Source organism: Pseudomonas sp. PA-4-8C, from assembly GCF_021606625.1.
GTDB lineage: Bacteria > Pseudomonadota > Gammaproteobacteria > Pseudomonadales > Pseudomonadaceae > Aquipseudomonas > Aquipseudomonas lactis.
Genome location: NZ_WKCD01000024.1, coordinates 1 through 42,642, shown reverse-complemented (window position 1 = coordinate 42,642; position 42,642 = coordinate 1). Strand labels below are relative to the sequence as shown.

Genomic DNA, 42,642 nt, shown 5'->3' with positions numbered 1-42,642 from the left:
GGGTATGGATTGAAGGCTTGCTGCGTGAGTATTACGACCCGATGTATGCGTTCCAGCGCGAGAGCAAGGGCGCGCGTATCGAGTTTGCCGGGGAGCAGGGGGCGGTGGTGGAGTATTTGCGCGAGCGGGCGACCCGGGTGGGGTGACCTTTCGGACGCCATCGCAGGCAAGCCAGCTCCCACAGTTGGATCGCGGTGCGTCAGTTAGATCAGCGTCGGCTGCCAGGCCGTCGCGGGAGCAAGCTCCCTCGCCACAGGTTTAGCGTCGTACCGAAGTTGTGTAGATACCTATGCCGCGATAGCGTTGGCTCAGTCGATACCGCTATCGCAGGCAAGCCAGCTCCCACATTGACCGAGTCGGTGTTTTAAAGTGCGAACGGCAGGTGGACCGTGACCTGCTGACGCTGCGCCAAGCGGTGCTCGAACTCAGCCGGGTCATGAATCAGCACATCCTGCCCGGCAAATGACTCGGCCGCGATCAGCCGCGACAGCCAGAACCGCACGCACGCCACGCGCAGCATGGTCGGCCATAGCTCGGCTTCCTTCGCGGTAAATCTCCGTAGCCCCGCGTAAGCGCCCAGCAGCGCCCGGGCACGGTGACCGTCAATCACGCCTTCGGCATCCGAGCACCAGTCATTCAAGGCGATGGCCACGTCGTAGAGCATCGGCCCCGAACAGGCGTTGTAGAAGTCGATCAGGCCCGTCAGGTGCGTGCCTTCAAACATCGCGTTATCGCGAAACAGATCGGCGTGCACATTCGCCCGTGGTAGGCCGAGGATGTCGGCCTTGTGGGCGTCGATCTCGGCCAGCGCATCGCGCAACAGGCGTTGCTGGGCCTCGTTAAGGTGCGAAATAAGCTGCGCGCCCTCGCTGAGCATCCACTCCAGGCCGCGGTCGGTCTTGCGTTCAAGTACCTTTTCGCCTTGGGTGGCCAGGTGCAGGTGGCCGAGCAGTTCGCCAACCTGGGCGCAATGCTGCGCATTGGCCTCCTTGATGTGCTTGCCCGCCAGACGTGGTTGCAGCAAGGCCGGTTTGCCCTTGAGTTCGCGCAAAGCGATGCCGTCGGTGGTGCGCAGGGCGTACGGCACGGGCAGGTCGGCGTCGTGGAGCACGTCGAGCAGTTCGATGAAGAACGGCATTTCTGCCACCGGGCCACGCTCAACCAGGGTCAGGACGAACTCGCCCTGCTCCAGGCTGATAAAGAAATTGGTGTTTTCGCTGCCGGCGGCAATCCCCTGGAAATCAAGCAGGCGGCCGAGCCCATAAGGGGCGAGAAAGGTTTCCAGCTCGGGCCGAGCCAGGGGGGTGAACACAGACATGGTTAAAACTGCCGTTACGGGCGCTGCGGTGGGCAGCGCCGGTTAAAATTAAGAAATCATTTCCATTCGAAGATCTTCCATGACGGGATCAGCATATCCGGCTGGTCAGAGCGGATGAAGTTCGCGTCGGTGCCGTCCGCACGTACCAGAAAGTACGGCGGTGCGCCCTTCGGGGTGACTTTGATTGCGTACAGGAAGCCGTTTTGGCGGTATTCCTGGATGGTTTTGTCGCCTTCCGTGCGAATGGTAACTTCCGGGTCTGCCGAAGGGGCATCGTCTGCCGCCATGGCAGCCATCGGAGCGAGTGCAATCAAACCGGTCAACAGCAGGCGATTGAATGTACGCATGATAACCTTGTCCCTTTGTTTTCATTGGTCCGGCTATTCTAGCGCCTGACCCGCCGAAAAGGTTGATCCTGCTCATGAGCCAAGCGCCCCTCGTCCTGGTGGACGGTTCTTCTTATCTGTACCGCGCCTTCCACGCGCTGCCACCGCTGACCACCTCCAAAGGCCTGCCCACCGGTGCGGTCAAGGGCGTGTTGAACATGCTCAAAAGCCTGCGCAAGCAGTACCCGGACAGCCCATTTGCGGTGGTTTTCGACGCCAAGGGTGGGACGTTTCGCGATGAGATGTACGCCGAATACAAAGCCAACCGCCCGAGCATGCCCGATGACATGCGCCTGCAGATCGAGCCGCTGCATCAAAGCGTGATCGCTCTTGGCTTCCCGTTGCTGTGCGTCGAGGGTGTGGAGGCCGATGACGTGATCGGCACCCTGGCCCGCAGCAGCGCGGCCGCCAGCCGCCCGGTGGTGATCTCGACCGGTGACAAAGACATGGCGCAGCTGGTGGACGGCCACATTACCTTGGTCAACACCATGACCGGTAGCTCCATGGACATCGAGGGCGTTAAGGAGAAATTCGGCGTCGCTCCGGAGCAGATCATCGACTATCTGGCGTTGATGGGAGATTCGTCCGACAACATTCCCGGCGTTCCGGGCATTGGCCCCAAGACCGCCTCCGGCTTGCTGGTGGGGGTCAATGGCGGCCTCAAAGAGCTTTATGAGCAGTTGGATATTGTGCCGACCCTGCCTATCCGTGGGGCCAAGACCCTGCCGGCAAAGCTGGAAGAGCATAAAGAGATGGCATTCCTGTCCTATCAGTTGGCGACGATCAAGATCGATGTGCCGCTGGATGTTGGGTTGGATGATTTACACCTGATCGAACCGGACCGCGAAAAGCTGCTTGAGCTGTACACATTGCTGGAGTTCAAGAGCTGGTACGACGAGATCCAGCGCGATACCAAGCGTGTCGAGCTGAAGGCGGCCAATGAAGTTACGCCCGTCGCGGATGTCGCAGTGGAGGCGGTGGTATCGGTGCCCGTAGAGACGGTTTACACCACCATTCTTGACCAGGCCACGTTCGATCTGTGGTTGAAAAAACTCAACGACGCCAAGCTGTTTGCCTTCGATACCGAAACCACCGGGATCGACGCCCAGCAGGCGCAATTGGTCGGGGTTTCGTTCGCGGTGCAGCCCCATGAGGCTGCCTACATTCCGCTGACGCACGCTTACATCGGTGCACCGGAACAACTGGACCGCGACACCGTGCTGTTGGCCTTGAAACCGTTGCTGGAAGACCCGACCAAACTCAAGGTGGGCCAGCATGCCAAGTTCGACATGAATATCCTGGCCAACTGCGCCATTGGTGGCGACCCTGCCCAGGGCATTACCGTGCGCGGCATCGCCTTCGACACCATGCTCGAATCCTACGTGCTCAACTCCACCGCGACGCGGCACGATATGGACAGCCTGGCGAAGAAGTACCTGGACCACGACACGGTCAGCTTCCAGGACATCGCCGGCAAAGGCGCCAAGCAACTCACGTTCGACCAGATCGCCCTTGAGCAAGCCGGCCCTTACGCGGCCGAAGATGCTGATGTGACCTTGCGCCTGCATCAGTACCTTTACGCGCAACTGGCAGCGATCCCGAGCCTGGCCAGTGTGCTGACGGACATCGAGATCCCGCTGGTGCCGGTGCTGGCCCGCATCGAGCGCCAGGGCGCACTGGTAGACAAGGACCTGCTCGGCATCCAGAGCATCGAGCTGGGTAACAAGATGGTTGAGCTGGAGCGCCAGGCCTACGAGATCGCCGGTGAAGAATTCAACCTGGGTTCGCCCAAGCAGCTTGGGGCGATTCTCTACGAAAAGCTTGGCATGCCGGTGCTGAAAAAAACCGGCAAGGGCCAGGCCTCCACGGCTGAAGAAGTGCTGGCCAAACTGGCCGAAGATGATTTCCCGCTGCCCAAGGTACTCATGCAGTACCGCAGCATGAGCAAGCTCAAAAGTACCTATACCGACCGCCTGCCGGAACAGATCAACCCACGTACCGGGCGTATTCATACGTCTTACCATCAGGCCGTCGCGGCGACCGGGCGCTTGTCCTCCAGCGATCCGAACTTGCAGAACATCCCGGTGCGCACCGCCGAGGGGCGGCGCATTCGCCAGGCGTTTGTCGCGCCCAAGGGCTACAAGCTGCTGGCGGCGGACTATTCGCAGATCGAGCTGCGGATCATGGCGCATTTGTCCAAGGACGAGGGCTTGATGAACGCCTTCCGCAATGACCTGGACGTACACACGGCCACGGCGGCCGAAGTGTTCAAGGTCGAGTTGAATGAGGTCACGTCCAACCAGCGCCGCAGCGCCAAGGCGATTAACTTCGGCCTGATTTACGGTATGGGCGCCCAGAAGCTGGGTAAGGACATCGGCGTCGATACCAAGACCGCCAAGGCTTACATCGATGTGTACTTCGCCCGCTATCCAGGGGTGCGCGAATACATGGAGCGCACCCGCGCCCAGGCGGCGGATCAGGGCTATGTCGAAACCTTCTTCGGGCGACGCCTGTACTTGCCGGACATCAACTCCAACAAGCCCCAGGAGCGCGCGGCGGCCGAACGCACAGCGATCAACGCGCCGATGCAAGGCACGGCGGCGGACATCATCAAAAAAGCCATGGTGCAGGTGGATAACTGGCTGACTGAGTCGGGCCTGGATGCCAAGGTCATCCTTCAGGTGCACGACGAATTGGTGCTGGAGGTGCGCGAAGACTTGGTCGCGCAGGTCAGCGAGAAGATTCGCGAGCATATGAGCGCGGCGGCGCAGTTGGACGTGCCTTTGGTGGTGGACGTAGGCGTAGGCGATAACTGGGACGAGGCGCACTGATTCTGCGGCTTCGCCATCACCTTGCGCGGTGGCGAGGCGGTTTAGAGCGCAAACCGCGGTCAGTTATTTCCAATAGTTTTTTGAGCCTGTCGGAACTTAACCTGTGAACTGCCACTCAGAGTTACTGAATGGGTGGTGAAGCCCTTCAATGCTCCTATGTTGTGTTAAGTGTTGGCAGATAATTCCGGACCCCGCCCTAGCGGTCCGGAACTTGAACCCCGAACTTCCCCTCCCCAAAAGAAGTCCGGGGTTTTTTTTGCCCGCAGAAAAGTTATTCGGCGATTTCTGTGCCCTTGTCCGCCAATTCCATCCAGCCGGCCAGTACGGTGTAAGCCTCTTCCAGACCCATGCGCTTGGGGGCGGAGAACAGCTGAATGGTGATGGTGTCGCCCCAACCCTTACGGATTTCGGACTGCACTTTGAGCAGGGTGTTCTTGGCTGCACCGTAGGTGAGCTTGTCGGCCTTGGTCAGCAAAATGTGCATCGGCATGCCGCTGGCGACAGCCCAGTCGAGCATCAGCAAGTCGAAGTCGGTCATTGGATGACGTATATCCATCATCAGAATCAAACCCTTCAAACTCTCGCGACCGCCCAGGTAAGCCTCGAGGTGACGCTGCCAGTGCAGCTTCAGCGGGATAGGTACTTTTGCATAACCGTAGCCCGGCAGGTCGACCAGACGCCGATCATCGTCTAGCTTGAAGAAATTGAGTAGTTGCGTGCGGCCCGGGGTTTTCGAGGTGCGCGCCAGGCTGGCGTGGGTCAGGGTGTTCAGTGCGCTGGATTTACCGGCGTTGGAACGGCCGGCAAAGGCGACTTCAAAGCCCTCGTCATCGGGGCATTGGTCCACTTTGGCGGCGCTGAGCATGAAGGTGGACTGTTGGCACAGGCCGAGGATGGGGTTCTTGAGTTGCATGAGATTTCCGATGTGGGCGGTGCCGAGAAAGGGTGCGGCAAGCGGTGTCGTTTCCGTTTCAGTAGCGCCAGTATATAATGCCGCAGATTTTGTGTGTGCTTTGTCCCAGCGAAGGATGAAGTTCACGGGAGCGAAAGACCTTTATTGCGCATTAGAACGCAAAACGCTCTCAAGCCCTGAAAAGGTCGATGTATGGACCGACGGTTGCTCGCTTCTGCTGCCCTGATTCCGCTTTACGGCGCTCAGGCTACACAGGATCAACCGAGTTTGCATGGTCAGGCTGACGCAGCACGTGACCCAGGGTTTCAAGGCAATGCCGCCGCGTGGTTTGTGCATGGACTGCAGTACTGAGGATTACCAGGCCGTCACTGATGTGATGGTGAGTAAACCCGGTAGATAACTCTTAAACCCTTAGCCGTAGTTGGATTAGCTGATGAACAAACTGATCGTGAGTCTGCTGTTGACCTTGGGCATCACAGGCGCTGCCGTCGCTGCAGAGGGCCCCGTCAAAGGTGATGCCACTGCCGGTCAAGCGAAGGCCGCCGTGTGTGGTGCCTGCCACGGGCCGGATGGTAACAGCCCGGCGCCGAACTTCCCCAAACTGGCCGGCCAGGGTGAACGTTACCTGAGCAAGCAGATGCACGACATCAAGAGCGGCAAGCGCACGGTGCTGGAAATGACCGGCATGCTAACCAATCTCAACGATCAGGACCTGGCGGACCTCGCGGCGTATTTTGCCAGCCAGAAGGGTAGCGTGGGAGCTGCCGATCCTAAATTGGTCGCCCGCGGAGAGCAGTTGTTCCGTGGCGGTAACCTGGAAAAAGGCTTGCCTGCCTGCACCGGTTGCCACTCGCCCAATGGCGCAGGCAACGCTGCTGCCAGCTTCCCGCGCCTGAGCGGCCAGCACGCCACCTACATCGCCAAGCAGTTGACCGACTTTCGCAAGGAAGAAGCCGGCCGGGCCAACGATGGCGACGCGATGACCATGCGCACCATCGCTCGCAAGCTGAGCGACGAAGACATCGCAGCCCTCTCCAGTTATATCCAGGGCCTGCACTGACGGGGCTGGGCGTTAACGCTCGATTAATCCCGCGATGCAAGCATAAAAAGGGTGGCTTAGGCCGCCCTTTTTTGTGGCCGCTGCCGTTACACTAACGAACTCATGTCCGCGTAGACCTGTCACAACAAAGGTCGCGTGAGGCGACTTTATTTGTCCAGGAGTAAAGCATGCGTAATCTGATCCTCAGCGCCGCTCTCGTCACTGCCAGCCTCTTCGGCATGACCGCACAAGCTGCCGATGTGCCGCTTGAAGCCGGTAAAACCTATGTTGAGCTGGCTAACCCGGTTCCCGTTGCAGTGCCGGGCAAGATCGAAGTGGTGGAGCTGTTCTGGTACGGCTGCCCGCATTGCTACGCCTTCGAGCCGACTATCAACCCATGGGCTGAAAAGCTGCCCAAGGACGTTAACTTCCGTCGCATTCCCGCCATGTTCGGTGGCCCATGGGACGCCCACGGCCAGCTGTTCCTGACCCTGGAAGCCATGGGTGTTGAGCACAAGGTCCACAACGCTGTCTTCGAAGCGATCCAGAAACAAGGCAAGCGCCTGACCAAGCCGGACGAAATGGCTGACTTCGTTGCCACTCAGGGTGTCGACAAGGACAAGTTCCTGGCGACCTTCAACTCCTTCGCTATCCAGGGCCAGATCAAACAGGCCAAGGAACTCGCGCAGAAGTACGGCGTGCAAGGCGTTCCAACCCTGATCGTCAACGGCAAATACCGTTTCGACCTGGGCAGCACCGGTGGTCCTGAAGCGACCCTGAACGTTGCTGACCAGCTGATTGCCAAAGAACGCGCTGCCAAGTAAGGGGCTCGCCATGCGCCGCTGGGGTACCGAGCGTGTCGTTGGCCTGCATGAGCCGCAGGTCAACGAGCATCACCTGGAGTCCACGGGCCTGCCGGCAGACAGCCGCTTGCGCCTGCTCAGCTTCAACATCCAGGTGGGCAACAGTACCGAAAAGTATCGGCACTACCTCACGCGTGGCTGGCAGCACCTGCTGCCCCACAAGGGGCGTACCGGTAACCTGCAGAAAATCGGCGACCTGCTCAGCGACTTCGACTTGGTCGCCCTGCAGGAAGCCGACGGCGGCAGCCTGCGCTCCGGCTATATCAACCAGGTGGAACACCTGGCTCAGTTGGGTGCTTTTCCGTACTGGTATCAGCAACTCAACCGTAATCTAGGGCGCCTGGCACAGCACAGCAACGGCGTGCTCAGCCGTCTCAAACCCACTGCCATTGAAGATCACCCCTTGCCAGGCCCCAAAGGGCGCGGGGCGATCCTTGTGCGTTTTGGCGAAGGCCCGGAAGCCCTGGTGGTGGTGATGATGCACCTGGCCCTCGGGGGGCGTACGCGCAACCTGCAACTGGCCTACGTGCGTGAATTGATTGGCAACTACAAGCACCAGGTGCTCATGGGTGACATGAACACCCATGCCAACGACCTGCTGCAGAATTCTCCGCTGCGCGACCTGGGGTTACTGGCGCCGCAAGTCGAAGCCACGTTTCCCAGCTGGCGCCCGCAGCGCTGTCTTGACCATATCCTGCTCAGCCCAAGCCTCACACTGGAAAGTGTGCAGGTGCTGGCGCAGCCCATTTCCGATCACCTGCCGGTCGCGGTAGAGATTCGTCTGCCGGGCTCGCTCACGGCTGATGCATTACCCGCGTTGAGCCCAGGCCCTCGCGGACCCCTTGCATGAGCGACGACGCCCAGCGCTGGAAAGAGAAATACCTCCAAAGCATCGAGCAACAAGAAAAACTCGAACGCCGCTGGGCCGCCCGCCTCGATTTGCTGCGCCGCGGGCTGGTGCGCAGCACGCTGGCCGCTGAAGGGACTGACCGCGCCGTCGATCAATGCATGAAGGAAATGCGCGATGTTGTGCGCACGGACGACATGGACGCTGCTCTCGCCGCTTTACTGCCGCGCCTGGAAAAGGCCGTGCTGGATTCGGAGCAACGCCGCGAAACCCGCGTCGACCAGATCAGCACTGCGCTCACCGCCTTGGTCACCCAGTTGCAAAAGCTGCCGCTGCCCCGCGAGGTGGCTCGTCCGCTGAAAACCTTCGCCAAGCAACTCGATGGTCGCGTGGCACAAGCGCGGGAGATACCGCTGCTGCTCAGTGAGCTGAGCAGCCTACAGGGGCAGGCGCTGAATAATCTGGAGCCGGATGGCGAAACCACACGCCCAGGGCCGGGACTGTTGCAACGTCTGTTTGGCAGTAAAGAGGCCGCCAGTGAAGCGCCTCCTGTTGATGCCGAGCCACTGCCAGCAGCGCAATCGGCACCGCCAACGCCCGCAGCGCCCAAACCCACACCCAAACCGGAAGAACCTGGGCAATCGGAAGAATTGACCCAAGCCTTGCGTGCCTTTGCGCCGTTGCCACCCTTGAAGCCTGTGCCTGTTGCAGTGGCCGAAGTGCAAGAGGTCGCCAGCGAAACGCCGGTATTCGACGCTCCAGAGCTGCCGTCGATTGCGGCGCCTGCGCAACTACCTGAACCCGACGTGCAGGCGCCGCCAGTTGCGGAGCCTGCTCACGAAAGCGCACTCGCCGCCTTTATCGAACCGCCGCCGGTTCCAGTCGAAACGCCGGATGAGACCCGCATCGGCAGCCTGTCGCTACCACCCGTGCAGGAAAGCCCCGAGCCCGACGAGCTGCAACCGGACGGCACCTACGCCCTGCCCGATTCGCCTGAACCGTCCTACAGCTCGGTGGCCAAACACATTGAAGGCACTTTACTCGGCCTGCTGGAAGATCTTTCCCTGCCCGAACGTCACCAACCCCAGGCCGAGGCAATGCGTGAGCGTCTCGCCCACGGCTTGAACTGGTACGAACTGCTGCCGATCCTCGATGACCTGGCGGTGCTGATGCTGGCGATCACCGACAGTGGCCAGCATGAGTTCGAGGCTTATCTCAAGCAGCTCAACGAGCGTCTCGAGGCATTCCAGGGCCATCTGCAAGTCGCCAGCGAGGGCCACGCCGACAGCAGCCTGGCCGCACGGGAGCTGGACACGCAGATTCGTGAGCAGGTCGACGGCCTGCAAAGCAGCGTGCAGGATGCCGCCGACCTGGACAGCCTCAAGCAAGTGCTCGAAAGCCATCTTGAAGGCTTGCTCGGCACCATGGATGAACACCAGCAACAGCGTGACCTGCGCGAACAGGAAGTGGCCGCACGCCTCAAAGGCCTGGCTGAACGCGTGGCCCATATGGAGCAGGAAGCCCAGGGCTACCGCGAGCACCTGGAGGTGCAGCGCCAGAAGGCCTTGATCGATCCGCTCACAGGCTTGCCCAACCGTGCGGCGTGGAGCGAACGCCTCGATTACGAAGTCAACGCCTGGCATCAGCGCGGTAACAGCCTGTCTCTGGCCATGCTCGACCTGGACCACTTCAAGCGCATCAACGACGGTTACGGTCACTTGGCTGGGGACAAAGTCTTGAAGATCATCGCCAATGTGCTGAGCAAGCGCCTGCGGCCGACGGACTTCATCGCGCGTTTTGGGGGTGAAGAGTTTGTGCTGCTAATGCCCGACTCGGCCTTGGCGGATGCCTTGGCCGTAGGTGAAGTATTGCGTGAGGCCATTGCCGCGTGCCCGTTCCACTTCAAGGGTGAGCCGGTAACGATCACGGTGTCCATGGGCGTGGCGCAGTTTCAACCCGGCGAGCGCAGTGACCTGGCGCTCAAGCGTGCCGATGAAGCGCTCTACAGGGCAAAGGCCGCGGGGCGTAATCAGGTGCAGGCGGCATAAAAGATGTTCCATTTTGTAATTTGACCGCCTGGCCGTGAGTCGTACGTTACACTGTTGCATTATCGTCTTTCAGTGTACTGCCTCTCGCCATGAAATCCTTGTATATCGCTTTAGCGTTTCTTCTGCTCGCCGGCTGCGCCAATGGCCCGCGCCTGAACACCAGCCATCCTTCGGTCAACCACGACAATCGCGTGCAGTTCGTTGTGGTGCATTACACCTCGACCAACCTTGAACGTTCCCTGGCGCTGTTGACCCATGGCCAGGTCAGCAGCCATTACCTGATCGGCGACGATGCCTCCGGCACCATCTACAAGCTGGTGGATGAAAGCCAGCGCGCCTGGCACGCGGGGGAAAGCGAGTGGATGGGGCGCACCTGGCTCAATTCCAGCTCCATCGGTATCGAGATCGTCAACCCAGGGTTCAGCGATACCCCGACGGGGCGTGTGTGGTACCCGTATTCCGAAGCGCAGGTGCAGTCGCTGATCGTGCTGCTCAAGGACATCAGCAAGCGTAACGGCATCGACCCGAAGAACATCATCGGGCACAGCGATATCGCCCCGCTGCGCAAGCTGGACCCAGGCCCGTTGTTCCCCTGGAAGCGCTTGGCGGCAGAAGGTCTGGCCGTGTGGCCGGATGCCCAGGCAGTGGCTCGGTTTCAGGTGCAGTACGCCGCGCAGTTGCCGAGCATTACCTGGTTCCAGGAAGAGCTGGCGCGCCTGGGCTACCAGACGCCGCAGACTGGCGAGCTGGATGTGGCCACGCGGCATGTCATCGCTGCGTTCCAGATGCGCTTTCGCCCGTCATTGTTTGATGGCACCCCGGATGCTGAAAGCGCCGCGATCCTGCGGGCCTTGAATCACCGCTGATGGTGTAAAAATAATAATGTAGGAGCGAGCTTGCTCGCGAAGAACGCATAGACGACGCGGGCTGCCTGACAGCACAGCGTTATCGTTGACGTTTTTCGCGAGCAAGCTCGCTCCTACAGGGGCAATGCCATATAGAACTGCGTGCCCTGTCCCGGCCGTGAGTACACGCCCATGCGGCCGCCGTGCAATTGCACGATTTCCTTGCACAGTGCCAGGCCCAGGCCCGCACCGCCTTTCTTGCGGCCCACCTGCACAAAGGGCTCGAAGATCCGCCCTTGCTGGCCGTAGGCGATACCTTCGCCGTTATCCTCGACGCTGATAATCACCCGCTCGCCATGGCGTCGTGCCTGCAGGCGGATCTGCCCGCCTTCGGCGGTGTGCCTCAGGGCATTGCCCAGCAGGTTGTCGAGTACCCGCTCCAGTTGCACCTGGTCGGCATATAGCCGTGGCAACTCAGGTTGGGCTTCCACCAGCAACTCAATGTGCTGGGCGTTCGCAGGCTCAGCAAATCGAGCCCGTGCGTGCTCCAGCAAGTCGGTGACATCGCACGTGCCCAAGGTGAGTTTTTGCAGGCCGTTCTGGTAGCGCGAGAAGTTGAGCAGGTCGTTGATCAACTGCATCAGGCGCTGCATCTCTTCATTGACCGTATCCAGCAGGTCCGCCTCACGGGAGTCCGGTGGGAACTTGGCCCGCTCACGGAATAGACCGAAGGCCATGTGCATGCCGGTGACCGGCGTGCGCAGCTCATGGGACGCGCGCAACACGAACTCGCTGCGCACCCGCTCGAAGGCGCGCTGTTCAGTCACGTCATGCAGCACCATCACGGCCCCCAGAATATGCCCCTGGGTATGGCTGACCGGGGTCAGGCTGTAGGTCAGCAGGCGCAATTCACCCTCGACTTCCACTTCGAGATCATCCGGGGCCCGCTCCAGGTTGCCGCCGCGCAGCACCAGTTGCAGCTGTTCATCCATTTCTGCGCGACCCATGGCTTCGCCAAGACCTTGGCCGAGCCGCTCCTCATCCCAGCCCAATTGGCGCTGCGCCACAGGGTTGAGGTGCTCCAGGCAGCCTTGGCGATCAATCATCAACAGGCCGTCATCGATACTGTCGAGCACCGCTTGCAGGCGCTGTTGGCCGGCCAGCAGCTCATCGATGTTTGTGGCCTGATGTTGGCGCAACGCTTCGGCCATGATGCCGAAACGGCGGGTCAGCAGGTTCATTTCCGCTGCGGAGGAGATCGGCAGGGTGACTTCGAAATCGCCCTGCCCGATCTTGTCGGCGGCCTTGGCCAGCGCCTCGATGGGGCCACCGAAGCGCCGGGCGATGCCATGGGCCGTGACGAAACCGATGATCAGCACCGCGAGCCCTACCAGCCCGAGCAGGCCGGCAATCAACAACGCGCGCTCGCGGGATTTATGCTCGCTGGTACTGATATTTTCCAGCGCCCGCTTGTGATCGGCGATCAGGCCGTTGCGCAATATGTTGAAGGTTTCAGTCAGCTTTTCTTTGCTGCCTGCGGGCGGTGATGCCTGTTGGGATTGGTCAAACGCTTCCAGTAGCTTCTGGTAATCGGAGCGTGCCTGGCTGAAGCCATGGTTTGTGCCGTCGACCTGCTCATGGGCGATGCCCTGGTCCAACAGGTCGAAATAATGTTGCTTGGAGGCTTGCAGGGCGTCCGGGTCGGGGCGCTTCTCCAGCATCATGATCAACTGGTCGCCCAGGCTCTGACGCAACTTGAGCCCCAGGTCCAGGGTGATGAAGTTACTGCGGATCAGCGATTCCTGAGTCTTGGCCATTTGCATGACACTGACCAAGCCCAGGATCAACCCCAGCAATGCCACGGTGATCAGCGCTGAGATGCTCAGGAATAACCGGGTGCGCAGTTTCATCGCGAGCTTCATAAGGTCCTGTTCAAAGGTTGTACTGCTTGCGTTTGCGGTACAGCGTCGACGCATCGATGCCGAGTGTGCGGGCCGCTTGGTCCAGTGTGTCGCTGGTCGCAAGTACGGCGCCGATATGGGCTTTCTCCAGCTCATCCAGGCTCAAAGCCGCGCCGATACGCGGTGCATTGTTGGCCGGTTGCTCGGCCATCCCCAGGTGGCTGATCTCCACCTTCTCCTGGGGGCAGATGATGCTGGCGCGTTCCACCACGTTACGTAGTTCGCGGATATTGCCGGGCCAGCGATAGTTGAGTAGCGCTTCGCGGGCATTATCACTGAAGCCGCGCGCCGGGCGTGCGTATTCCTTGACGAAGCGGGCAAGGAAGCGGTCAGCCAGGGTCAGGATGTCTTCACTGCGTTCGCGCAGCGGCGGCAAGTGCAAGGTGATGACATTCAAGCGGTAGAGCAAGTCTTCACGGAAGCGGCCATCGCGCACCATGTCTTCCAGGTTCAGGTTGGTGGCTGCGAGGATGCGCACATCGGCGCGGCGGGTGACCGGGTCGCCCACACGCTCATACTCTTTGTCTTGGATAAACCGCAGCAACTTGGGTTGCAACGTGAGGGGGAAATCGCCGATCTCGTCGAGAAACAGCGTACCGCCGTCCGCCTGGTTCACTCGGCCCAGGGTGCTTTCGCTGGCGCCGGTGAACGCGCCGCGGCTGTGGCCGAACAGTTCGCTTTCCATCAGCTCTGCGGTCAGAGACGGGCAGTTGATGGTCACGCAGGACTTCTTCGAGCGCTTGCTCCAGCCGTGTATCGCCCGGGCCAACTCACCTTTACCGGTGCCGGATTCGCCGAGAATCAAGATATTGGCGTCCGTCCCGGCCACCTGCCGCGCGGTTTCCAGCACCACCATCATTGCCGGGCTATGGGAGTCCAGGCCGTCTTTGGGCTGGCGCACCTCGCCTTCCAGCGCTTCCAGCCGCGCCGAGAGCTGACGCACCTCCAGTTGCTTGGCGGTGGCCAGGCGCAGTTGGTCTGGGCTGCAAGGTTTGACCAGGTAGTCGGCGGCGCCAGCCTGGATGGCGTCCACGGCGGTATCCACGGCCGAATGGGCGGTCACAATCACCACGCGCATCCACGGTGCCTGCACCCGCATCTGGGCCAGCACGTCCAGGCCATTGTCCTCGCCCAGGCGCAGGTCGAGGAAGCACAGGTCGAACACCTGACGCTGCATCAGGGCATCGGCCTGAGCGGCACTGTTCGCGGTGGCGACGGTATAGCCTTCATCTTCCAGGCAATAGCGGAAGGTGCGCAGGATCGCAGATTCGTCATCCACTAAAAGAATGCGGCCTTGAAGTTCCTTGGCTGATTCCATCTGTCCCGCACTCCTTAACTATAAATGTGATGGTGTTTAGTCCCGGAATAATCGGGCAAGTTGCATGGTTTATTCTGATTCATAAAAGGCTTCTTCGTGCAGCTATCTGCGCGCCTTCCTACAGACGTCGTCTGAGCGCATTTTCCCTTCCGTTCGCCCTTCGATCCTTCGATGTGTGCGCTGGGTGGCTGGTTCCGACCACTTGCCATCGTGCATTTCGCACGGCCTGCAAGGATGCATCGTGCAGGATGCTAGGCGACGAATCTATTGATCAAGTGTAAACATTTGATTTTATTGAGTTTTATTTTGCAATAAAGCTGGCATGCACTCTGCAATATCTCCCCCAAGAGCGTCATGAACGAATAATCAGAATGCGGGAGCAATGCAGTATGACTCGCCAAAGCCTCAGCCAATTGCGTGTATCGCCGCTGCGCTTGCAGCAGGGCCTGTTTGCCAGCCTGGCCTTGATGGTCACGTTGATTGCTGGCCAGCAGTTGCAGCATTGGCAAGAGCGCGCGCAGCCAGCCCCGCAATTTGAACGTCCTGCCATGACCCAGACTCATTTTCGTTCCATTGGCAGCGCCAGCGCCGATGTGACTGCCCCGCAATTGAGCCTGGTAGATCAGGGTTCTACCCTGGACGAACTACCGGCCCATGACCGTTGGGTGTTCTAGGCAAAAAACGTCGCTTGTGTTGAGCGGCTGCACGGCATCACCGCTGTTACCCCTATAGAAGCATAAGGAGAATCACCATGTTGAGTTGGGCAATCACATTTCTGATCATCGCCATTGTGGCTGCAGTCCTGGGCTTCGGTGGTATCGCTGGCACCGCTACCGGCATCGCCAAGATCCTGTTTGTGGTCTTCCTGGTGATGTTTATCGCTTCGTTCTTCTTTGGTCGCAAAGGCCGAGGTTGAATATGGCCAACCTGCCTTTTAAAGCCCTTGCTGCCGCCCTGCTGTTGGGCGGTAGCGGCTTGGCCTTGGCCGCCAATGACGGCCAATCCCGGGCTAACGAATTGCTCAGCGCGGATCCGCAGTACCGTGAAACCTGGCAAGACGTGGTGAAGAAAGAAGAGCGCCTGCCCGAGTGGGTGATGAACCTGTCGGGCACGGCCGAGCAAATGAATGCCGTTGAGGAAGATGGCGACAAGTACTTGGTCGGGCCGCTCTGCGAAACCGCAGATACCTGCCTGAACAAGCGCCTGATCGTTGCCTTCAGCCTCGACAAGGAAGATGCCTACGCCATGTTGGTGGAAGTCCCGGCCGGTTTGCCGGCGGACAAGTCCCCGACGCGGCACGCCGATTACCGTTTTATCGGTAAGCCGGACGAGGGTATGCAAAAGCTGCTGATGGAGCAGCTCAAGAAAGATCCGAATTGGTACTAGGTTCCGTCTGACGGAGCCGGCGTCCATAGAAAGAAGCCCTTGTGCTTCTTTCTGTTTGCATCGCTCCTTGAGTGATGCATGACCAGGGGGCCGGGTTGCTCTGATCGATCAGGATCGGCGTGACCTACGGGTACAGGGAGTACCTGCGCAAGGGCCGGGTCAGGCGAAAAGCTGCGACGCAAGTTCACAAGACCTCAAGCTTGCTGAACTTGCGGCGGGCTTATCGCTCTCATGCTCGCGTTTCATGCCGCCCATAGCCGCAGTTTTGCTTTTTGCCTCTGGCCAACCATTACCGGGTATGTCGGCGTGACCATCTATCGAGAATTTTTCATCCGCGCTATAGGATCTTTCTGGCGCTAGGTGATGGATTTCTCAGACATTTCTGCCAATCAATCGAAGTCGTCCAGTATCTCTGAGCGAGCCTGATTTGGCCGCTTAACGGCATATTCACCCGCTCGAATGGCGGATACGAACTGACCGTTTGGACAAATATTTTCAAAAAAAGCCATGCCGATTCGGCATAGGGTAGGCGTTTACGGCATTAGACGCCGCTCCCTTGCATGGGAATAGTTGCGCCTTTTTTCGCCTGCCAGTAAGCCATTTCGGCCACGCTGCGGTGACCTTCCATGGAGGCAGATGCACACACTTTTTCGCTCTCGAGCGTTGCAGCTGGCGCATTTGCCGTAAGTCCACTTGAAGCAAGGGTAATGACATGAAGAAGGCAAAGCTAAGCCTCGCCTGGCAGATCCTCATCGGTTTGGTACTGGGTATTGCAATCGGTGCAGTGCTCAACCATTTCAGTGCTGAAAAGGCCTGGTGGATCAGCAATGTGTTGCAGCCAGCGGGCGATATCTTTATCCGCTTGATCAAGATGATCGTGATCCCGATTGTGATTTCTTCGCTGATCGTCGGTATTGCCGGTGTCGGCGACGCGAAAAAGCTCGGTCGTATCGGCGTCAAAACCATTCTTTACTTCGAAATCGTCACCACCATCGCCATCGTGGTGGGCCTGTTGCTCGCCAACCTGTTCCACCCAGGCGCTGGCATCGACATGAGTACTCTGGGTACCGTCGATATCTCCAAGTACCAGGCGACTGCTGCCGAAGTGCAGCATGAACATGCGTTCATCGAGACCATTCTTAACTTGATCCCTTCGAACATCTTCGCCGCTGTTGCCCGTGGCGAGATGCTGCCGATCATCTTCTTCTCGGTGCTGTTTGGCCTGGGGCTGTCGAGCCTCAAGCCTGAGCTGCGCGAGCCGCTGGTGACTATGTTCCAGGGCGTGTCCGAGAGCATGTTCAAAGTCACCCACATGATCATGAAGTACGCCCCTATCGGTGTATTCGCGCTGATCGCGGTGACGGTCGCCAACTTCGGCTTCGCCTCGCTGCTGCCACTGGCCAAGCTGGTGATCCTGGTTTACGTCGCGATCCTGTTCTTCGCCTTCGCGGTACTGGGTTTGATCGCACGCCTGTTCGGCTTCTCGATCCTCAAGCTGATCCGCATCTTCAAGGATGAGTTGGTATTGGCTTACTCCACCGCCAGCTCCGAAACCGTGCTGCCGCGTGTGATCGAAAAGATGGAAGCCTACGGCGCGCCGAAAGCGATCTGCAGCTTCGTGGTGCCGACCGGTTATTCGTTCAACCTCGACGGTTCGACCCTGTACCAGAGCATCGCGGCCATCTTCATTGCCCAGCTGTATGGCATTGACCTGTCGATCGGTCAGCAACTGATGCTGGTACTGACCCTGATGGTGACCTCCAAAGGTATCGCCGGCGTGCCGGGCGTGTCCTTCGTGGTGTTGTTGGCGACGCTGGGCAGCGTGGGCATCCCGCTGGAAGGCTTGGCGTTTATCGCCGGTGTCGACCGTGTGATGGACATGGCGCGTACCGCCCTGAACGTGATCGGCAACGCCTTGGCCGTACTGGTTATCTCCCGTTGGGAAGGCATGTACGACGATGCCAAGGGCGAGCGCTACTGGAATTCCCTGCCACACTGGCGCAGCAAGGAAGCCCTGCCTACGGCACAAGCCACCCGTAGCTGATTACCAATTGATCGAAAACAAACCCCGGAGAATTCCGGGGTTTGTCGTTTCTGCCAGCCCCGTTATCATTCGCCCCATCTTTCGGGGGACTTATCTGATGCTCAATGGCCTGTGGCTTGGCTTCTTTGTCGTGGCAATGGTGTCAGCACTGGCGCAATGGCTGGTGGGCGGTAACGCCTTGATCTTCGCGGCGATGGTCGAAAGCATTTTCGCCATGGCCAAATTGTCGGTGGAAGTCATGGTGCTGCTGTTCGGTACCCTGACGTTATGGCTGGGTTTTCTGCGGATCGCCGAAAAAGCCGGGATCGTCGATTGGCTGGCCAAGGCCCTGGGCCCGCTGTTTCGCCGCCTGATGCCGGAAGTGCCTGCCGGGCACCCCGCGATTGGTTTGATCACCCTCAACTTTGCCGCCAACGGCCTGGGCCTGGACAACGCTGCCACGCCCATCGGTCTGAAAGCCATGAAGGCGCTGCAAGAGCTCAACCCCATCCCCAATACGGCGACCAACGCTCAGATCCTGTTCCTGGTGCTCAACGCCTCCTCGCTGACGCTATTGCCGGTGACTATCTTCATGTACCGCGCCCAGCAAGGCGCTGCGGACCCGACGCTGGTGTTCCTGCCGATCCTGTTGGCCACCAGTGCGTCGACGCTGGTGGGCCTGCTGTCGGTGGCAGTCATGCAGCGCCTGCGGCTGTGGGACCCGGTGGTGCTGGCCTATCTGGTCCCCGGCGCGTTGATACTGGGTGGCTTCATGGCGCTGCTGGCGACCTTGTCCGCCACGGCGCTGGCCGGTTTGTCGTCGATCTTGGGCAACCTCACACTGTTTGGCTTGATCATGCTGTTCCTGGTGATCGGCGCGTTGCGCAAGGTCAAGGTGTACGAGGCCTTTGTGGAAGGCGCCAAGGAAGGCTTCGACGTAGCCAAGAACCTGTTGCCCTATCTGGTGGCGATGCTGTGCGCGGTTGGCGTGTTGCGTGCCTCGGGGGCCTTGGAGTTCGGCCTTGAGGGGATTCGCCATGTGGTGGCCTGGACGGGCCTGGATACGCGCTTTGTCGACGCGCTGCCGACCGCGATGGTCAAGCCGTTCTCCGGCAGCGCGGCGCGGGCGATGCTGATCGAGACCATGCAGACCCAGGGTGTGGATAGTTTTCCGGCGTTGGTGGCGGCGACGATCCAAGGCAGTACGGAAACCACGTTTTATGTGTTGGCCGTGTACTTCGGCTCGGTAGGCATCCAGCGGGCGCGGCATGCCGTGGGTTGTGCGTTGCTTGCGGAGTTTGCGGGTGTAGTGGCGGCTATTTCGGTGTGCTACTGGTTCTTCGGTTGAGCATGAGCCGCACCCTGTAGGAGCGAGCTTGCTCGCGAAAAACCTTAACGATAACGCGGGGCAGCAGATTCCCCGAAGCGTTCTCAGGTTTTTCGCGAGCAAGCTCGCTCCTACAGGGCGGTGGAATCATCGTTTCGGCGCAGTATTACCCTGTTGCACCACCCAATCCACCACCTGCTTATTCAACTGATCCCCGGCCTGGCCAAAAGCAGCCACCACCGCCGGCACCTTGGCGTCATTCACCGGCTGCCTCACTTCAAACCGACGGCTGGCGATAATCCTTTGATCACGCCCACGCACCAATCGCGCGTCGAGACGAATCACCACCTCCACTGCCGTGCCCCGATACTCGCTCTGAAACGCCTGCAACTGCCCGCCCAGCTCATAGTCGGCTTGCAGGTTGGTCTCGTCGGTACTCAACAATGTCACGCGCCCGTCGCGCTGGAAGCCATCCAGCAGGCGATTACGCAGCAACACCGGCGCCGGGTCGCTCCAGCGCGAGTTCGCGTAATTGCTGATCAGGTTCCCGTCAGGCACCACGGCGATGCGCGGGCTGTCGAGAAACTCGCTAGTCTGCGGCTTGGTCACGCGCAGCGACCAACTCACGGGCGTGCCTTGGCTGGCCGGTTGGGCGGACGCCAGGCGGTACACGTCCGACGGGTCCGGCTTGGGCAGGATCGAGCAGGCGCTGACCAGTGCCAGGGCCATAGGGACGATCATGTGGTAAGCACGCTTCATGGCGTGAACTCCTTGTTCTTATCGCTGCCCAGCAGGTAACCACTGGGGTTGGCTTCCAGGCGGCGAGAGATGGCGCGCAGCGAGCCGAGGGTTTCACGCAGCTCGCGCACGGCTGGTGCCAGTTCGTTGAGGCCCTGCATGCCACTGTTTACCGAGTCCTGGTTATTGGTCAGCAAGGTATTGATGGTGGCGGTGCTTTGCTCCAGGGATTTCATCGCCTGCTCGGCGCTGCCGAAGGCTTGCTTGCCTTGTTCGCTGAGCAAGCCATTGGCGCTGCGCATCAGCACGGTGGTTTGCTCCAGCGCCGCGCCCGCCTGTTTGCTCACCTGCATCAATTGCTGCATCACCACCTTGATGTCGCCGCGTTGCTCGGCAATGGCGCCGGTAGTTTGTTGCAGGTTGTCCAGGGTGTTGCTCAGGCGTTCGACGTTTTCCCGCGAGAACAGGTGGTTGGCGTTGTGCAGCAGCAGGTTGACGCTGGTCATCAGGTCGTTGCTGTTATTGAGCAGGCGCGCGATGGGCGATGGCGACGCGATGATTTCCGGCAGGTTGCCGTCCTTGCCCTTGAGTTCCGGGCTCTGTGGGGTGCCGCCACTGAGCTGGATGATCGAGGTGCCGGTGATGCCGGTCAGGGCCAGTTTGGCCTGGGTGTCTTCCTTGATCGGCGTTTGCCCGGCCAGGCGAATGCGAGCCAGAACGCGGCGCGGGTCTTTGGGGTCCAGGCGCAGGCTGATCACGTCGCCCACCTTGATGCCGCTGTACTGCACCGCACTGCCCTGGGACAGGCCGCTGACCGCCTCGTTGAAGATCACTTCGTAATCCTGGAAGGCGGTATCGACGCTGGACTTGGCCAGCCACAGGCCAAACAGCATCGCGCCGACCACCACAATTACGCTGAACAGTCCGATCATCACATGATGGGCTCGGGTTTCCATGTCATACCTCGTTGAGCGATTGAGCGGCATCCAATGCCGCGCGGCCCCGGGGGCCGTGGAAATATTCGTGAATCCAGGCGTCGTTCGTTTCCGACACGACATCGATGGCGTCGGCCACCAGCACTTTCTTCTGCGCCAGCACCGCCACACGGTCGGTGATGGTGTACAGCGTGTCGAGGTCGTGGGTGACCAAAAACACACTCAAGCCCAACGCATCGCGCAGGGTGAGGATCAGTTGGTCGAATTGCGCCGCGCCAATCGGGTCGAGACCGGCGGTGGGTTCGTCCAGGAACAGGATGTCCGGGTCCAAGGCCAGTGCGCGGGCCAGGGCTGCACGCTTGATCATGCCGCCGGATAACGAGGCCGGGTATTTATCGGCCGCCGACAGCGGCAACCCTGCCAGGGCCAGCTTCACCGCCGCCAAGTGCTCGGCATCGGCGCGGCTGAGGCCGGCGTGCTCGATCAAGGGCAGGGCCACGTTTTCGGTCACCGTCAGCGAGGAAAACAGAGCGCCCTTCTGGAACAGCACGCCAAAGCGGCGCTCCACCAGCGAGCGTTCATGTTCGGGCAGGCTCGGCAGGTTTTTGCCGAACACCCGTACTTCGCCTTCGCTGGGGCGACGCAGGCCAACGATGCTGCGCAACAACACGGATTTACCGCTGCCAGAGCCGCCCACCACCGCCAGGATCTCGCCCTTGTACAAATCCAGGTCGAGGTTCTCGTGCACGCTTTGGCTGCCAAAACGGTTGCACAGGCCACGCACTTCAATCACCGCCTCAGTGGGCGCACGGTGTAGACGACTCACCAGCCCATCTCCATGAAAAACATTGCCGCGACCGCATCCAGCACGATCACCACAAAGATCGATTGCACCACGCTCGACGTGGTGTGCGCGCCGACTGACTCGGCACTGCCGCTGACTTTAAAACCTTCCAGGCAGCCAATGGCCGCGATCAAAAAGGCAAAGATCGGCGCCTTCACCATGCCCACCAGAAAGTGCTGCACGCCAATGTCCGATTGCAGCAGCGAAAGAAACATCGCCGGCGAAATATCCAGGGCCACCGCACACACCACACCACCGCCGACGATCCCCGAGAGCATCGCCAGGAACGTCAGCATCGGCAACGCCACCAGCAGCGCCAGCACGCGGGGTAATACCAACAGCTCCATAGGGTCCAGGCCCAGGGTGCGGATGGCGTCGATTTCTTCGTTGGCTTTCATGGAGCCGATTTGCGCGGTGAATGCACTGGCGGTACGGCCGGCGATGAGGATTGCGGTGAGCAACACGCCGAATTCGCGCAGGAAGGAGAAGGCCACCAGGTCCACGGTAAAGATCGTCGCGCCGAAGCTCTTGAGCACGGTGGCGCCAAGGAAGGCCACGACGGCGCCCACCAGAAAGGTCAACAGCGCAACGATAGGCGCCGCATCCAGGCCGGTCTGTTCGATGTGGGCGACCATGGGCGTCAGGCGCCAGCGTTTGGGCCGCCAAATGCCGCGGGCGAAGGTTTCGAGGATCAGGCCGATAAAGCCCAACAGCTTCATTGCGTCTTGCCAGACCGTGTCTACTGCGCGACCGATACGGGCCAGCACTTGAATGCCGGCGGCCTCTTCTGGCTCTTTGATCGGTACGCAAAAGTCATTCAGGGAGCGGTAGACGGTCTTGAGCAGTGCCCGGTCGGCGGCTGCCAGGGTGCAATCGGTCTGTTCGGCAGAGTGTTCGATGCGCGCAGGGCCCAGCAACTCCACCAGCAGCGAGGCGCCGGCTGTATCCAGCGCACCGAGGCCGTTGAGGTCAATGCGGGCGCCGGCGTCGTATTGGCCGTCGAATGTGGCCGACAGCTTTTTCAGGTTGGCGTAGTGGGCCAGCGTCCAGTCGCCGGTAATCCGTAGCGAAGGCGGGGTGCTGGACGTATCAAGATGGGCCGCGCCGGCCGTCGTGCGAGTGGTCATAAGCTCCGAGCTTGTTTGGCTATCCACAATTGCTACGTAATAGCACGATCCGGCTTACTTTGGGTTGTCCGCTTGTGCTGTGTCTATCACCTTGAAGCGTAGAACGCCGATGACTTGCCCGTCTTCGGTGAGCACCTGCACCTGCCAGCGCCCCACGGCGTCACCCGGGAAGTTCTGCTTGTGGGTCCAGGCGCGATAGCCTTCCTTGCGCCCACCGTGGATGTCCAGGGCAATGCGGTCGACTTCCTGGCCGTTGAATTTCCACACATGGTAGATGCGCTCATCCAGCCCGCGTGGCGCGTTGATCGCGGTGTAGGCGTACAGCCCACCGCTGCGCAATTGGGCGGCGGTGACTTGCTTGAGGTCGTCGCCCGGCGTGCGGTCTTGCAGTTGGGTGCTGATGGCGACTTCGGTCATCCACAGGGTGGCGGGCGGTACCCAGCTGCGCAGGAACCAGCCGGCGCAGCCGATGGCGGCCGTTACCCCCAGCAGCATCGCCCAGCCCTTGAGGCTACGCAGCGGCAGGCTCACGGCCAGGCTGGGAATCGACAAGACCATGGCTACACCCAACGCCAGTTTGTAACTCTGGGCGGTGGTCAGGTGCATGATGATCGGCAGCGCGGTCAGCAACGCGGCGAACAGGGTCAGGGTGTGCAGGGCCAGGAACAGCGAGCGCTTGGGCGCCAGCCATTTGTAATACAGCGGGTCGATGATCGACACCAGCGCCGCCGCGCCCAGCAGGCCAGTGAACAGCGATTGGCCGCTGTTCCAAGCGGTGGTGACGAAAAAGAAGGGCAGCACGAAAAACAGACTTTCCTGGTGGATCATCTGGGTGGCGTAGCGCAGCAGCGGTTCAGGGATCTCGCGATTGAAGACCTTGGTGAACAGTTGCGTAAAGCTGTTCTCCAGCATCAGCCACAACCAGCTCACCAGCATGATCACCGCGATCCAACTGGCCATGCCCTGCTGGCGGTCTACCAGAATGAAGCTGCCGACCCCCGAGATGAAACCGCCGAGTGCAATCACCCCTGGGTAGCGCTTGATCAGTTCTATAACGCGCTGGATGAGGGGCGGCAAGTTCGGCATGGGCGGTTCACTGGTTGTGGGAAAAATCTCAGACAGAATAACGCCTTAGCCCGATATTCTGTGCGTCATTACTCAACAGGTTTGCGATAAAGCCTCAAGCCGATCAAACCAAGGATGATCAGGCCCAGCACGCCCGCACCGATCCAGGTCAACGCGTCATAACTCAACAGCGGTTTTTCGATGCGCCAGTAGCCCGGCTGCTGGAACGCTTCGCGCATGGCCTGGTTGGTTTGCGCCAGGCTTACAGCCTTGATGCGTTTGACCGGATCGCTGAAACGCCCGTTGCTGTAGTCGCCGGCCGCACTCCAATAATAGTCGGCCAGCGCGCTGTTGCCCTGCACCGCCCAAGCCTGCCGGGCAATGGCGGCTTGCTGCAGGCGTGTGAATACTGTTGGGTCGAGGCCGTCCTTGAGCAGTTGGGCCTTGAGGTCTTGCAAGACCTGCTCAGCTTCAGGGAGGTTTTCTCGCTCAAGGTCGGCATTCAAGCTGAGGAATCCAACGCCGCCGAGCACTTCGCGTTCTACCCAGGGGCCGTAGGACAAACCGTGCTTGAGGCGCAGTTGCCGGTACAGTGCCCAGTCGAGGTAATCCTTGAGCAGGTTGTAGGTTTCATCATGCTGGTCATCCAACACCGGCTCGGGGAACAGCCAGTGCAGCTTGGCGCCATCGCCCACCCAGCCGCGGATCAGGTCGCGGTGGCTGGCGGCGGAGTGTTGGATTTCCGGAAGCGGGCGATGTTCGCTCGGCTCCACGGGGTCGAGTTGACCATAGGTGCGTTCCAGGTAGGCAGGCAGCAGTTTGTCGAGATCGCCGACGACGATCAGGGTCATGTTGTTCGGCGCGTACCATTCGTTGCGCAGCTTCTCCAACTGATCGCGGGTGAGGTGGCTGACCTCGGCGCGTTCGGCGCACTTGAGGCCCAACTCCACGGCCAATTGGTTGCTGGCGCTGTGACCGAGGTCCTGGCGGTCCAGCAGGCGTTGCAAGTGTGAGTAATGGCCGCCGTCTTCGCGCTCCACCACCTGTTTGGCGGCGTTGATATGGGCGTCGGTCAGTTGCGTGCGCGTGAGGATTGCCAGCAGCAGGTCCAGCACCTTGCGTTGGTTCTGCGCGGGCGCCTCGATCACGAAGGTGGTATCGGCGTTGCTGGTGTAGGCGTTCCACTCGCCGCCCAGGGCTTGCATGCGGTCTTCGAGGTCGCCCTCGCCGCCGCCGTCGATGCCGCTGAACAGCAAGTGCTCGAACAAGTGCGGCAGTTCTTTTTCTTCGCAACCGAAGTCGTCCAGGCCCACACCAACCACCAGGCGAATAGCGACATGCCCACGCTCGGTGCCCGGTTTGAGCAGCAGTTGCAGGCCGTTGGGCAAGGTGTAGCCCTCGACTTGCAGACGGTCAAAGGCAAAGGCGTGTGCCGAGCCCAAGAGCAGGCAGGCGAGTAACAGGCGACGCATAACAAGCTTCCTGGCGAATGAGGTCCATTGTTAACTGACTTCGCTCGCGGGCGTACGTTCAGGGCGAATGGGTAATGTCGGCAATACTTTCAGCCGAGAGCGCGCCAGTGTCGGACGTTTCCAACACTACATAAGCACTGCTGCAAAACAATGAGTTCAAGCGTTTCATGTCGGCAATCAGTTCCAAGTGCAGGGAACTGGTTTCCAGGCTCTGCACGATCTTGCGCTGCAGGCGGCTGACATGGGCGTGGGCCAGGCGGCGTTCCTGGGCGCGGAAGCGGCGCTTTTCTCGCAGTAATTGGCGGGCGCTTTCCGGGTCGCCGCTGAGAAACACCGACAGGCCCAGGCGCAGGTTGGCGATCAACTGGCTGTTCAGGCCGCTGAGTTCCTCCAGGCCCACTTCGGAAAATTGCCGGCGCTGCGAGGTCTTCTGTTGCTGGACCTTGCGCAGCATGCGTTCGATCAGGTCACCCGCCAGTTTCAGGTTGATCGACAGCTCGATGATCTCGGCCCAGCGGCGATTGTCTTGCTCACTGAGGTCTTCACGGGGCATTTGCGCCAGGTAGAGTTTGATCGCGCTGTAGAGCGCTTCGACGTCATCGCTCAGGCTGCGCATTTCTTGGGTAACGGCGGTTTGATTGCCGCGCAGCACTTCCTGCATCGAGGTAAGCATATTGTCGATCAAGTCGCCCAGGCGCAGGGTTTCGCGGGCGGCGTTCGCCAGGGCCAGGCTTGGGGTATTCAATGAGGCCAGGTCCAGATGGCGTGGCTTGGCTTTGCCATTGGTTTCGGGGCGTTCCGGCAGCAGCCATTCGCACAGGCGTGCCATCGGCCCGATGGTGGGCAACAGGATCAGGCAACGGCTGACGTTGTAGAGCAGGTGGAAGGTGATGACCATGCCCTGAACGCTGTAGTCCAGGCCGTCCATCCAGCCTACGAGCGGGTCGAGCACCGGAATGATCAGCAACAGACCGATCAATTTGTACAACAGGCTGCCCAGGGCCACTTGGCGACCGGCAGTGTTTTGCATGCTGGTGCTGAGAAAAGCCAGTACGCCGCTGCCGATGTTGGCGCCGATCACCAGGCCGATGGCCACGTGCAAGCCGATCACGCCGGCACCGGCCAGGGTGGCCGTGAGCAACACGGCGGCAAGGCTGGAGTAGGAAATCATCGCGAACAGCGCGCCGACCAGGGCGTCCAGCAAGATATCGCCGGTCAGCGAAGCGAAGATGACTTTGACGCCCTGGGCATGGGTAATGGGCCCGGCGGCTTCGACGATCAATTGCAGCGCGAGGATGATCAGGCCCAGGCCGATCCCGACCCGGCCCAACTGCCCTGCCCGCGTCTGTTTGCGCGACAGGAAGAAAATCACCCCGAGGAAGATCAGCAGCGGCGACAGCCAGGACAAATCGAACGTCAGCACCCGCGCCATCAAAGCCGTACCGACGTCGGCGCCAAGCATGGTGGCCAGGGCCGGTGTAAGGCTCATCAGCCCTTGGCCGACGAACGAAGTCACCAGCATCGCGGTGGCGTTACTGCTTTGCACCATGGCCGTCACCAGGATACCGGCGACAAATGCCAGCCAGCGCTTGGACATGTTCTGCCCGATGACTTGGCGCAAATTGGAACCGTAGACCCGCAGGATGCCGGTTCGGACGATATGCGTGCCCCAGATAAGCAGGGTCACGGCGGAAAGCAGATTGAGCAAGGTCAGCATGCTCGGCCCCCCGTGTGGGTGCGCTCCAGCAGGAGCGAAGGAAAGTTACCGCGTGCCGCTCTACGTCTTGTCCCTAAGCTGTAGTTGGCGAATGGGCTCTGCGCCAGCATCGCATAGCTAAACTTGGGATTGAAACAAAACTGTCATGAAGATCGTTCCCCACGCTCGGCGTGGGAACGCATCCTGTGACGCTCTGCGTCACTTTGCGGACGCGGAGCGTCCGAGAGGGCATTCCCACGCGGAGCGTGGGAACGATCACTCGCGGGTCAAATTTACTGACCCGGAATATCCTTGCGCAGTTTCACTGGGTCCTGCTGTTTCTTCTTTTTCGCGATGGCGGTACGCATCTTGATGTTCACCGCTTCCACCGCCAGCGAGAACGCCATGGCGAAGTAGACGTAGCCTTTTGGCACGTGCACGTCGAAGGATTCTGCGATCAGCACGGTACCCACGACCAGCAGGAACGACAGCGCGAGCATTTTCAGCGACGGGTGCTTGTCGATGAATTCGCTGATAGTGCCGGCAGCCAGCATCATCACCAATACCGCAACGACGATGGCGGCAACCATCACCGGCACGTGGGAAACCATGCCGACGGCGGTAATCACCGAGTCCAGGGAGAACACGATGTCGATGATGGCGATCTGGATAATGGTGTAGATGAATTTGCCACCGGCGCCTTTGGGCTCGTCCTGGGTTTCATCTTCACCTTCCAGGGCGTGGTACATCTCCTGGGAGCTTTTCCACAGCAGGAACAGGCCACCGAAGAACAGGATCAGGTCGCGACCGGAGATGCCCTGGCCAAACACCACGAACAGGTCGGCGGTCAGTTGCATGACCCAGGTGATCGACAGCAGCAACAGGATGCGCGTGACCATGGCCAACGCCAGGCCGAAGATCCGAGTGCGCGCCTGCATATGCTTGGGCATGCGGCTGACCAGGATCGAAATCATGATGATGTTATCGATGCCCAGGACGATCTCAAGGGCCGTCAGGGTGAAGAAGGCAATCCAGATTTCCGGATTGGTCAGCCATTCCATGTGTATTCCTTTGAGCAAATGTTAAACCGCGCAAGCTGTAGCTCCGCGCGGTGAGTGAGTCGGTACGATTATAGAGTGCTGAACAGCGGAAAAATCCCCATCAGCAATGCGGCGAACATTATGCACAGGCACACCAGCACTGCCCACTTGAGCGTGAAGCGCTGGTGATCGCCGAATTCGATACCCGCCAGGGCAACCAGCAAGTACGTCGAGGGTACCAGTGGGCTGAGCAAATGCACGGGTTGCCCGACGATCGACGCCCGCGCCATTTCCACAGCGGTGATGCCGTAATGGCTGGCGGCTTCGGCCAGTACCGGCAGTACGCCGTAGTAGAACGCGTCGTTGGACATGAAGAAGGTAAACGGCATGCTCACCAGCGCGGTAATCACCGCCAGGTAAGGGCCCATCGCTTCGGGGATGACCGCCAACAGGCTTTTGGACATGGCGTCGACCATGCCGGTGCCCGACAGGATGCCCGTGAAGATACCGGCGGCGAAGATCAAACCCACCACGGCCAATACGCTACCGGCGTGAGCCGCGACGCGGTCTTTCTGCTGCTGCAGGCACGGGTAGTTGACGATCATGGCGATACTGAACGCCACCATGAACAGCACCGGCAGCGGCAACAGGCCGGCAATCAGGGTGCACATCAACGCCAGGGTCAGGGCGCCGTTGAACCAGATCAGTTTTGGGCGGCGAGCGTCGGGGAATTGCGACACGCTGATTTCGCTGTGGTCGATCTCGTCGCCCTGCAGGTGCAATTCACCCAGGCGCGCACGTTCGCGCTTGCCGTACATGTAGGCAATCACCAGGATCGCCACGACACCGGCGGCCATGGCCGGGATCATCGGTACGAAGATGTCCGACGGGTCTACATGCAGCGCACTGGCGGCGCGCGCCGTCGGGCCGCCCCAGGGGGTCATGTTCATCACGCCACCGGCGAGAATGATCAGGCCGGCCATGATCCGTGGGCTCATGCCGATGCGCTGGTACAGCGGCAGCATGGCCGCGACGCAGATCATGTAGGTGGTGGCACCGTCACCGTCCAGGGATACCACCAACGCGAGCACGGCAGTGCCGACCGACACCTTGAGGGGGTCGCCCTTGACCATCTTGAGGATCTTGCGCACGGCCGGGTCGAACAGGCCGGAGTCGATCATCAAAGCAAAATAGAGGATGGCGAACATCAGCATCACGCCGGTCGGCGCAAGCTTGGTGATGCCTTCGAGCATCATCGGGCCGATCTTCGGTGCGAAACCGCCGAACAGCGCGAACAGGATCGGCACGATGATCAAGGCGATCAGCGCGGACAGGCGCTTGGTCATGATCAGGAACATGAACGTGATGACCATGGCAAAGCCAAGGAAAGTCAGCATAGGAATACTCCAGGCGTAGCGCGGCTAGGGAATGGCGGACCGAGTGGCGGTCAGCGCAGAACGAAAGGCACGAGGCGTACGGGTGGAGTTGGAGCGAACAGGCGGGTACGAGCGGACATCGGGAATCACCATTGTTGTTGTTAACAGCCGGTCTGTTGCCGGCAGTGGAGGCGATCCTAGACGGGGAAGCTTTCAGCCAGCTTTCGCTGGGAAAACAGCTGATGAAGGGCAGGCACCAATCTTCAGGTTGGCGCAGAACAAAATGTGGGAGCTGGCTTGCCTGCGATGGCGGTGTATCAGCCAATATCTCTTATGGCTGTGACGCCGTCATCGCAGGCAAGCCAGCTCCCACATTTGGAAGGTGGTTGCTAATAAAATTCAGGGCAGTTCGAGGCCGCCGGCGGCTTTATGCAGCGCCCGCAAATGCTCACCCACTTGTTTGAGGTTGGCCTCACAGGCGGCAATCTCGGCGGCGCGAGACGGATCGAGCAGCGCCCTCACCTCCTTATCCAGCTCGCCGGTCAACGACTGCAACTGCTTCTGGCGTTCGGCGCTTTCTGATTCCAGGCGCTTGGCTTCCGAAGGTTGCGGCAGGCCATAACCCCCACTGTCCAGCAACTCGGCCGGGCGGCTCAGAAAGCCACTGTTGGCGAGAATTTGCTGCAGCGTGTTGTTGGCTTTCTCCATGCCGCCGTATTTCAGCTCGCGGGCATTGAGATAGCGTTGTTTGACCTCATCCTGGGCGAGCATCAGTTGTTTGCGATAGCTGGCCTGCTCCAGCAGCAACAGTGCGGCGCTGGTACGCAGGTCGGCCTGGGCAAACCATTGGCGACGCGCTTGCGCGTCCAGGGACAACCAGTCTTCGACTTGGGTCTGCTTGATAGGCAGTTGCTTGCGTAGCACATCGAACATGGCCTGGTAGCGCTCGCGGAACGAGTCGAAGTGATACCCCAGGCGCAGGGCTTCGCGCTTGTCGTTCAATACACTGGTATCGGCTAGGCCGCGGGCGCTGAGCACTTCCAGCAAGCCGTTGGGGGTGATGTTGTCCAGGCCGGTCAATTGCGGGTTGGCACTGCCACTGCGCAACAGTTTCAGGCTTTCGACCGCACAGTTGTTGGAAATGAAGAAGTAGTTGCCGTCGTAGCTCCAGTGCATCTCGGCGGCATGTTCGACGGTGTCGTTGATTTCCTGGCGGCTGAGCTTCAGTGGCACCGACGCCAGGCCACGCAGTTCGGTCTTGGTGTACTCATCAATGACCTGGGCCAGCGGCAGCACGAACAGCCGTGACGGGTATTTGCCCACCAGGCCATCCCAGCTCGACAGCTGAACGTCACCGACGAAGGCGCGATAAGACAAGACCAGGTGCCGGTCCAGATCTAGCCGGCAATCCGGGCCACGCGGGCGGCCCGGGGCGCAAATCACCAGGCGCAACATGCTGTGGCCCCAACGGCTCACCAGGTTCTGGTTGGCTTCGGCCAGCAAATAGTCGATTTCATACACGCGTTCCGGATCGATCTGGCCCAGGGGCGTCTTGGCGAAATCGTTGCCTGCGTTCAGGAAGGCATAGGTGCTGGCGCAGGTGTCTTGTTCGGGTGGAGCCCAGCCGAAGTGATCCTTGTAATAACGGAACAGCGCGGGGCGGCGACAGGCGTAGCTGGGGTCCAGGAGGAAGTACTCCATGTTGACCGCCACGAACTCCAGCGGGCTGGTGGTTTCGTAGATGTCCGGGCTGCGTACCACCTGATGGTTGTGCTGCTCACGCTCGCCGCGCCGACCCACATATTGTGGCCAGCCGGCGAGATCCAGTAGGCGCGGGTCGTCACTGAGGGTAAAGCGGCGGTCGTTCTGGCCACGGCACTGGTCGGGCAAGCCGATCAAGCCGGTGATGCTGTTCTGACGGCTGCAGCGTTGGATCAGCGTACGCTCGTCCTTGGACCACAGGCGCGCACGGTCATAGATGTGGGTCAGTTCATGCAGCACGGTGGCGAGCATTTCCCGGCGCACAGTACCGTGGGGGCGATTGGTTTTCTGGGTGGCGGCACTGCCGTCAGTCAGGCTGGCGAGCAGGTTCTGGTTGAGGTCCAGTTCGGACACCAGGGATGCCTGGCCGTAAGCGTTTTCAGGCATCTTGTCGGTCCAGCCGACATCGATGCGCCGATCCAACTGCTCGACAAGACGCGGCGGTAAGGAGCGCAGCGCTTCATCGAGCAATGCCTGGCTGGCCTGCTGTTCGGCCGGGCTCAAGCCTTCGGTCTTGAGCCGCAGTTGCAAGCCGGCCTGGGCCGTACTTGCGCACAGCAGCACGGCCCCGGCCAGGAGCCAGGTTTTGAGGCGCCTCACAGAGCGAGGATAGCTTCTGCGAGGGTCTGGTCGCTGGCATCACGGGCTTCTGGCACGCGGGTGCGAAGGGTATCGAACGCGGCTTCCAGCTGGGCGCCACGGATCTCGCCATTGGTGGCGACGAAACTGGCGGCGTCATCGTGGGCTTCGCGCACGACCTTGGAGTCGCGGATGGAGGTGGTGGTGTCCGAGGAGAAATCAATTGTGCGCGCCGAGGCACGCACGACGATGTTGCTGGTGGCCTTCAAGGTTTGCGCCTGGGCGACATCGGCCAAAAACAGCAGGCCGAGGGCGGCGACGATCAGCGGGCTACGCATGGGATGACTCCAATGACAAAGATAGAAATACAACGATGATTATTGGACGAGAATTGCCTGCGCCAGTTCAAGGTCGCTTGCATGAAGTTTTGGCTGGGTACGGCGTAGATAGTCCAGCGCGGACTCCAGGCGTGCGCCCCGCCATTGGCCGTCAGTGGCAATGAAAGCGGCAGCATCATCCCGAGCGGCCAGGACCAACTTATTGTCGAACGGCGCAGAGGTCACTTTGCTGGTGGCATACACGCTGACAACAGTGCTCTGGGTGGACACATCCAACGCGCAAGCCATGGGTGACCAGCAGGCGCAAAACAGAACAGGAACACTCAATAAACGGTATGAAAAAGCCATGGGACTCGACAATTGAAAGCGAGCGCCAAGGCTAGCGCAACCGCCGGGCGAGAGCCAGCGCCGAGCCATCCGGGAGCGGCGGGCGCTCCCGTCTGGTTGCCGTGGGTCAGATAGCCAGGATGGCCTGAGCCAGCTGTGCATCGGTAGCGGTATTCAATTGCGGCGCTTGTTGGCGGATCTGGGCCAGGGCGCTTTCCAGCTTCACGCCACGGATGGCGCCTTCGCTGGCGACAAAGCTGGCGGCGTCGTCACGGGCCGCTTGTACGACCTTGTTGTCGCGCAGGGATGAGGTGGCGTCAGACGTAGCATCGGAGGTTGCCTTCAGAGCGCCGACGATCGAGTCGGTCGTCATGATCAGGCTGCTCGCGTTGGCATTGGCAGCCAGGGTCAGCACAGCGGCAGTGCACAGCAGGCGAAGACGGGACATGGGGTAACTCCTGTAGACGAATAATAAGGTGGCGCGAAACGGCCACAATGAAACGGACTGGGACTGTCGAGCATCAGACGCACGCTCTACAGGGTTCGCCACGTGGTGAACCGATATTAGGCGTGTGCCCAGCTATTCGGAAGCCTGTAATTAAACTGTACCTGTCATATTTTATTAATTTAAAACTGTATCTGTGTGCTTGAATCGAGCCAATCCAATGCGCTATCGCAGATACAACAAAGCCCGCCTCCGGTTACCCGGGGCGGGCTTTGCTTTGACAAATCAGGGTGCTGGCAGTGGACCCGTCAGGTCAGGGCCAGCGGGCGCCACTTAGCGCCAGAACGGCTTGCTCAGCTCTTCGTAGCGTTGAGCTTCGCTGATACCAGCGTCAGCCAGCAGACGCGAATCCAGGCGAGCCAGTTGGTGGCGGCTGGAGATGCGGCGCTGCCACAACATCAGGTTGGCGAGAACGCGCAAAGGCAGGGAAGCCTGGGTGTTTACAGCTTTTTCTTCGAAGAACAGTTCGGAACTGAGTGTACGTTCCATGATGACATCCTTCCGCTTGTGGCGGGATTAGGTAGTGGTTTAACTGATGCCAATGATCCTCCTCCAGCGCAAGACTCTCTAGATACAGTTCACCTGTATTGTGAGAGGCCAGTTAACTGTTTAAGAGGGCTGTACGGTACGAAATTGGGGCAACTGTACCTGTGCGCACTTAAAAGGTGCGAAATAGGCGTTTTTAAGCTGAGGCGTGGGATATTTCGGTAGGAAATGACCAGTACAGCAGTACAGTTTTTTCCAGAAGTACGAGTGGGTTCACCGAGCTGATGAAACTGTATTTGCATCAGCCCGGATCTGTATTCATCAAGCCTTGAGCATGTGCCCGGTTTCTTCCAGGTTAATGTGCCAACTCAGTGCTTCGCGCAGGATGTGCGGGGTATGCCCACCGATGGCGCAGGCAGCATCGAAGTAAGTGTTCAGGGCATCGCGGTAGGCTGGGTGCACGCAGTTATCGATGATGACCCGAGCGCGCTCCCGTGGCGCCAGGCCCCGCAGGTCGGCAAGGCCTACTTCGGTGACGAGAATGTCCACGTCATGCTCGGTGTGATCCACATGGCTGACCATCGGTACCACGCTGGAAATTGCGCCGCCCTTGGCAATGGACTTGGTGACGAAGATCGCCAGGTGCGCATTGCGGGCGAAATCCCCGGAGCCGCCGATGCCGTTCATCATCCGCGTGCCGCAGACGTGGGTGGAGTTGACGTTGCCGTAGATATCGAACTCCAGCGCGGTATTGATACCGATGATGCCCAGGCGCCGTACCACTTCAGGGTGGTTGGAAATTTCCTGCGGGCGCAGCACCAATTTGTCCTTGTAGTGCTCCAGGTTGCCGAATACATCGGCATTGCGTCGCTCCGACAAGGTAATCGAACTGCCGGAGGCAAAGCTCAGCTTGCCGGCGTCGATCAGGTCGAAGGTCGAATCCTGCAACACTTCCGAGTACATGGTCAGGTCTTCGAACGGCGACTCGATCAGCCCGCACATCACCGCGTTGGCAATATTACCGATGCCGGCTTGCAGCGGGCCGAGCTTGTTGGTCATGCGCCCGGCATCGACTTCTTGCTTGAGGAAGTTGATCAGGTGGTTGGCGATGCCTTGGGTGTCGCTATCAGGCGGCGTTACCGTGGAGGCGGAGTCCGCCTGGTTGGTGATGACGATGGCGACGATTTTCTCGGGTGGGATCGGAATCGCAGTGCTGCCAATGCGGTCGTCGACTTTCACCAGCGGGATCGGCGTGCGCGTCGGCCGGTAGGTCGGGATGTAGATGTCGTGCAGCCCTTCCAGGTTCGGGTTGTGCGCCAGGTTGATCTCGACGATCACCTGTTTGGCAAAAATCGCGAAGCTGGCCGAGTTGCCTACGGAGGTGGTGGGCACGATATGCCCTTGCTCAGTGATCGCGACGGCTTCGATCACGGCGATGTCGGGCAATTTGAGCTGATTGTTGCGCAGTTGCTCGACGGTTTCCGACAGGTGCTGGTCGATAAACATCACCTCGCCGGCATTGATCGCCTTGCGCAGGGTGCTGTCGACTTGAAAGGGCATGCGTCGTGACAGTACGCCGGCTTCGGTCAACTGCTTGTCCAGGTCATTGCCCAGGCTGGCGCCGGTCATCAGCGTGATTTTGAGCGGCGAAGTCTTGGCGCGTTCGGCCAGGGCGTGGGGGACGGCCTTGGCTTCACCGGCACGGGTGAAGCCGCTCATGCCGACGGTCATGCCGTCCTCGATCAGTGCAGCGGCGTCTGCCGCGCTCATGACCTTGTTCAACAACGAAGGCAAGCGGATACGATCACGGTACATGAATTGTTATCTCTGGCTACGGAAAGCAAGGTGGGCAGTGTAGTGATTTCAAAAAGTTTCGGCCCGCTACCATGGTCGAATGCCAGGTCGCGATTTAGAGCCTTTGGTCGGGTTTCATGTGTGTGCAAAGCGGGACGCAGAGCATCCCGGGACGCGTTTCCACGCAGAGCTTGGGAACCATAAAAAAACCCCAGCCTACAGCAGGCCAGGGTTTCGGGTATTGCGTTGGCGCAGTGTTATTCGACGGCTTTGACCATGTCTTCGATGACCTTTTTGGCATCACCGAAGACCATCATGGTCTTGTCCAGGTAGAACAACTCGTTATCCAGGCCGGCGTAGCCGCTGGCCATCGAGCGCTTGTTGACGATGATGGTCTTGGCCTTGAACGCCTCGAGAATCGGCATGCCGGCGATGGGGGAGTTCGGGTCGTTCTTGGCAGCCGGGTTGACCACGTCGTTCGCGCCCAGCACCAGCACCACGTCGGCCTGGCCGAACTCGGAGTTGATGTCTTCCATCTCGAACACCTGGTCGTAAGGCACTTCGGCCTCGGCCAGCAATACGTTCATGTGCCCGGGCATGCGACCCGCCACGGGGTGGATCGCGTACTTTACGGTGACGCCGTGGTGGGTCAGCTTCTCGGTCAGCTCCTTGAGCGCGTGTTGTGCCCGCGCCACTGCAAGGCCGTAGCCTGGGACGATAATCACGGTATCGGCATTGGTCAGCAGGAAGGTGGCGTCATCAGCGGAGCCGGACTTCACCGGGCGTGCTTCTTTGGAGCCCGCCGCGGCGCCAGCATCCGGCGCATTGCCGAAACCGCCCAACAGCACATTAAAGAAGGAGCGGTTCATCGCCTTGCACATGATGTACGACAGGATCGCGCCGCTGGAGCCCACCAGGGAACCAGCGATGATCAGCATCGAGTTGTTCAGCGAGAAACCGATGCCCGCCGCTGCCCAGCCGGAATAGCTGTTGAGCATCGACACCACCACGGGCATGTCGGCGCCGCCAATCGGGATGATGATCAGCACACCCAGTACAAAGGCCAAGGCCAGCATCAGCGCGAACGCAGTGAGGTTGCCGGTAAACATGAACGCCAGGCCCAGGCCCAGGGTTGCGAGGCCGAGCACCAGGTTCAGTTTGTGTTGGCCGCCGAACTGTACCGGTGCGCCCTGGAACAGGCGGAACTTGTACTTGCCCGACAGCTTGCCGAATGCGATCACCGAGCCGGAGAAGGTGATTGCACCGATAGCGGCACCGAGGAACAGTTCCAGGCGATTACCGGCCGGTATCGAATCGCCCAAGTGCTTGACGATGCCCAGGGACTGCGGCTCGACCACGGCGGCAATGGCGATGAACACTGCTGCCAGGCCGATCATGCTGTGCATGAACGCGACCAGCTCTGGCATCTTGGTCATTTCAACACGCTTGGCCATGATCGAGCCGGCGGTGCCGCCGACCAGTAGGCCAACGATGACGTAGCCGATACCGGCAGTCGCCAGTTCAGCCCCCAGCTTATAGATGAGGCCGACGGTGGTGAGCACCGCCAGCGCCATGCCGAGCATGCCGAACAGGTTGCCGCGCCGCGAAGTGGTCGGGTGCGAGAGGCCTTTGAGGGCCTGGATGAAACAGATCGACGCGATCAGGTAGAGCGTCGTCACGAGATTCATGCTCATTACTTGGGCGCCTCTTCTTTTACTTTCGGGGCTTTCTTCTTGAACATCTCAAGCATCCTGCGGGTGACCAGGAAGCCGCCGAAGACATTCACCGCCGCCAGGGCCACGGCCAGTGTGCCCATAGTCTTACCCAACGGCGTGACGGTCAGCGCGGCAGCCAGCATGGCGCCGACGATAACAATCGCGGAAATGGCGTTGGTCACGGCCATCAGCGGCGTGTGCAATGCGGGTGTTACGTTCCAGACCACGTGATAACCGACATAAATCGCCAGCACAAAGATGATCAGGTTGTAGATACCGGGGGAGATAAGCTCTTCCATCGTCTGAGTCCCTGCTTAGGCGTTTTTGCGGATGACTTGGCCGTCGCGGCACATCAGGCACGCGGCGACGATGTCGTCTTCGAGGTTGATTTCAAACTGCCCTTCCTTGGTGAAGACCAGCTTCAGGAAGTCCAGCAGGTTGCGCGCATACAAGGCAGAGGCGTCGGCGGCGACCGCACCTGCCAGGTTGGTCGGGCCGCAGATGATCACGCCGTTTTCCACCACGACCTGGTCGGCCACAGTCAGCGGGCAGTTGCCACCCTGGGCTGCAGCGAGGTCGATGACCACCGAGCCGGGCTTCATCTGCGCCACGGTATCGGCGCTCAGCAGGGTCGGAGCCTTGCGGCCCGGAATCAGGGCGGTGGTGATGACGATGTCGGCCTGTTTGGCGCGTTCGTGCACGGCCAGGGCCTGGCGCTGCATCCAACTGCTGGGCATCGGGCGCGCGTAGCCGCCGACACCAACGGCGCATTCACGCTCTTCATCGGTTTCGTACGGTACGTCGACAAACTTGGCGCCCAGGGATTCGATCTGCTCCTTTACCGCCGGGCGTACGTCGGACGCTTCGATCACCGCGCCCAGGCGCTTGGCCGTGGCGATGGCTTGCAGGCCTGCCACACCGGCGCCGAGGATCAGTACGCGCGCGGCTTTTACAGTGCCAGCGGCAGTCATCAGCATCGGCATGAAGCGCGGGTAGTGATGAGCGGCCAGTAACACGGCCTTGTAACCGGCGATGTTGGCCTGCGAAGACAGCACATCAAGGCTTTGGGCGCGTGAAGTGCGCGGCGCAGCTTCCAGGGCGAAAGCGGTGATGCCGCGCTCGGCGAGCTTGGCGATGGTTTCGTTGCTGAACGGGTTGAGCATGCCCACCAACACGGTGCCACTTTTGATCAGCGCCAGTTCGCTGTCGCTGGGGGCAACCACTTTAAGGATCAGCTCGGCGCCAAACGCGTCGTTGGCACTGCCAATGGTGGCGCCTGCCGTTTCATAGGCACTGTCGACGATGCTGGCATTGATGCCTGCGCCGCTTTGTACAGTGACCTTATGGCCCTGGCCGATCAGCTTCTTGATGGTTTCCGGGGTGGCAGCCACCCGCGTTTCACCGGTCTGGGTTTCGAGAGGAACACCAATGTGCACGTCAAATCTCCTGCATGATCTTTTTGCTTTTGATCTTTTTGTAAAAAGGCCAGTGCACCGCGAGTGGCGCAACTGGGGCGGCCGATCAGCACGATCCCGCTGAAATGACAGCGGGGCGCGGCATTTTGCAGGCGAACTTTACGGCCATCAAGGGATTATGACGGGTGACGAAAAATTAACTACAAGTCACCCTGTGACTGATTGTCGCAACAAGCTGAAATAACCTCTTTAAATACAGGCCTTTAAAGGTGTTCAGGCGTTTTCGGTCCGTTTTTCCATTGCCAGTGTGAATAGTCGTGCATTGGCCGGTAAGAGTCGCTAAGAGCCATGAGATACATGGCTTTTAGCCTTATTTTTGGCTGACAAGTACAGTCTGTTTAAATGCGACATATACGTACATCTGTAGGTTCTGAATTTATTTGACTACAAAGTCAGCACTTGCGTTGTGTCCTTCATTTACATGGGTTGTAGCGTCTTGACTGGTCGAGCAGCCAGTCCCTGAATGCATGCAGAGAAGCGGATTCGACCTTTTTGTCAGGAATCATCAGGTAATAAGCCTTTTCGCTGGTCAGTGCTTCGGTGCTGGCGATTACCAGTTGTTGCTCCTTCAGCTCCCGCTGTATGAGGAAGGGAGGAATCAGTGCGATGCCCATGTCATGCATGGCCGCTTGAGACAGCATCGAGAATAGCTCGTATCGAGGGCCTGTCATGTCGCGAGGGATGTTCAGTTGTTGGGCGTTGAACCATTGGCGCCAGGCATAGGGGCGTGTGGTCTGCTGCAGCAGGGGCAGCTCGGCGATCTGTTGAGGGGTGAAATGCGTGCGGTCGCCGAGTAAGCGTGGGCTGCATACCGGTACCGGGTTTTCGCCCATTAACCTGTGGGATTGTGTACCCGACCAGTCGGCGTCCCCGAAGTAGATGGCGGCATCGAACTCGGTGTCGGCGAACAGGAAGGGACGCGTGCGGTTTGTCAGGTTCACCGTGACTTCCGGGTGCTGATGTTGAAAATCCTTCAGGCGTGGGATCAGCCACTGCGTGCCGAAGGTGGGCACCACCGCCAGTTCGATGACATTGGCGCCTTGCTGGCCCATCACCGACAAGGTGTCGCGCTCTACGGCGTCCAGTTGCGTTGCAACCCTGCGGCTATAAGACAGCCCCGCCTCCGTCAGCTTCACTCCACGGCGTGAGCGGCGAAACAGCTCGACACTCAAAAACTCCTCCAGGCTGGCGATCTGTCGGCAAATCGCGCCTTGGGTGATGGAAAGCTCCAGTGCTGCCTTGGTAAAGCTCTCGTGCCGGGCTGCTGCCTCAAAGCTGATGAGTGCGGTGGTACTGGGGATTTTCCGGCGCATGTACGTTGCCCTCACAGATAAAGCGCATTTCTGGGCTTTTTTAGTGTTACGAAGTGAGAAATTAGCACAAGCCTATGCAAAAACCTCGTTTGCCCTCTGCGCTGACCGCGCCTAGTCTGGTTCCACGACTTCTGATTTTTTCCGCGAGGACTTATTCATGGCTGGCAAGGCAAGCTTCAACTGGATCGATCCACTGCTGCTGGATCAACAGCTCACCGAAGAAGAGCGCATGGTGCGTGACAGCGCCGAGCAATTTGCTCAGGACAAGCTGGCTCCTCGTGTGCTCGAAGCCTTCCGTCATGAAAAGACAGACCCCGCTATTTTCCGTGAGATGGGCGAGACCGGTTTGCTGGGGGCGATGATCCCTGAGCAGTACGGTGGCAGTGGTTTGAACTACGTCAGCTACGGTTTGATTGCGCGTGAGGTCGAGCGTGTCGACTCCGGCTATCGCTCGATGATGAGTGTGCAGTCTTCCCTGGTCATGGTGCCGATCAATGAGTTTGGTACCGAGGCGCAAAAACAGAAGTACTTGCCCAAACTGGCCTCTGGTGAATGGATCGGTTGCTTCGGGCTGACCGAGCCCAACCATGGTTCCGACCCGGGTGCGATGATTACTCGTGCACGCAAAGTGGATGGCGGCTACAGCCTGACCGGCGCGAAGATGTGGATTACCAACAGTCCGATTGCGGATGTGTTTGTTGTGTGGGGCAAAGACGATGCAGGTGATATCCGTGGCTTCGTCCTGGAAAAAGGCTGGAAAGGCCTGAGCGCTCCCGCTATCCACGGCAAGGTGGGTCTGCGGGCCTCGATTACCGGTGAAATCGTCATGGATAACGTATTTGTGCCGGAAGAAAATATCTTCCCGGATGTGCGTGGCTTGAAAGGGCCTTTTACCTGCCTTAACTCGGCACGGTACGGGATTTCCTGGGGGGCGCTGGGGGCTGCTGAGTTCTGTTGGCATACCGCGCGCCAGTACACCCTCGATCGCCAGCAGTTTGGTCGCCCGTTGGCTGCTACTCAACTGATCCAGAAGAAGCTGGCCGACATGCAGACCGAGATTACCTTGGCCCTGCAAGGTTGCCTGCGCCTGGGTCGGATGAAGGATGAGGGGACGGCGGCGGTTGAGATCACATCGATCATGAAGCGTAACTCGTGTGGCAAGTCATTGGATATCGCGCGCATGGCCCGGGACATGCTGGGCGGCAACGGTATCTCCGACGAATTCGGAGTGGCGCGCCACTTGGTCAACCTGGAAGTGGTCAACACCTATGAAGGGACCCATGACGTGCATGCCTTGATCCTGGGGCGCGCGCAAACCGGTCTTCAAGCGTTCTATTAATAGGAGCATGGGTATGGGCGCGCTTTCGCATCTGCGAGTGCTGGATTTGTCGCGAGTACTCGCGGGCCCTTGGTCCGGGCAGATTCTTGCAGACCTTGGGGCCGAGGTGATCAAGGTCGAAAGGCCGGGCAGCGGCGATGACACGCGCGCTTGGGGGCCGCCCTTCCTTAAGGATGCGGATGGCGAGAATACCAGTGAGGCGGCGTATTACCTGTCGGCCAACCGTAATAAAGAGTCGGTGACCATCGACTTTACGCGGCCGGAAGGCCAGAAACTGGTACGCGATCTGGCTGCCAAGTCCGACATACTGATCGAAAACTTCAAGGTGGGCGGCCTTGCGGCGTATGGGCTGGACTATGAATCCCTCAAAGAGGTCAACCCGGAGCTGATTTACTGCTCCATCACTGGGTTTGGTCAGACGGGCCCCTATGCGATGCGTGCCGGCTACGATTTCATGATCCAGGGTCTGGGCGGGCTCATGAGCCTGACCGGGCGGCCTGAAGGGGATGAAGGCGCTGGGCCGGTAAAGGTTGGCGTAGCCTTGACCGATATCTTGACCGGGCTTTATTCGACCGTGGCGATCCTGGCTGCGCTAGCGCATCGCGATCACGATGGTGGTGGGCAACATATCGACATGGCGTTGCTGGATGTGCAGGTGGCTTGCCTGGCGAATCAGGCGATGAATTACCTGACCACCGGGACGCCGCCGAAGCGCTTGGGGAACGCTCACCCTAATATTGTGCCCTATCAGGATTTTCCCACTGCCGATGGAGATTTCATCCTCACCGTAGGCAATGACGGGCAGTTCCGTAAGTTCGCTGAAGTCGCCGGGCAGCCACAATGGGCGGATGACGTGCGTTTCGCCACCAATCGCGCGCGGGTGGCTAATCGCGCGGAGCTGATTCCTTTGATCCGTCAAGCGACGGTCTTCAAGACGACCGCTGAGTGGGTGTCGCAGCTGGAGCAAGTGGGCGTGCCATGTGGGCCGATCAATGATCTGGCGCAGGTGTTTTCCGATCCGCAGGTCCAGGCGCGTGGTTTGGCGATTGAGCTGCCTCACGCATTGGCGGGGACGGTGCCCCAGGTTGCGAGCCCGATACGCTTATCCAAGACGCCTGTTGAGTACCGGAGTGCGCCTCCTCTATTGGGGGAGCATACGCTTGAGGTGCTGCAGGGGGTTCTGGGGCTGGGAGCTGCTCATGTGGCCGCATTGAAGGAGGCGGGTGTTATTTGAGCGTTCCCTTCTATATAGAAGCGCACTGGTGAGCTGGTTGTTTTTTAACCGAAGCTAACTTATTGATAGGAAAGCAAAATTAAGAGTTGACGGCGAATTATATCTGTCTATAATTCGCCCCACTTCCGGCGCAGTCGAAACGGAAAACTCCTTGGTAAACAATGAGTTACGCAGTTCTCGACAGCAAGTTGCTTCAGTTCATCGAAGCCAAAAGGAAGTTGAAAAAGAGGTGTTGACAGCAGCGTGTAACGCTGTAGAATTCGCCTCCCGCTTACGAGAGATCGCAAGCGCAAGTGGTTGAAGTTGTTGAAGAAATCTTCGAAAACTTCTGAAAATAACCACTTGACAGCAAATGAGGCTGCTGTAGAATGCGCGCCT

The 42,642-nt window shown here is 59.8% G+C and carries 38 protein-coding genes and 2 pseudogenes; 15 read left to right on the top strand and 25 right to left on the bottom strand.

Annotation, left to right across the window (positions count from 1 at the left end; genetic code table 11):
• A pseudogene (locus GIW04_RS07020) lies at nt 1-146 on the top strand (tRNA 2-selenouridine(34) synthase MnmH); the annotation flags it as partial.
• A 218-nt stretch (nt 147-364) separates the two neighbouring features.
• Here the strand turns inward: GIW04_RS07020 and GIW04_RS07015 are convergent.
• Nucleotides 365-1,318, bottom strand: a complete 954-nt coding sequence (locus tag GIW04_RS07015; RefSeq protein WP_120247385.1) for a homoserine kinase — start codon at nt 1,316-1,318, stop codon at nt 365-367.
• A gap of 56 nt (nt 1,319-1,374) precedes the next feature.
• Complete coding sequence (locus tag GIW04_RS07010; RefSeq protein WP_003187366.1) at nt 1,375-1,665, bottom strand: DUF2782 domain-containing protein; 291 nt, start codon at nt 1,663-1,665, stop codon at nt 1,375-1,377.
• A gap of 74 nt (nt 1,666-1,739) precedes the next feature.
• Between GIW04_RS07010 and polA the strand changes: the two genes are divergently transcribed.
• Nucleotides 1,740-4,535, top strand: coding sequence for a DNA polymerase I (polA, locus tag GIW04_RS07005; RefSeq protein ID WP_120247384.1), 2,796 nt, complete (start codon nt 1,740-1,742; stop codon nt 4,533-4,535).
• Nucleotides 4,536-4,806: 271 nt separating this feature from the next.
• On the opposite strand, the gene yihA is transcribed toward polA, so the two are convergent.
• Complete coding sequence (gene yihA, locus GIW04_RS07000) at nt 4,807-5,448, bottom strand: ribosome biogenesis GTP-binding protein YihA/YsxC (protein WP_073526417.1); 642 nt, start codon at nt 5,446-5,448, stop codon at nt 4,807-4,809.
• Between the two features lie 192 nt (nt 5,449-5,640).
• Here yihA and GIW04_RS06995 point away from each other — a divergent pair.
• The 6 genes and pseudogenes from GIW04_RS06995 (at nt 5,641) to GIW04_RS06970 (ending at nt 11,111) form a co-directional block, all read left to right on the top strand.
• Nucleotides 5,641-5,848, top strand: a pseudogene (locus GIW04_RS06995) (cytochrome).
• A gap of 33 nt (nt 5,849-5,881) precedes the next feature.
• Nucleotides 5,882-6,508, top strand: a complete 627-nt coding sequence (locus GIW04_RS06990; protein ID WP_003187372.1) for a c-type cytochrome — start codon at nt 5,882-5,884, stop codon at nt 6,506-6,508.
• 167 nt (nt 6,509-6,675) lie between these two features.
• The gene (dsbA, locus tag GIW04_RS06985; RefSeq protein ID WP_003187375.1) at nt 6,676-7,311 is read left to right on the top strand and encodes a thiol:disulfide interchange protein DsbA; all 636 of its coding nucleotides are present in this window, start codon (nt 6,676-6,678) and stop codon (nt 7,309-7,311) included.
• Between the two features lie 10 nt (nt 7,312-7,321).
• The gene (locus tag GIW04_RS06980) at nt 7,322-8,200 is read left to right on the top strand and encodes an endonuclease/exonuclease/phosphatase family protein (protein ID WP_003187377.1); all 879 of its coding nucleotides are present in this window, start codon (nt 7,322-7,324) and stop codon (nt 8,198-8,200) included.
• Nucleotides 8,197-10,245, top strand: a complete 2,049-nt coding sequence (locus tag GIW04_RS06975) for a GGDEF domain-containing protein (protein ID WP_120247383.1) — start codon at nt 8,197-8,199, stop codon at nt 10,243-10,245. Before GIW04_RS06980 ends, GIW04_RS06975 begins: the two co-directional genes overlap by 4 nt.
• Before the next feature lie 89 nt (nt 10,246-10,334).
• Nucleotides 10,335-11,111, top strand: a complete 777-nt coding sequence (locus tag GIW04_RS06970) for an N-acetylmuramoyl-L-alanine amidase (protein WP_003187380.1) — start codon at nt 10,335-10,337, stop codon at nt 11,109-11,111.
• A 113-nt stretch (nt 11,112-11,224) separates the two neighbouring features.
• On the opposite strand, the gene GIW04_RS06965 is transcribed toward GIW04_RS06970, so the two are convergent.
• Nucleotides 11,225-13,012, bottom strand: a complete 1,788-nt coding sequence (locus GIW04_RS06965; protein ID WP_003187382.1) for a KinB sensor domain-containing domain — start codon at nt 13,010-13,012, stop codon at nt 11,225-11,227.
• 10 nt (nt 13,013-13,022) lie between these two features.
• On the bottom strand, nt 13,023-14,369 hold the full coding sequence (gene algB / locus GIW04_RS06960) for a sigma-54-dependent response regulator transcription factor AlgB (protein ID WP_003187383.1): 1,347 nt from the start codon (nt 14,367-14,369) through the stop codon (nt 13,023-13,025).
• Between the two features lie 389 nt (nt 14,370-14,758).
• Between algB and GIW04_RS06955 the strand changes: the two genes are divergently transcribed.
• The 5 genes from GIW04_RS06955 to GIW04_RS06935 all read left to right on the top strand — a co-directional run bounded on the left by GIW04_RS06955 (nt 14,759) and on the right by GIW04_RS06935 (nt 19,126).
• A complete protein-coding gene (locus GIW04_RS06955) occupies nt 14,759-15,043 on the top strand; it encodes a hypothetical protein (protein WP_003187385.1) in 285 nt (94 codons plus the stop codon).
• Nucleotides 15,044-15,120: 77 nt separating this feature from the next.
• Complete coding sequence (locus GIW04_RS06950) at nt 15,121-15,285, top strand: DUF1328 domain-containing protein (protein ID WP_003187386.1); 165 nt, start codon at nt 15,121-15,123, stop codon at nt 15,283-15,285.
• A 2-nt stretch (nt 15,286-15,287) separates the two neighbouring features.
• The gene (locus GIW04_RS06945; RefSeq protein ID WP_032894297.1) at nt 15,288-15,755 is read left to right on the top strand and encodes an inhibitor of vertebrate lysozyme family protein; all 468 of its coding nucleotides are present in this window, start codon (nt 15,288-15,290) and stop codon (nt 15,753-15,755) included.
• 712 nt (nt 15,756-16,467) lie between these two features.
• On the top strand, nt 16,468-17,799 hold the full coding sequence (gene gltP, locus GIW04_RS06940) for a glutamate/aspartate:proton symporter GltP (RefSeq protein WP_003187390.1): 1,332 nt from the start codon (nt 16,468-16,470) through the stop codon (nt 17,797-17,799).
• Nucleotides 17,800-17,896: 97 nt separating this feature from the next.
• On the top strand, nt 17,897-19,126 hold the full coding sequence (locus tag GIW04_RS06935; protein WP_003187391.1) for a nucleoside recognition domain-containing protein: 1,230 nt from the start codon (nt 17,897-17,899) through the stop codon (nt 19,124-19,126).
• Between the two features lie 126 nt (nt 19,127-19,252).
• Here GIW04_RS06935 and GIW04_RS06925 read toward each other — a convergent pair whose 3' ends face one another.
• From GIW04_RS06925 to GIW04_RS06835, 19 genes are all read right to left on the bottom strand, one after another.
• Nucleotides 19,253-19,864, bottom strand: coding sequence for an ABC-type transport auxiliary lipoprotein family protein (locus tag GIW04_RS06925; RefSeq protein ID WP_003187392.1), 612 nt, complete (start codon nt 19,862-19,864; stop codon nt 19,253-19,255).
• Nucleotides 19,861-20,799 (bottom strand): MlaD family protein, encoded by a 939-nt coding sequence (locus GIW04_RS06920; RefSeq protein ID WP_003187394.1) that lies wholly within the window; start codon nt 20,797-20,799, stop codon nt 19,861-19,863. Before GIW04_RS06920 ends, GIW04_RS06925 begins: the two co-directional genes overlap by 4 nt.
• A 1-nt stretch (nt 20,800) precedes the next feature.
• Nucleotides 20,801-21,604 carry an ABC transporter ATP-binding protein gene (locus GIW04_RS06915; protein WP_003187395.1) on the bottom strand — a complete coding sequence of 268 codons (804 nt, stop codon included), beginning with the start codon at nt 21,602-21,604 and terminating at the stop codon, nt 20,801-20,803.
• Nucleotides 21,601-22,749, bottom strand: a complete 1,149-nt coding sequence (locus GIW04_RS06910) for an ABC transporter permease (protein ID WP_120247381.1) — start codon at nt 22,747-22,749, stop codon at nt 21,601-21,603. Before GIW04_RS06910 ends, GIW04_RS06915 begins: the two co-directional genes overlap by 4 nt.
• Before the next feature lie 54 nt (nt 22,750-22,803).
• A complete protein-coding gene (locus GIW04_RS06905; RefSeq protein WP_003187399.1) occupies nt 22,804-23,835 on the bottom strand; it encodes a DUF5924 family protein in 1,032 nt (343 codons plus the stop codon).
• Nucleotides 23,836-23,903: 68 nt separating this feature from the next.
• Complete coding sequence (locus GIW04_RS06900) at nt 23,904-25,286, bottom strand: M16 family metallopeptidase (protein ID WP_120247380.1); 1,383 nt, start codon at nt 25,284-25,286, stop codon at nt 23,904-23,906.
• 58 nt (nt 25,287-25,344) lie between these two features.
• A complete protein-coding gene (locus GIW04_RS06895) occupies nt 25,345-27,003 on the bottom strand; it encodes a Na/Pi cotransporter family protein (RefSeq protein ID WP_120247379.1) in 1,659 nt (552 codons plus the stop codon).
• A 272-nt stretch (nt 27,004-27,275) separates the two neighbouring features.
• A complete protein-coding gene (locus GIW04_RS06890) occupies nt 27,276-28,043 on the bottom strand; it encodes a TerC family protein (RefSeq protein ID WP_003187403.1) in 768 nt (255 codons plus the stop codon).
• A gap of 68 nt (nt 28,044-28,111) precedes the next feature.
• Entirely contained in the window at nt 28,112-29,419 is a 1,308-nt protein-coding gene (locus tag GIW04_RS06885; protein ID WP_003187405.1) for a CitMHS family transporter, read from the bottom strand.
• A gap of 378 nt (nt 29,420-29,797) precedes the next feature.
• Entirely contained in the window at nt 29,798-31,759 is a 1,962-nt protein-coding gene (locus tag GIW04_RS06880; protein WP_120247378.1) for a DUF7844 domain-containing protein, read from the bottom strand.
• Nucleotides 31,756-32,076, bottom strand: coding sequence for a DUF2388 domain-containing protein (locus GIW04_RS06875; protein WP_120247377.1), 321 nt, complete (start codon nt 32,074-32,076; stop codon nt 31,756-31,758). Before GIW04_RS06875 ends, GIW04_RS06880 begins: the two co-directional genes overlap by 4 nt.
• A gap of 39 nt (nt 32,077-32,115) precedes the next feature.
• Nucleotides 32,116-32,424 carry a DUF2388 domain-containing protein gene (locus GIW04_RS06870; protein WP_003187409.1) on the bottom strand — a complete coding sequence of 103 codons (309 nt, stop codon included), beginning with the start codon at nt 32,422-32,424 and terminating at the stop codon, nt 32,116-32,118.
• A gap of 106 nt (nt 32,425-32,530) precedes the next feature.
• Nucleotides 32,531-32,851: a DUF2388 domain-containing protein gene (locus GIW04_RS06865; protein ID WP_034136006.1), complete on the bottom strand. Its 321-nt coding sequence runs from the start codon at nt 32,849-32,851 to the stop codon at nt 32,531-32,533.
• Between the two features lie 330 nt (nt 32,852-33,181).
• Nucleotides 33,182-33,397, bottom strand: coding sequence for a DUF1127 domain-containing protein (locus GIW04_RS06860; protein WP_003187413.1), 216 nt, complete (start codon nt 33,395-33,397; stop codon nt 33,182-33,184).
• 318 nt (nt 33,398-33,715) lie between these two features.
• A complete protein-coding gene (locus GIW04_RS06855) occupies nt 33,716-35,209 on the bottom strand; it encodes an acetyl-CoA hydrolase/transferase family protein (RefSeq protein WP_003187414.1) in 1,494 nt (497 codons plus the stop codon).
• Nucleotides 35,210-35,445: 236 nt separating this feature from the next.
• Entirely contained in the window at nt 35,446-36,882 is a 1,437-nt protein-coding gene (locus tag GIW04_RS06850) for an NAD(P)(+) transhydrogenase (Re/Si-specific) subunit beta (protein ID WP_021491387.1), read from the bottom strand.
• Nucleotides 36,882-37,202, bottom strand: coding sequence for an NAD(P) transhydrogenase subunit alpha (locus GIW04_RS06845; protein ID WP_003187417.1), 321 nt, complete (start codon nt 37,200-37,202; stop codon nt 36,882-36,884). Before GIW04_RS06845 ends, GIW04_RS06850 begins: the two co-directional genes overlap by 1 nt.
• Nucleotides 37,203-37,217: 15 nt before the next feature.
• Entirely contained in the window at nt 37,218-38,339 is a 1,122-nt protein-coding gene (locus tag GIW04_RS06840) for a Re/Si-specific NAD(P)(+) transhydrogenase subunit alpha (RefSeq protein WP_003187419.1), read from the bottom strand.
• Nucleotides 38,340-38,791: 452 nt separating this feature from the next.
• Nucleotides 38,792-39,691, bottom strand: a complete 900-nt coding sequence (locus GIW04_RS06835; RefSeq protein ID WP_003187421.1) for a LysR family transcriptional regulator — start codon at nt 39,689-39,691, stop codon at nt 38,792-38,794.
• A gap of 157 nt (nt 39,692-39,848) precedes the next feature.
• Between GIW04_RS06835 and GIW04_RS06830 the strand changes: the two genes are divergently transcribed.
• The gene (locus tag GIW04_RS06830) at nt 39,849-41,030 is read left to right on the top strand and encodes an acyl-CoA dehydrogenase (protein WP_003187423.1); all 1,182 of its coding nucleotides are present in this window, start codon (nt 39,849-39,851) and stop codon (nt 41,028-41,030) included.
• Between the two features lie 13 nt (nt 41,031-41,043).
• Nucleotides 41,044-42,264, top strand: coding sequence for a CaiB/BaiF CoA transferase family protein (locus GIW04_RS06825; RefSeq protein WP_057710660.1), 1,221 nt, complete (start codon nt 41,044-41,046; stop codon nt 42,262-42,264).
• Between the two features lie 107 nt (nt 42,265-42,371).
• Here the strand turns inward: GIW04_RS06825 and GIW04_RS06820 are convergent.
• Nucleotides 42,372-42,642: hypothetical protein (locus GIW04_RS06820; RefSeq protein ID WP_222936341.1), on the bottom strand; the 271-nt coding region annotated here is incomplete at its 5' end.

Bases quoted from the DNA above. Each gene is read 5' to 3' on its own strand.
- GIW04_RS07015 (WP_120247385.1), bottom strand. From the start codon at position 1,318: ATGTCTGTGTTCACCCCCCTGGCTCGGCCCGAGCTGGAAACCTTTCTC.
- GIW04_RS07010 (WP_003187366.1), bottom strand. From the start codon at position 1,665: ATGCGTACATTCAATCGCCTGCTGTTGACCGGTTTGATTGCACTCGCT.
- polA (WP_120247384.1), top strand. From the start codon at position 1,740: ATGAGCCAAGCGCCCCTCGTCCTGGTGGACGGTTCTTCTTATCTGTAC.
- yihA (WP_073526417.1), bottom strand. From the start codon at position 5,448: ATGCAACTCAAGAACCCCATCCTCGGCCTGTGCCAACAGTCCACCTTC.
- GIW04_RS06990 (WP_003187372.1), top strand. From the start codon at position 5,882: ATGAACAAACTGATCGTGAGTCTGCTGTTGACCTTGGGCATCACAGGC.
- dsbA (WP_003187375.1), top strand. From the start codon at position 6,676: ATGCGTAATCTGATCCTCAGCGCCGCTCTCGTCACTGCCAGCCTCTTC.
- GIW04_RS06980 (WP_003187377.1), top strand. From the start codon at position 7,322: ATGCGCCGCTGGGGTACCGAGCGTGTCGTTGGCCTGCATGAGCCGCAG.
- GIW04_RS06975 (WP_120247383.1), top strand. From the start codon at position 8,197: ATGAGCGACGACGCCCAGCGCTGGAAAGAGAAATACCTCCAAAGCATC.
- GIW04_RS06970 (WP_003187380.1), top strand. From the start codon at position 10,335: ATGAAATCCTTGTATATCGCTTTAGCGTTTCTTCTGCTCGCCGGCTGC.
- GIW04_RS06965 (WP_003187382.1), bottom strand. From the start codon at position 13,012: ATGAAGCTCGCGATGAAACTGCGCACCCGGTTATTCCTGAGCATCTCA.
- algB (WP_003187383.1), bottom strand. From the start codon at position 14,369: ATGGAATCAGCCAAGGAACTTCAAGGCCGCATTCTTTTAGTGGATGAC.
- GIW04_RS06955 (WP_003187385.1), top strand. From the start codon at position 14,759: ATGACTCGCCAAAGCCTCAGCCAATTGCGTGTATCGCCGCTGCGCTTG.
- GIW04_RS06950 (WP_003187386.1), top strand. From the start codon at position 15,121: ATGTTGAGTTGGGCAATCACATTTCTGATCATCGCCATTGTGGCTGCA.
- GIW04_RS06945 (WP_032894297.1), top strand. From the start codon at position 15,288: ATGGCCAACCTGCCTTTTAAAGCCCTTGCTGCCGCCCTGCTGTTGGGC.
- gltP (WP_003187390.1), top strand. From the start codon at position 16,468: ATGAAGAAGGCAAAGCTAAGCCTCGCCTGGCAGATCCTCATCGGTTTG.
- GIW04_RS06935 (WP_003187391.1), top strand. From the start codon at position 17,897: ATGCTCAATGGCCTGTGGCTTGGCTTCTTTGTCGTGGCAATGGTGTCA.
- GIW04_RS06925 (WP_003187392.1), bottom strand. From the start codon at position 19,864: ATGAAGCGTGCTTACCACATGATCGTCCCTATGGCCCTGGCACTGGTC.
- GIW04_RS06920 (WP_003187394.1), bottom strand. From the start codon at position 20,799: ATGGAAACCCGAGCCCATCATGTGATGATCGGACTGTTCAGCGTAATT.
- GIW04_RS06910 (WP_120247381.1), bottom strand. From the start codon at position 22,749: ATGACCACTCGCACGACGGCCGGCGCGGCCCATCTTGATACGTCCAGC.
- GIW04_RS06905 (WP_003187399.1), bottom strand. From the start codon at position 23,835: ATGCCGAACTTGCCGCCCCTCATCCAGCGCGTTATAGAACTGATCAAG.
- GIW04_RS06900 (WP_120247380.1), bottom strand. From the start codon at position 25,286: ATGCGTCGCCTGTTACTCGCCTGCCTGCTCTTGGGCTCGGCACACGCC.
- GIW04_RS06895 (WP_120247379.1), bottom strand. From the start codon at position 27,003: ATGCTGACCTTGCTCAATCTGCTTTCCGCCGTGACCCTGCTTATCTGG.
- GIW04_RS06890 (WP_003187403.1), bottom strand. From the start codon at position 28,043: ATGGAATGGCTGACCAATCCGGAAATCTGGATTGCCTTCTTCACCCTG.
- GIW04_RS06885 (WP_003187405.1), bottom strand. From the start codon at position 29,419: ATGCTGACTTTCCTTGGCTTTGCCATGGTCATCACGTTCATGTTCCTG.
- GIW04_RS06875 (WP_120247377.1), bottom strand. From the start codon at position 32,076: ATGCGTAGCCCGCTGATCGTCGCCGCCCTCGGCCTGCTGTTTTTGGCC.
- GIW04_RS06870 (WP_003187409.1), bottom strand. From the start codon at position 32,424: ATGGCTTTTTCATACCGTTTATTGAGTGTTCCTGTTCTGTTTTGCGCC.
- GIW04_RS06865 (WP_034136006.1), bottom strand. From the start codon at position 32,851: ATGTCCCGTCTTCGCCTGCTGTGCACTGCCGCTGTGCTGACCCTGGCT.
- GIW04_RS06860 (WP_003187413.1), bottom strand. From the start codon at position 33,397: ATGGAACGTACACTCAGTTCCGAACTGTTCTTCGAAGAAAAAGCTGTA.
- GIW04_RS06855 (WP_003187414.1), bottom strand. From the start codon at position 35,209: ATGTACCGTGATCGTATCCGCTTGCCTTCGTTGTTGAACAAGGTCATG.
- GIW04_RS06850 (WP_021491387.1), bottom strand. From the start codon at position 36,882: ATGAGCATGAATCTCGTGACGACGCTCTACCTGATCGCGTCGATCTGT.
- GIW04_RS06845 (WP_003187417.1), bottom strand. From the start codon at position 37,202: ATGGAAGAGCTTATCTCCCCCGGTATCTACAACCTGATCATCTTTGTG.
- GIW04_RS06835 (WP_003187421.1), bottom strand. From the start codon at position 39,691: ATGCGCCGGAAAATCCCCAGTACCACCGCACTCATCAGCTTTGAGGCA.
- GIW04_RS06830 (WP_003187423.1), top strand. From the start codon at position 39,849: ATGGCTGGCAAGGCAAGCTTCAACTGGATCGATCCACTGCTGCTGGAT.
- GIW04_RS06825 (WP_057710660.1), top strand. From the start codon at position 41,044: ATGGGCGCGCTTTCGCATCTGCGAGTGCTGGATTTGTCGCGAGTACTC.